This window comes from Neobacillus sp. BF23-41 (assembly GCF_041106275.1).
This window is the reverse complement of the sequence record NZ_JBGBPR010000026.1, coordinates 1-57,232: the sequence shown is the minus strand read 5'-3', so window position 1 is coordinate 57,232 and position 57,232 is coordinate 1. Positions and strand designations below refer to the sequence as shown.

The 57,232-nt window shown below is 39.2% G+C and carries 56 protein-coding genes, 2 pseudogenes and 1 riboswitch; of the genes and pseudogenes, 24 read left to right on the top strand and 34 right to left on the bottom strand.

Annotated features, from left to right (window positions below; translation table 11 throughout):
- Positions 1-224: 224 nt before the first annotated feature.
- A complete protein-coding gene (locus AB7942_RS25415) occupies positions 225-905 on the bottom strand; it encodes an RraA family protein (protein WP_369449011.1) in 681 nt (226 codons plus the stop codon).
- Positions 906-1,206: 301 nt separating this feature from the next.
- Here AB7942_RS25415 and AB7942_RS25410 point away from each other — a divergent pair, with 301 nt between their 5' ends.
- A complete protein-coding gene (locus AB7942_RS25410) occupies positions 1,207-1,776 on the top strand; it encodes a DUF6241 domain-containing protein (protein WP_369449010.1) in 570 nt (189 codons plus the stop codon).
- 970 nt (positions 1,777-2,746) lie between these two features.
- Positions 2,747-2,890 (top strand): YvrJ family protein, encoded by a 144-nt coding sequence (locus tag AB7942_RS25405; protein ID WP_066248207.1) that lies wholly within the window; start codon positions 2,747-2,749, stop codon positions 2,888-2,890.
- A 317-nt stretch (positions 2,891-3,207) separates the two neighbouring features.
- Here the strand turns inward: AB7942_RS25405 and AB7942_RS25400 are convergent, their stop codons facing one another.
- Positions 3,208-4,065, bottom strand: a complete 858-nt coding sequence (locus tag AB7942_RS25400; protein ID WP_369449009.1) for a dimethylarginine dimethylaminohydrolase family protein — start codon at positions 4,063-4,065, stop codon at positions 3,208-3,210.
- A gap of 682 nt (positions 4,066-4,747) precedes the next feature.
- On the opposite strand from AB7942_RS25400, the gene AB7942_RS25395 reads away from it, so the two are divergent.
- The 6 genes and pseudogenes from AB7942_RS25395 (at position 4,748) to mmuM (ending at position 8,464) form a co-directional block, all read left to right on the top strand.
- Positions 4,748-4,966: a DUF1659 domain-containing protein gene (locus tag AB7942_RS25395; RefSeq protein WP_369449008.1), complete on the top strand. Its 219-nt coding sequence runs from the start codon at positions 4,748-4,750 to the stop codon at positions 4,964-4,966.
- Between the two features lie 83 nt (positions 4,967-5,049).
- Complete coding sequence (locus tag AB7942_RS25390; protein ID WP_369449007.1) at positions 5,050-5,268, top strand: DUF2922 domain-containing protein; 219 nt, start codon at positions 5,050-5,052, stop codon at positions 5,266-5,268.
- 69 nt (positions 5,269-5,337) lie between these two features.
- Positions 5,338-5,481: a YvrJ family protein gene (locus AB7942_RS25385; protein ID WP_088090000.1), complete on the top strand. Its 144-nt coding sequence runs from the start codon at positions 5,338-5,340 to the stop codon at positions 5,479-5,481.
- Between the two features lie 236 nt (positions 5,482-5,717).
- Positions 5,718-5,809: pseudogene (locus tag AB7942_RS25380) on the top strand (23S rRNA (pseudouridine(1915)-N(3))-methyltransferase RlmH); the annotation flags it as partial.
- A gap of 135 nt (positions 5,810-5,944) precedes the next feature.
- Positions 5,945-6,049, top strand: a riboswitch (SAM riboswitch).
- Positions 6,050-6,132: 83 nt separating this feature from the next.
- On the top strand, positions 6,133-7,542 hold the full coding sequence (gene mmuP / locus AB7942_RS25375) for an S-methylmethionine permease (RefSeq protein WP_369449006.1): 1,410 nt from the start codon (positions 6,133-6,135) through the stop codon (positions 7,540-7,542).
- On the top strand, positions 7,517-8,464 hold the full coding sequence (gene mmuM / locus AB7942_RS25370; RefSeq protein ID WP_369449005.1) for a homocysteine S-methyltransferase: 948 nt from the start codon (positions 7,517-7,519) through the stop codon (positions 8,462-8,464). The genes mmuP and mmuM overlap by 26 nt, the downstream gene beginning before the upstream one ends.
- Before the next feature lie 940 nt (positions 8,465-9,404).
- Here mmuM and AB7942_RS25365 read toward each other — a convergent pair.
- Positions 9,405-9,578 (bottom strand): hypothetical protein, encoded by a 174-nt coding sequence (locus AB7942_RS25365; protein WP_214713086.1) that lies wholly within the window; start codon positions 9,576-9,578, stop codon positions 9,405-9,407.
- A gap of 389 nt (positions 9,579-9,967) precedes the next feature.
- On the opposite strand from AB7942_RS25365, the gene AB7942_RS25360 reads away from it, so the two are divergent.
- The gene (locus AB7942_RS25360; RefSeq protein WP_369449004.1) at positions 9,968-10,747 is read left to right on the top strand and encodes a LysM peptidoglycan-binding and 3D domain-containing protein; all 780 of its coding nucleotides are present in this window, start codon (positions 9,968-9,970) and stop codon (positions 10,745-10,747) included.
- A 120-nt stretch (positions 10,748-10,867) separates the two neighbouring features.
- On the opposite strand, the gene AB7942_RS25355 is transcribed toward AB7942_RS25360, so the two are convergent.
- From AB7942_RS25355 to AB7942_RS25335, 5 genes are all read right to left on the bottom strand, one after another.
- Complete coding sequence (locus tag AB7942_RS25355; protein ID WP_369449003.1) at positions 10,868-11,683, bottom strand: ABC transporter permease; 816 nt, start codon at positions 11,681-11,683, stop codon at positions 10,868-10,870.
- On the bottom strand, positions 11,680-12,705 hold the full coding sequence (locus tag AB7942_RS25350) for an ATP-binding cassette domain-containing protein (protein ID WP_098932533.1): 1,026 nt from the start codon (positions 12,703-12,705) through the stop codon (positions 11,680-11,682). The genes AB7942_RS25355 and AB7942_RS25350 overlap by 4 nt, the downstream gene beginning before the upstream one ends.
- A gap of 168 nt (positions 12,706-12,873) precedes the next feature.
- Positions 12,874-14,262, bottom strand: coding sequence for a DHA2 family efflux MFS transporter permease subunit (locus AB7942_RS25345; RefSeq protein ID WP_369449002.1), 1,389 nt, complete (start codon positions 14,260-14,262; stop codon positions 12,874-12,876).
- Positions 14,263-14,535: 273 nt separating this feature from the next.
- Positions 14,536-15,030: a dockerin type I domain-containing protein gene (locus AB7942_RS25340; protein ID WP_369449001.1), complete on the bottom strand. Its 495-nt coding sequence runs from the start codon at positions 15,028-15,030 to the stop codon at positions 14,536-14,538.
- 322 nt (positions 15,031-15,352) lie between these two features.
- Positions 15,353-19,045 carry an Ig-like domain-containing protein gene (locus AB7942_RS25335; RefSeq protein WP_369449000.1) on the bottom strand — a complete coding sequence of 1,231 codons (3,693 nt, stop codon included), beginning with the start codon at positions 19,043-19,045 and terminating at the stop codon, positions 15,353-15,355.
- 718 nt (positions 19,046-19,763) lie between these two features.
- Between AB7942_RS25335 and AB7942_RS25330 the strand changes: the two genes are divergently transcribed.
- The 4 genes from AB7942_RS25330 (at position 19,764) to AB7942_RS25315 (ending at position 22,689) form a co-directional block, all read left to right on the top strand.
- Positions 19,764-20,699: an LCP family protein gene (locus tag AB7942_RS25330; protein WP_369448999.1), complete on the top strand. Its 936-nt coding sequence runs from the start codon at positions 19,764-19,766 to the stop codon at positions 20,697-20,699.
- Positions 20,700-21,628: 929 nt separating this feature from the next.
- Positions 21,629-21,994 (top strand): DUF2089 domain-containing protein, encoded by a 366-nt coding sequence (locus AB7942_RS25325; protein ID WP_088090012.1) that lies wholly within the window; start codon positions 21,629-21,631, stop codon positions 21,992-21,994.
- 13 nt (positions 21,995-22,007) lie between these two features.
- Positions 22,008-22,397, top strand: a complete 390-nt coding sequence (locus AB7942_RS25320; RefSeq protein ID WP_335398060.1) for an SHOCT-like domain-containing protein — start codon at positions 22,008-22,010, stop codon at positions 22,395-22,397.
- 10 nt (positions 22,398-22,407) lie between these two features.
- Positions 22,408-22,689, top strand: a complete 282-nt coding sequence (locus tag AB7942_RS25315; RefSeq protein WP_088090606.1) for a hypothetical protein — start codon at positions 22,408-22,410, stop codon at positions 22,687-22,689.
- Between the two features lie 201 nt (positions 22,690-22,890).
- Here AB7942_RS25315 and AB7942_RS25310 read toward each other — a convergent pair whose 3' ends face one another.
- The 14 genes and pseudogenes from AB7942_RS25310 to gltP all read right to left on the bottom strand — a co-directional run bounded on the left by AB7942_RS25310 (position 22,891) and on the right by gltP (position 36,641).
- Complete coding sequence (locus AB7942_RS25310; protein WP_369449013.1) at positions 22,891-23,418, bottom strand: chromate transporter; 528 nt, start codon at positions 23,416-23,418, stop codon at positions 22,891-22,893.
- Entirely contained in the window at positions 23,418-23,915 is a 498-nt protein-coding gene (locus AB7942_RS25305) for a chromate transporter (protein ID WP_369448998.1), read from the bottom strand. The genes AB7942_RS25310 and AB7942_RS25305 overlap by 1 nt, the downstream gene beginning before the upstream one ends.
- A 22-nt stretch (positions 23,916-23,937) precedes the next feature.
- Positions 23,938-25,548: a gamma-glutamyltransferase gene (gene ggt, locus AB7942_RS25300; RefSeq protein WP_369448997.1), complete on the bottom strand. Its 1,611-nt coding sequence runs from the start codon at positions 25,546-25,548 to the stop codon at positions 23,938-23,940.
- Positions 25,549-25,578: 30 nt separating this feature from the next.
- A complete protein-coding gene (locus AB7942_RS25295) occupies positions 25,579-26,595 on the bottom strand; it encodes an ABC transporter ATP-binding protein (protein ID WP_369448996.1) in 1,017 nt (338 codons plus the stop codon).
- Entirely contained in the window at positions 26,592-27,566 is a 975-nt protein-coding gene (locus AB7942_RS25290; protein ID WP_369448995.1) for an ABC transporter ATP-binding protein, read from the bottom strand. Before AB7942_RS25290 ends, AB7942_RS25295 begins: the two co-directional genes overlap by 4 nt.
- Before the next feature lie 18 nt (positions 27,567-27,584).
- Positions 27,585-28,415: an ABC transporter permease gene (locus AB7942_RS25285; RefSeq protein ID WP_335438227.1), complete on the bottom strand. Its 831-nt coding sequence runs from the start codon at positions 28,413-28,415 to the stop codon at positions 27,585-27,587.
- Positions 28,415-29,368: an ABC transporter permease gene (locus AB7942_RS25280; protein WP_369448994.1), complete on the bottom strand. Its 954-nt coding sequence runs from the start codon at positions 29,366-29,368 to the stop codon at positions 28,415-28,417. The genes AB7942_RS25285 and AB7942_RS25280 overlap by 1 nt, the downstream gene beginning before the upstream one ends.
- Before the next feature lie 35 nt (positions 29,369-29,403).
- Entirely contained in the window at positions 29,404-30,966 is a 1,563-nt protein-coding gene (locus AB7942_RS25275) for an ABC transporter substrate-binding protein (protein ID WP_369448993.1), read from the bottom strand.
- A 109-nt stretch (positions 30,967-31,075) separates the two neighbouring features.
- A complete protein-coding gene (locus AB7942_RS25270; protein WP_335438221.1) occupies positions 31,076-31,795 on the bottom strand; it encodes a FadR/GntR family transcriptional regulator in 720 nt (239 codons plus the stop codon).
- Positions 31,796-32,034: 239 nt separating this feature from the next.
- Complete coding sequence (locus tag AB7942_RS25265) at positions 32,035-32,655, bottom strand: YARHG domain-containing protein (RefSeq protein WP_369448992.1); 621 nt, start codon at positions 32,653-32,655, stop codon at positions 32,035-32,037.
- A 713-nt stretch (positions 32,656-33,368) separates the two neighbouring features.
- The gene (locus tag AB7942_RS25260; RefSeq protein WP_369448991.1) at positions 33,369-34,616 is read right to left on the bottom strand and encodes an NAD(P)-dependent malic enzyme; all 1,248 of its coding nucleotides are present in this window, start codon (positions 34,614-34,616) and stop codon (positions 33,369-33,371) included.
- 113 nt (positions 34,617-34,729) lie between these two features.
- A complete protein-coding gene (locus AB7942_RS25255; RefSeq protein WP_335398054.1) occupies positions 34,730-34,888 on the bottom strand; it encodes a hypothetical protein in 159 nt (52 codons plus the stop codon).
- A gap of 141 nt (positions 34,889-35,029) precedes the next feature.
- Positions 35,030-35,260, bottom strand: a pseudogene (aspA, locus tag AB7942_RS25250) (aspartate ammonia-lyase); the annotation flags it as partial.
- Positions 35,261-35,354: 94 nt separating this feature from the next.
- The gene (gene gltP / locus AB7942_RS25245) at positions 35,355-36,641 is read right to left on the bottom strand and encodes a glutamate/aspartate:proton symporter GltP (RefSeq protein ID WP_369448990.1); all 1,287 of its coding nucleotides are present in this window, start codon (positions 36,639-36,641) and stop codon (positions 35,355-35,357) included.
- A gap of 207 nt (positions 36,642-36,848) precedes the next feature.
- On the opposite strand from gltP, the gene AB7942_RS25240 reads away from it, so the two are divergent.
- Together AB7942_RS25240 and AB7942_RS25235 are read left to right on the top strand one after the other, a co-directional pair.
- Entirely contained in the window at positions 36,849-38,111 is a 1,263-nt protein-coding gene (locus AB7942_RS25240) for a sensor histidine kinase (RefSeq protein WP_369448989.1), read from the top strand.
- A 5-nt stretch (positions 38,112-38,116) separates the two neighbouring features.
- Positions 38,117-39,034: a response regulator gene (locus tag AB7942_RS25235; RefSeq protein ID WP_369448988.1), complete on the top strand. Its 918-nt coding sequence runs from the start codon at positions 38,117-38,119 to the stop codon at positions 39,032-39,034.
- A gap of 322 nt (positions 39,035-39,356) precedes the next feature.
- Here AB7942_RS25235 and AB7942_RS25230 read toward each other — a convergent pair whose 3' ends face one another.
- The 3 genes from AB7942_RS25230 to AB7942_RS25220 are packed head-to-tail and all read right to left on the bottom strand — an operon-like array spanning position 39,357 to position 41,671.
- Positions 39,357-40,073 carry an amino acid ABC transporter permease gene (locus AB7942_RS25230; protein ID WP_369448987.1) on the bottom strand — a complete coding sequence of 239 codons (717 nt, stop codon included), beginning with the start codon at positions 40,071-40,073 and terminating at the stop codon, positions 39,357-39,359.
- Positions 40,074-40,133: 60 nt separating this feature from the next.
- Complete coding sequence (locus tag AB7942_RS25225; protein ID WP_369448986.1) at positions 40,134-40,925, bottom strand: ABC transporter substrate-binding protein; 792 nt, start codon at positions 40,923-40,925, stop codon at positions 40,134-40,136.
- A gap of 23 nt (positions 40,926-40,948) precedes the next feature.
- Positions 40,949-41,671, bottom strand: coding sequence for an amino acid ABC transporter ATP-binding protein (locus AB7942_RS25220; protein ID WP_369448985.1), 723 nt, complete (start codon positions 41,669-41,671; stop codon positions 40,949-40,951).
- Positions 41,672-43,099: 1,428 nt separating this feature from the next.
- Between AB7942_RS25220 and AB7942_RS25215 the strand changes: the two genes are divergently transcribed.
- The 4 genes from AB7942_RS25215 (at position 43,100) to AB7942_RS25200 (ending at position 45,327) form a co-directional block, all read left to right on the top strand.
- Complete coding sequence (locus tag AB7942_RS25215) at positions 43,100-43,318, top strand: DUF1659 domain-containing protein (RefSeq protein ID WP_369448984.1); 219 nt, start codon at positions 43,100-43,102, stop codon at positions 43,316-43,318.
- Positions 43,319-43,357: 39 nt separating this feature from the next.
- Positions 43,358-43,576, top strand: coding sequence for a DUF2922 domain-containing protein (locus tag AB7942_RS25210; protein ID WP_214730988.1), 219 nt, complete (start codon positions 43,358-43,360; stop codon positions 43,574-43,576).
- Between the two features lie 68 nt (positions 43,577-43,644).
- Positions 43,645-43,788: a YvrJ family protein gene (locus AB7942_RS25205; RefSeq protein WP_066248207.1), complete on the top strand. Its 144-nt coding sequence runs from the start codon at positions 43,645-43,647 to the stop codon at positions 43,786-43,788.
- Positions 43,789-44,175: 387 nt separating this feature from the next.
- Complete coding sequence (locus AB7942_RS25200) at positions 44,176-45,327, top strand: asparaginase (RefSeq protein WP_088090026.1); 1,152 nt, start codon at positions 44,176-44,178, stop codon at positions 45,325-45,327.
- Positions 45,328-45,547: 220 nt separating this feature from the next.
- Here the strand turns inward: AB7942_RS25200 and AB7942_RS25195 are convergent, their stop codons facing one another.
- The 5 genes from AB7942_RS25195 to AB7942_RS25175 form a co-directional block, all read right to left on the bottom strand.
- Positions 45,548-46,852 carry an MFS transporter gene (locus AB7942_RS25195; RefSeq protein WP_483310911.1) on the bottom strand — a complete coding sequence of 435 codons (1,305 nt, stop codon included), beginning with the start codon at positions 46,850-46,852 and terminating at the stop codon, positions 45,548-45,550.
- Positions 46,853-47,001: 149 nt separating this feature from the next.
- A complete protein-coding gene (dgoD, locus tag AB7942_RS25190) occupies positions 47,002-48,150 on the bottom strand; it encodes a galactonate dehydratase (RefSeq protein WP_369448983.1) in 1,149 nt (382 codons plus the stop codon).
- A 28-nt stretch (positions 48,151-48,178) separates the two neighbouring features.
- Positions 48,179-48,808, bottom strand: coding sequence for a bifunctional 4-hydroxy-2-oxoglutarate aldolase/2-dehydro-3-deoxy-phosphogluconate aldolase (locus AB7942_RS25185; RefSeq protein ID WP_369448982.1), 630 nt, complete (start codon positions 48,806-48,808; stop codon positions 48,179-48,181).
- Positions 48,809-48,833: 25 nt separating this feature from the next.
- Entirely contained in the window at positions 48,834-49,787 is a 954-nt protein-coding gene (locus AB7942_RS25180; RefSeq protein WP_369448981.1) for a sugar kinase, read from the bottom strand.
- A gap of 16 nt (positions 49,788-49,803) precedes the next feature.
- Positions 49,804-50,553: an IclR family transcriptional regulator gene (locus AB7942_RS25175; protein ID WP_369448980.1), complete on the bottom strand. Its 750-nt coding sequence runs from the start codon at positions 50,551-50,553 to the stop codon at positions 49,804-49,806.
- A gap of 687 nt (positions 50,554-51,240) precedes the next feature.
- Between AB7942_RS25175 and AB7942_RS30600 the strand changes: the two genes are divergently transcribed.
- Positions 51,241-51,618 (top strand): YoqH family protein, encoded by a 378-nt coding sequence (locus AB7942_RS30600; RefSeq protein WP_483310914.1) that lies wholly within the window; start codon positions 51,241-51,243, stop codon positions 51,616-51,618.
- Between the two features lie 315 nt (positions 51,619-51,933).
- A complete protein-coding gene (locus AB7942_RS25165) occupies positions 51,934-52,260 on the top strand; it encodes a cupin domain-containing protein (RefSeq protein ID WP_369448978.1) in 327 nt (108 codons plus the stop codon).
- A 540-nt stretch (positions 52,261-52,800) separates the two neighbouring features.
- Here AB7942_RS25165 and AB7942_RS25160 read toward each other — a convergent pair.
- Both AB7942_RS25160 and AB7942_RS30595 read right to left on the bottom strand, forming a co-directional pair.
- Positions 52,801-53,265, bottom strand: a complete 465-nt coding sequence (locus AB7942_RS25160) for a low molecular weight protein-tyrosine-phosphatase (RefSeq protein WP_369448977.1) — start codon at positions 53,263-53,265, stop codon at positions 52,801-52,803.
- Between the two features lie 136 nt (positions 53,266-53,401).
- Positions 53,402-53,494, bottom strand: coding sequence for a YjcZ family sporulation protein (locus AB7942_RS30595; protein ID WP_483310913.1), 93 nt, complete (start codon positions 53,492-53,494; stop codon positions 53,402-53,404).
- Between the two features lie 660 nt (positions 53,495-54,154).
- On the opposite strand from AB7942_RS30595, the gene yhfH reads away from it, so the two are divergent.
- A complete protein-coding gene (gene yhfH, locus AB7942_RS25150) occupies positions 54,155-54,289 on the top strand; it encodes a protein YhfH (protein WP_369448975.1) in 135 nt (44 codons plus the stop codon).
- Positions 54,290-54,668: 379 nt separating this feature from the next.
- Positions 54,669-54,794: a hypothetical protein gene (locus AB7942_RS25145; RefSeq protein WP_256942281.1), complete on the top strand. Its 126-nt coding sequence runs from the start codon at positions 54,669-54,671 to the stop codon at positions 54,792-54,794.
- A 665-nt stretch (positions 54,795-55,459) separates the two neighbouring features.
- Here AB7942_RS25145 and AB7942_RS25140 read toward each other — a convergent pair.
- Positions 55,460-55,750 carry a GNAT family N-acetyltransferase gene (locus tag AB7942_RS25140; protein ID WP_369448974.1) on the bottom strand — a complete coding sequence of 97 codons (291 nt, stop codon included), beginning with the start codon at positions 55,748-55,750 and terminating at the stop codon, positions 55,460-55,462.
- Positions 55,751-55,781: 31 nt separating this feature from the next.
- Positions 55,782-55,997 carry a (4Fe-4S)-binding protein gene (locus AB7942_RS25135; protein WP_369448973.1) on the bottom strand — a complete coding sequence of 72 codons (216 nt, stop codon included), beginning with the start codon at positions 55,995-55,997 and terminating at the stop codon, positions 55,782-55,784.
- Between the two features lie 837 nt (positions 55,998-56,834).
- Here AB7942_RS25135 and AB7942_RS25130 point away from each other — a divergent pair.
- Positions 56,835-57,232 (top strand): hypothetical protein (locus AB7942_RS25130; RefSeq protein ID WP_369448972.1); only part of this gene is annotated, 398 nt, incomplete at its 3' end.

Genomic DNA, 57,232 nt, shown 5'->3' with positions numbered 1-57,232 from the left:
GTTCAATACAGAGATCATCTTCTTGAAACTGCCTAGGTCTTTTTTAAAAATGTCCTTTACAACGGGTACACTTTACAACGTAACCCGATTTTCTTTTCCTTTACCTGTGCCATTTCTATTTGTTTTTCAGCTTCCATTCTTCCCACCGTACCCTCTCCTTTTTTAAAATAAATGTAGAAAAGCAGCAAAAAAATAGATAATCATTTTAATAGTCTTTCATATAATTAGTCGTTCTTGCTTTTTTCCACCAGCTGATCCCATATTGGGTCAAAGCGGCGAAGGTAATTTTCTGAACCTAACTGTTCTAAATCTTGGCGGCGTTTTTCATCGGCTTCCTGTTCCTTTTTACCAATTTCGAGATAGGTTAATGCATCCTCTTTTGGGACTACTAACAAGCCATCGTTGCTTCCGACAATAATATCGCCGGGGTTAATAACACAACCGGAAATGGATACTGGCACATTTACATCGCCATCAAGACTGTAAACTTTGGTGGTTAAAGGGGAAACAGCGTAAGAAAAAACCTTAAATTGGAGATCAATAATCATCCTGGTATCTGTAACCGGTCCGTTAATGATACAAGCAATCGCACCTTTTTCCATAGCAAGTTTAGTTGTGATTTCTCCCCAACAAGCAAAACGTTCTTCTTCGTTCATATCAATAACAACCACATCACCAGGTTTCACAAAATCTAATGCCTTATTGACTAATAAACCATCATTGGGAGGTATCCTTACGGTGACTGCAGGTCCTGCAAAGGTATTGTCAATTGGAAATAAGGGCTTAATTTTTCTTGTACTGATTAATTGAAAATTGAGACTGTGTCCATAATCACTTGGAGAAATCGCTTCCAATTCTTTAATAACTTGTGGATCTGGTCTTTGAATTTCAGAAATAATCTTCATTAGGTTATTTCTACCCCTCTCTTCTATTGTATACAAATACAAATACATTATATATGCGAGAAAGATCAATTGTAAATACTATTTAGAAAATTAAATTTCTTACAATCCATTCTTAAATACATGTTCAAAACCACTTGTTTATCCAGAAAGCGCAAAAAACATTCGGTATATGATTAAATCCACATTCAGAAAAAATGTCGATATCTGTCTTCTTTGAAGTGATTATGTAATTTAAATATGCTAGAAGAATTCTGAATTCTTTGTTAAATTAGAGCTATCTAGTAAAACAGGGGGAGATGAAGTGAAAATAGTATTAATAGTAACTGGTATTATTTTGGCTGTTTTAATAGGAGTAAAATACGAAGGTTTTAAACCAGTCGACAATGGAGCCGAATCTGGAAAAAAACAAGAGAAGGTAGAAGCGAAAGCTGTTCAAGATACGGTCAATAAGGAGAAAAAGAAAGTAGACAAGCAACAGACAGCCAAAATTGGCGGAGTTCAATATGATATTGGGATTGATGACAGCAGTTCACAAGATGCGGTGATCGAAGTGATGCACAAGATGACACATCAAAAAGTGAAAGCGAAAGAAAAATGGGGAGCCATTCCAATGATTCCCGATACAATTAATCAAGTTTATGACATTGTGGAGAACAGTGAGTTCGAACAAAAGGATGATTTGCTAGCCATTTTAGATAAATGGAAAAAAGGCACTTTTTCTGCAGTAGATGATGACCACAACTATTTCTGGACATACCAAGGCGGGACGATCGGTAAAGCTTATGGAATTATGAGCAAATCAGAAGAAGAAACGTTCATCCTGAATAACTTCGAAGAAGATATTGTACGTGAAGTAAGCTCCCAGCACTAATGGGAGCTGCAATATTCAGCTCAAACTTCATTCTGTTATTTCTATTTCTATTAAAACCTATCAATCTTCGACAAAATCAGGGGAGTGAGTGGCACGGAAATTTAGATTCTTACTATTAAGCTAGTGCTTCTACATTCGCCCATAAAATGGTTAAATTCGCTCATTAAAGCCCAAAATTCGCCCATTGAACTCGAAGATTCGCTCATAAAACTCAAAAATTCGCCCATTGAAGGGTCAAGTCGTTTAATTAATCATAAATGCGCAACATTTGAAGTGTAATTTTACACAAAATATCAATTTAATGAGCTCCTCCAAGAGTAATCCTCTCAAACTTCAGATCCTTATTACGTAATTATTGCTTCTTATTTCATATTTTTTGAGTCTTACTACATATTTTCCGACTCTTATTACAAATATATAGGCACTTACCACATATTTCCAGGATCTTATTACATATTTTTCGAAACTTACGACATTTGCTGGATAATAATTGGAAATCCTCTCAAACTTCAGATTAATACAACACAATTATGGGTTCTTACTTTGCAACTTCGGAGATTCATTGGCTGATAAAATGCTAGTTTCGCTGATAAAGGTGGGATTTCCGCTGATAAAAGTCGGTTTTCCGCTGATAAAATGGTCCAGTTCGCTGATATCCTTCAATAATTCGCTGATAAGCTGCTCATTGTGCTAATTTTCCCCCTCCAGGCTCCCTCCTCCTCCTAAAAGTTAGCTTTATTTGTGCAAATTTGGCTTTTATTTGCGGTTCTTCTACGAAATCTTGAAAACTCTATTAAAATGCCCTTGGAGACGCTATCCTCTCCAGGGCATTTTTCAATTTAATTAAAAATTCCCCCTCACTCCCCTGTCCTTTTACGGACTTTTTTCTATATAAAAGGTGAAAGGTGCCGGATTCATGATGGACATGAACCCAGCCTCTTTTTATAACAAGTGGAAGGAGGAGAGAAAAGTGGAGCAGTTGATTCCAATTATCAGCCAGGTGGGGTTCCCCATCGTTGTGACGCTCTATTTGCTTTACCGAATTGAAGCAAAGCTTGATTTGGTCGTCCAATCGATACAGACACTTCCTGAGCGGATGAGGGAGCGAACATAAAAGGAGAAACCACCTAGCCTCTATTATCAAGTAGATCCAAGGTGGTTTTTTATGTTAATTGAAAATATTATCGTCATTAAATGTTGCTTATTATTTTTGATTTAAAATATCTACAATAAGGAAATTTGTTATTGGAAATAATGAGGGAAAAGGCCGACTATAAAGTGTCAAGCTCGCTATCAAAAATAAAAGCTTTTAATGAACGTACTCCCGGGTTAAAACGTAAAAAGCTAAATTATGTATCTTATGACCATATAAACAACCTCACCCTTTACGGGCCTGAGGGTTGTTTATATGGTCATTTTTATATTATTATTTTACGTTTCTCGTAAGATAGGAAGAGTGCAACAACGGAAGGAGCCACCAGATTTAATGATTTCTGTGATATCTACTTCAATAACTTGAAAGCCTCGGTTACGAAGCTGCTTGTTTACCTTCTCGTTGACCGGCAGACTTAATACCCGTTTGTTCCCGATACTCAATACATTTGTACCTAATTGAAATTGTTCTTCTTCCGAAACTTCAATTAACTCATAGCGTGAAGCAAAAAGATCGATGTCTTTTTTCGTTAAGGCTTTTGGGTAAATAAGGGCCACATCAGGAGAAACGACATTAAATATACAATCCAGATGCAGGTATTTTGCTTTAAAATGGATGGGAATGACATTGAATTGATTCAAAAGACGCTGTAATTGATCAGCAGCTTTTTGGTCCGTTCGATTGCTGAGCCCCACGTAAATTCTTTCCCGATCAATCACAACATCTCCGCCCTCAATTAGTTCCTCGGCTAAATTATAATAAGAGATTTCTTCATCCTCCAGCCATTGTTTTAAAACGTTTTCCTCCCCTGCGCGAACATCTGTTGCCATATTAGCAACAAAGATTGTTTGCCCTAGAGTAAAACCAATATCCCGGGTAAAGACCTGTTCGGGATATTTTTTATGATAAGGCAATAAAATAACTTCGATGCCATTCTCCTTTAGCGTTTTGACAAATTTACTGTGCTGCTCAAGCGCGCGTTCAATATGGATACCTTCATTCTTAAAATGCTCTTGCGTTTCATTAATTACTTCGCGAATCGTCATATATTGAGGCTGACAAAGGATTACTCGTTTTAATACATCGTATTCACTCATGCAAAAAGTCTTGTTGTTTGTCTTTGGGATTTCTGCCATTTTGCTGCCCTCCTGCGTTCTCTTTTTAAATTAGGTTTTCCTAATCTATCGTTAATATTTACAAACAGAGACAATAGGAAATCTCTTTGCATCATAGGGTCTTTAATGAGGGAATTTCCTCTTTTTACAAATGGGGATGAATCATTAATAAGAATACTATTTCCGATACGGGGAAATTGATACGATACAAATTCAATTGAATAATCAAGTTGTAGAACGCTTCACAACAAAAGGAGAAGCGAATAAATAGCCAATCTATACTAAAAAATACAGCCGTTCGACGAAATTCCATATAGGCTATACTAATCAAACGTTTAGTTAAAACAGCTATAAGTACTGATTTATAAGAACCTTCCCTGCCATGCAAGAAGGAAAATTGTCGATAACTGAAAGTGTATTCCGCAGGAAATAACCCACCTTTCCACAAAATCAGATAGGTTTCTATTAAACTTACATAATTCTATTAATTGCCTGTCTTTTCCCTACTACACAAACGTTTAATTAATAGTGGCCTTAGCACGCACCACTCCTGGCTTTATCCCTTCAAACACCTAAAAAGTTTGTCGAGTGATGTCTTCACCAATCCTAGTTTTAGCCAACAGCACTTTAAAAATTTCTTCTTCCTCCCCTGTCCTTTTTACCGACTTTTTTCTATATAGAAGGTGAAAGGTGGTGAGAGACAATGGCACTAGCGTTATTAGAAGTAACGAAGCTTCGCATCGTATTTGAAGCGGGCATGGATGACGAGGGAAATCCCATCCTCAAAGCGAAAACGTTTAGCAATGTCACCAAGGCAGCTACTGCGGATCAATTATCGCAAGCGGCACTAGCAGTTGCAGTTCTATGCAATGATACGCTAAACAAAGTGGAGCGGAATGATATCATCGCAATTGTAGGTTAATAGTCTAAAGTGAAACGGAATGACAGCTCCGCGATTCTAGGTTAATAGTCTAGTAAAAAACGAAGGGATAGGAGGTGAAAGAAATGGCAAAAACATTGGAATTGCAATTTGCCACGGAGTTCGGAAAGACAGCAAGCCTTTCCATTGATAACCCCAAAGAGCCGATTGATGAAGAAGTCGTAAAATTATCGATGGCGCAGATTATTGCATCTGAAGTTTTCACAACTAGCAGCGGGAAGTTTGTTGCTGCAAAAGGAGCAAGAGTGATCGAACGCAATGTGACAGATTACGTGATTGCCTAATAAAAGTGAGAGGCCGGATTCATTATGAACCCAGCCTCTTTTTATAAACAATGGAAGGAGGAGAGAAAAGTGGAGCAGTTGATTCCAATCATCAGCCAGGTGGGATTCCCCATCGTTGTGACTCTTTATTTGCTTTACCGAATTGAAGCAAAGCTTGATTTGGTCGTCCAGTCGATACAGACACTTCCTGAGCGGATGAGGGAGCGAATATAAAAAAGAGAAACCACCTAGCCTCTACTATTAAGTAGATCCAAGGTGGTTTCTTGTTTTTATTCTTTCACTTTATCCAGAATTCCTTAACCGCTCTTTTTCCCTTTTAACTTTATATACAACTACACCAATGATCAATATCACGACTACTCCTACAATCATCGACGGGTTCTTTTTGATTTGAATCGCTTCTTTTTAATGGTAGGCAAGTCTCGATTCGTCCCCACGGTCTTGCCTGGATGACCTTCCCCCATCAGCTGATGAGACAATCCTTGTTGAACAAATTTATAGAGCTTTTCGGATTAATCGCGGTGAACCGTACCATAAGTAACGACGAAATTTTTACTTGAATTTATATTAGATAAGCATAATTATTATATTTTTTGCTTATAAGGTTTTAAAATTTTAAAAAACTCAGAAATATATTGACAATTATTTAATAGATTGATAAAGTTTAAAAAAATATTTCTTATCCAGAGAGGCGGAGGGACTGGCCCTATGAAACCTCAGCAGCAGGTCTAATAAGACACTGTGCTAATTCCATCGGGTGTGAAGCCTTGATAGATAAGAGCTACGTTATTATTTGTCAGTAACGCACTCATTTATCTGAGTGCGTTTTTTGTTTTTTCTGGATGTAGGAAAAAGGAGACTAGGATGGAGAAGAAAAGCAAGCAAAAATTTCAAAGAAAAATGCAAACACGGCATTTAGTTATGCTATCGCTCGGCGGAGTGATTGGAACAGGATTATTCTTAAGTTCGGGTTACACGATTCAACAAGCTGGCCCGTTTGGGACCATTCTGTCCTATCTGATTGGTGCACTAGTGGTTTATCTCGTCATGCTATGTTTAGGAGAGCTTTCCGTACATATGCCTGAAACTGGTGCCTTTCACAGTTATGCGACTAAATATATTGGACCAGGGACTGGGTATACAGTTGCTTGGTTGTACTGGCTAACTTGGACTGTTGCTTTAGGTTCTGAATTTACGGCTGCAGGATTATTAATGCAGCGATGGTTTCCATCCATTAATGTCTGGAATTGGAGTTTGCTGTTTGCTATTTTGGTTTTTGTCTTAAATATACTGACGGTTAAGTTTTTCGCTGAATCTGAATTCTGGTTTGCGTCTATAAAGGTAATAGCGATTGTTCTGTTTATTGTTGTAGGAGCAGCGGCAATGGTAGGTTTTCTTCCGATGACCCATTCCCAATCGGCACCGTTCTTCTCTAATTTTACAAGTGCAGGTTTATTTCCTAATGGTGCTTTTGCGATTGTCATGACAATGCTTGCGGTTAACTTTGCCTTTTCAGGAACGGAATTAATAGGAATTGCAGCGGGGGAAACAGCAAATCCGGAAAAAACGATACCAAAGGCCATTCGTACTACATTGTGGAGATTGATTATCTTTTTTGTAGGAACGATTGTTGTATTATCTGCATTAATGCCTACTTCAGATGCAGGAGTATTAGAGAGCCCCTTTGTTGCCGTTCTTGAACAAATTGGCGTACCATATGCAGCGGATATTATGAACTTTGTCATATTAACAGCCATTCTATCTGCTGCAAACTCAGGTCTTTATGCCTCTTCAAGAATGCTTTGGTCACTTGCAGATAAGAATACGATATCACCCATTTTTGCAAAATTAACAAAACAAGGTGTTCCAATATATGCAGTCATTTTTAGCATGTTTGGCGGTGGTTTAGCTTTGTTCTCAAGTATTATTGCACCAGATACAGTGTATATCGTACTTGTATCCATTTCGGGCCTAGCTGTGGTGGTAGTTTGGATGAGTATTAGTGCTTCACAGTTTTTATTTCGCAGACAATATATTAAAGAAGGAAATTCCGTAAAGGACTTGGTTTATCGTACACCATTCTATCCTTTGGTACCAATCGCTTCCTTTATCCTTTGTCTTGCTTCATGTATTGGAATCGCATTTGACCCTACACAACGAATTGCCTTATATTGTGGCATTCCATTTATATTGTTTTGCTATGCAAGTTATTATTTAACCCAAAGATTAAAGAAAAGAGGAGTAGGTTATGTCCAACAAAATCAACCCTATTAAGGCTATTTTATCCGAACATTCCATTATGCTACTGGACGGAGCGTTAGCCACAGAGCTTGAGTCGCATGGGTGTAATTTGGACGATCCCCTCTGGTCTGCACGTGTATTACTAGAAAATCCAGAATTGATTTATCAGGTTCATTCTGACTATTTTCGTGCTGGAGCGGACTGTGCCATAACGTCAAGCTATCAAGCAACCATTGACGGTTTTTCCAAGCGTGGTATCCAAGAGAAAGAAGCTTTAGAACTAATTAAGAAAACGGTGTTACTTGCGAGAAAAGCAAGAGATGATTTTTGGCAGGAAAATTCACAAACCAATAGACCTAAGCCATTGGTTGCCGCATCCGTTGGCCCTTATGGTGCTTACCTAGCCGATGGTTCAGAGTATGTGGGAAACTACGGTGTTACAGATGAAACATTAATAGACTTTCATCGCACAAGAATGTCAGCGTTGATTGAAGCAGGTGCTGATCTATTAGCATTTGAAACGATTCCTTCCCTGCAGGAAGCGAAGGTATTAGCTTCATTGTTGAAGGAATTTCCAGATACATATGCCTGGCTATCCTTTTCTTTGAAAAATGAGAATGCGATAAGTGACAATACGCCGCTGGCAGAGTGTGCGAGAGTGTTTGGTGACAACGAACAAATTGTTGCCATTGGTCTCAATTGTGCACCAGTGACAATCGTGACGGAAGCTATCAACGAGTTGCGAACAAACACCAAAAAACCGATTATTGTTTATCCGAACTCTGGTGAAACCTATAATCCAGAAACTAAAACATGGCATGGTCAAGAATTATGTAATGGGCTCGACTTTAAATCTGAAGAATGGTACTTTGCAGGGGCACGACTAATAGGAGGATGCTGCAGAACAGCACCTCATCATATTGAAGAGATTTCAAAAAAGTGGCGAACTTCTTAATTGTTTAGATCGTTACGGAGAACCGTATCATAAGTAAATGAGGTTTATTTCTAATAATAAATTAACCGGAAAATTCTATCGATTTTTTTTGGCAATTAACAAATGTACTTTATGGAAGTAACTCAGACGTTACCAAAGAAATAAAAAGGCTGCCAGATTAAAAGCTGACGGCCTTTTACTGAGTGTCCTCTAGTAAGCCTAGTTAACAGAATAAATATAGGTGGTTATCAAAAGGAGAAAATTGTATTTGGTCAGGGGTTCCAATCCGCTTAATGAGAAAAGATACAACGAATTTCCAATTATAATCCAGCAAATGTCGTAAGTTTCGTAAATTATGTAATAAGTGTCCGGTTTTATATCGTAAGTTCCAAAATACTTTAATTATTCGCTGATAAGTTACTAGGTTTTATCTACCTTCATTGTTGTAATTAGCAATTGAACTGTAATGATTAACATTAAAATCAAAATTACAGCGCTCATATAGTATTGAAAATTAGGTTTATATCCATATTTACTGAATAGAAAAAAAGATAAGATAAACAAAAAAGATAAAAACAGCTCAAAAATTAATGTAATAATAAAAAATAGTACATAAGGAATAACAATCTCTTTGTGAGAAACGTGTTTTAAAGTTAATCCCTCCCAGCATAAGTCTGCTAATTTATTTATTTTCCTCATTGGTACCACTCCTATTAATCCCAACTCAAATCAATTGCGTCAATTAAAGAATATATAAATATGACCAATTATTTCCTTATTATTGAAAAAATAAACTATTATTTTTCATTTATTGTATTTGCGTTGGTTTTATGGTGTACCTCTAATTTAAAAATAGGTATTAATAATGAACTTTAAGCATAACAAAAAGGCTTCGCGGGGAGCGAAACCTTTTTTGTTAACAGCGTTCATATTATTCTAATCTTGATGTAAATTAAATATTCTAGCCTACTTTACTTTCTTCTATGGCATGCTGCCAACTTGGGTAGTAATACAAAGCACTCCGCATTAAATCAGGATAAAGTTGTTTTACCTCTTTTTTACGTAGAGAATTACCTTGGTTCTGTAACTTCTGGATCTGAGTAATGACTTCCTTTGATGTGAATGGAACATCCATTTTTCATTCCTCCCTTTCCAAGTTATCTTTACTATTTTCCCCTTTGGCTAACAATCTAAAACCCGAAAACAAAACTTTGCACCAAAAACTCCTTTTGTGTTCAAAAATATTGCTTTTTTTAGTGAGTTCAAGGAATCCTTATATTTCTTATTTTGCTTCATTCATGTGTACTTTCAGTGAAGAAAATATGAAAAAATTATGAAATGTTATCGTTATGCAGAATGTATTGGGGCAAAAATATCGAAAGTTATTAAAAGGGGATTGGAAATACTATTGTAATATAAACGCCACGGACGTAAAGGATTTAACATCTCCCTGTTCTTTGTTTCAGAAAAATCCATGTTACGATTATAAAAACTTAGCAACCAAAGAACATGGAGGGTAAAAGAATGCTTAAAAGAATTATATCAATAATAGCAGTTGCTGTACTCTCAGTAACTGTAAGTGCTAATGTACAAGCTGCAACAGTAACAGTACAAAAAGGGGATACCCTTTGGAATCTATCACGCGCAAATAATACATCTTTAGAAAATATACAAAAGTTGAATCATCTTACGACGGACCTTATTCACCCTGGCGATGTACTAACCATTGCACCGGAAAAACATTATGCTGTTAAACAAGGTGACACACTATGGGATATATCCCTTGATTATCAGGTAACTGTTTCGCAACTTAAAGAATGGAACCAATTAACTACTGATCTCATCCATCCTGGATTAAATCTATTAATCTATGAAGGTTTAAATACGACTAATACTACGGTAACAGAAAAACAAACGAAGCCTGCTGCACCTACAGCATCAGCAAAACCTGCAGCGCAAGCACCAAAGGAAAGTGAACAAGCGGTAGAAGCTGCATCAACTAGTAATACAAGTTCAAAGGAATTTACAGTGAAAGCTACAGCCTATACTGCTTCGTGTGAGGGATGTTCCGGTACTACGGCAACTGGAATTAACCTTAAAGCAGACCCAAATGCAAAGGTCATCGCAGTTGACCCGGCTGTTATTCCGCTTGGCAGTAAAGTTTATGTAGAAGGCTATGGTGAAGCAATCGCTGGGGATACTGGTGGAGCCATTAAAGGCAATCGAATTGATGTCTTTATTCCTTCTGAACAAGATGCAATCAATTTTGGAGTAAAACAATTAAAGGTAACAATATTAAACTAACATGCCAAAAACCAGACAATCCTGAGGATATCTATTTACGTAAAAAACACTGCAACTCCCTTTATTTATCAAGGGGTTGCAGTGTTTTTTAAATTACCTTTATTGATTATCGCTTCATGTCTATGCTCGGCGCATATATGCACGTACTGTGATAGGTGCAAAAATCAATACAATGACAGCAGCCCCAATGAGGGAGATGCCGAAATCTGTACCAATGGTTCCAGAATTGGCAAGCTCTCTGACAGCTGTCACAAGATGCGAAACTGGGTTGAACTTCACGAACCACTGAAGCCAATTAGGCATTGTCTCAACTGGAACAAAAGCATTAGAAAGAAAAGTAAGTGGGAACAGCACAAGCATCGATATTCCTTGTACGCTTGAAGCCGTACGTGCAATCACACCGAAAAAGGCGAAAATCCAGCTAATTGCCCAAGAGCACACAATCACAAGTAGCCCAGCGATTGCGACATAACCTAGACCTCCATCAGGTCTATACCCCATAATATATCCCATAACAAAAGTAAGCACAGTGGCAATGGTATACCGAATGTTATCTGCCAATAATGCTCCTGCTAACGGAGCAATACGCGCAATCGGCAATGACTTAAATCGATCAAATACGCCTTTATCCATGTCCTCACGCAGTTGGACGCCAGTGACAATTGAGGTTGAAATCACAGTTTGAACGAGGATACCGGGAATAATGACTGGTAAATAGTCCTGGACGTTCCCAGAGATAGCCCCGCCAAAAATGTAAGTAAACATCAGAGTGAAAATGATTGGCTGTAGTGTAACGTCAAACAATTGTTCTGGTGTGCGCCGAATTTTCAACAAACCTCGATAGGCCATTGTAAACGAGTTACGTACTGTTTGACCGAGGCTCGTGTTATTTTTTAATTGGCGATTAGAAACCGACTCCATCGTATTGTTTTTCATATGCCTACCTCCCCTTCTACCGATTCGCCAGGCAATTTTGATGTATCCTCTACACCATGACCAGTAAGGTTCAAAAAAACTTCATCAAGTGTTGGTTTTTGCACACTCAACTCAGCCAATTGGATTCCTGACTCGCGGAAGGCTATAAGTAAGTCAGTCACTGTGTTAGCATCCGCCATTGGTGCAATAATCTTCCCACCTTCGGACGTCACATTTGACTGAACTTTGAGGACCCGTTCAACCGTTTGACGGGCGTTCTCCATATCTTTTGTATTTTTTATTCTCAATTGTAACGATGAGTTCCCAACTGACGCTTTCAATTCATCCACAGTTCCCTCTGCAACAACTTTGCCACGATCGATAACCGCTATCCTATCAGCTAGTTCATCTGCCTCTTGTAAGTATTGCGTTGTTAACAATACCGTGGACCCCATCTTTACCAATCGGCGGATGGTCTCCCACATTTGATTACGTGTTCGTGGATCTAGTCCAGTTGTCGGCTCATCCAAGAAGATAAGCGGTGGCTGTGTAATGAGACTTGCCGCTAAATCTAATCTTCGACGCATACCACCGGAGAAATTTTTCAAAGGACGTTTTGCAGCTTCTGTTAAACCAAATTCCTCTAACAATTCGTTTGCCTTACGCTTTGACTCTGCACGTCCTAGTCCTAACAGTCGAGAAAAGATGACCAAATTCTCCGTAGCACTAAGCGACTCGTCTACCGATGCGTACTGGCCAGTCACTCCAATTAGTTGACGTACAATCTGTGCTTCTTTCACTACATCGTGTCCAAAGATTCTTGCTGAACCCTCGTCTGATCGTAAAAGCGTCGCCAGCATTCTGATTGTGGTAGTTTTCCCTGCTCCATTGGGACCAAGCACACCGTAGATCGTACCTGCACGTACGTTCAAATCTACCCCATCAACAGCACGGTTGTCGCCAAACGTTTTAACAAGTCCATGCGCTTCAACAGCCAAATCTCCATTTTCCGGAAATGTTATTTTTCTATTTACATATTTCATTTCATTTCCTCCTCATATAACTGCATATATAAAGAGAGTAGCAAACATTTGTGAATTAAAAATGAACTATTGACTTTGTACAAGAAATTGTGGCTTTTCTTTTTATAAAAGCATTTAAATGAAAAATGACCTTTTCCCCTATTGAGAAAAGATCATCCATTTTTCTTTTTAATGCCCTGCCATTATTACGGCATTCGCGTCTTTTGTTTCATCATCTGGTCCATGTTCCGGCTGTTGTTTTGGTCTACTAAGGATTATTCCTAAAAGTGCCCCAGCTAATGCAATCCCTGCAGCTAGAAGGAATGTGTCACCATAGGCAGCAACGGATGCTTCAATTGGGTTAGCTGTTTCGGTCATATGAGCAGTGATTCTTGACGTCAGGAACCCAGTCATACCTGCTACCGCAAATGAAACCATTACTTGTTGAGCCGCTGTCGTTAATGGTGTGACACGATTAACAAGATGTCTTGGAGCGGCTTGAAGAACATGGGTATTAATTGCCATCATGGATAAACCCATTCCTGCTCCCATCATTACTAAACATGTAATGATAAATCCAGTAGTTGTATCCATAGAAATTCGTGAAAGCATAAATAGCGCTACAGTAATAATAGACAAGCCTGTTATGGCTAAAGGACGAGCACCTATTTTATCAAATAAACGCCCTCCGATTGGCATCATAACACCTGATGCTAGAGCTTGTGGAAGTAGAATTAAACCAGTATCTAAAGCACCGTAACCTCTAACTGTTTGTAAAAATAACGGGACAATAATCATAACCCCAAATAAGGCAATTTGGGAAATCCATGCAATCACAATCCCTTTTCTAAAGTCAGATGATCCAAAAACTCTCAGCTCTAATAAAGGCTGCTTTTGACGAAGTTCGACAAAAATGAAAATAATGAGAGCAGCTCCACCTACAATTAATCCGGTAAGAGTTTCCGTTGAAGACCAGCTTTTGCCCCCTTCACTCACTCCATAGGCGAGCATTGCGAATGCAATCGGTGCTAATATAATTCCTAAAAAATCAAGCGATGGAACTGTCTTACGTTCAACATTCGGCAAAAATTTCATTCCAACCAAAAGTGCAATAATACCAATTGGCAAATTAATAAGGAAAATCCAGTGCCAAGTAACGTATTCTACAAGATATCCTGCTAAAACAGGCCCTAGTGCAGGTGCTAATAGCATAGGAACCCCAAGTGTTCCCATTACGGCCCCCATTTTATCCGGAGGAGCCAGTCGGAAAATCATGGCCATTCCTATTGGGGCAACCATTCCTCCGCCCAGCCCTTGAATAACCCGATAGAGGATGAGCTGTTCAGGGTTTTGTGCTACAGAACATAGAACGGATCCAAGCGTAAACAAGGAGATCGTAATTAAAAATATCTTTTTTGCCCCAAATCGGTCCGTCATCCAACCAGCTAAAGGAATGACAGCTGATAATGCAAGCGTATAACCTGTAATGGACCATTGCATGGTCGATAAATCAGATTTAAAATCTTCCACTATTCCAGGAAGAGCAACATTCATCGCCGTACTATCAAGAATTACCATTATCATTCCAACAATGACAGCTAGTAATGGCCCTATGATGTTTTAATGGAAAATGTTTCATTGCTATTTTCTGTTTTTGCTGGCATACGAAATTTATCTCCTTTTCTAAAATTGCAGTCTTCACGAAGTTTATCATGTTAATGACAGGATTTCCTCTTATATGATCAACTAAACAGGATTCCTTGGATGGTGCATTTATCATGCCCGAACATGTAAAAAAAAAGAGGGGTGTCTCGAAATTTTGAGACACCCCCTGTAAAGATAAAAAAACTATTAAATGTTTAGTTCTTTCAAAATATCTGCTAGTGCTTTTCCTTTATAAATCTGTTTCGCTTTTGGAGTTTTTTGTGTATCAGGGTTTTGTTTCAAGTAGTTTTTAATGACAAATTGCATATCCTTTTCATCTACAACTCCATCAAAATTGATATCTGCTGCACGGTTATCTGTTCCCCGAGCTTCTTGAATTGCAATAGCATCCATAATATCAATTACATTATCGTTATTTACGTCTCCAACCATTACTAGTGCGTATAAAATATATGACATACGACCAACAGATTCACCATTAAAAAGATCAGTTAAGTCATTGACTGTTACATGACGGTCAAAATGCCCTGGTATAGTTACAGTTAAATCGTATGTTTCACCAGTGGTTGGTAGATTCTTAATGAAGTAACGAGCACTTCTATTAAACTCACCAGTATAAATCTTTCCATTTTTTGCAACTGCTTTAATAGTCATACCAGCCTTAGTAAAATAAAACGCCAATTTTAATTATTCCCAAAATTCAAAATAAAATCAATCATTACCGACGGAATTCTCGGCGGGTTCTTTTTTACACGTGTTTTCAAGTATTTCACCGTTTTTCACATAAATTCGACAAAATTCTTCGGTGTTTTGTAATGAAAATAACCCGCCTTCAATTTTCAGATGATTCCGTACAATGAATTCACATAGAGTGTTTTTCAATGGAGAATTTATATAATATCTGTTATCCCAAAGGGTTAGATATAAAATATACAAAAAACCATGAAACTAGCCATTTAGGTTAATAAAAAAATGGGAAAGGAGTTTCAGCTCCTTTCCCATTTTAATAAACCTTTACCGTTCTTGTTGCACTAATTAAACCTTTTGAATCCTTTGCCGTTACAAATAATTGGGTTCCAGCTTTTTGTTTTGGAATGGTTACTTTAAAGTTCCCATAGATATTTGCTTTCGATGTATAAACTTTGGTGCCGATTTTTACTGCGACAACTGCATACTTTTCGGTTTTTCCGGTAGCGGAGGTTGAGTAATATCTTACAGAATTCACAACCGGTATATTCGGTGCGACTCGATTAACCGTTAAGGATCGTGCATTACTAACCTTACCAGCTACGGTTGAAGTTACTTTGATTGAAGTCCCGCTGATTTGAATCGGGATGGCCACTTTAAAATTGCCAACACTGTCTGCTTTAGTGCCGTAAGACTTTGTGCCAATAAAAATTGATACAACAGCATACTTTTCAGTTTTTCCTGTAACCGTTGCCGCTTTATTGTTGACTACGTTAACAACCGGGACATTCGGAGCAACCCTAGTAACCTGCATTTTCTTCGGTAAGCTGATGTTTCCTGCTGCATCCTTCGCCGTGATGCTCAATTCCACGCCGCTGTTTTGAGTAGGTATCTTGACTGTAAACTTTCCATAAGAGTCAGTAATGCCGCTATATGATAACGTCCCTGCTTTCACGATAACCGTGGCTGCTTTTTCGGTTACCCCTGTTACTGTGGTCGATTTGTTTGTTACCGTATTAACCACTGGAACATTTGGAGCAATTCTTGTAACTGCCACCTTTTTGGACTGACTTTGGTTCTGTGCGAAATCGGTTGAAGTAACGGAAATCGCCGTTCCACTAATTTGAACCGGGATTATTATTTTAAAAATCCCATTCAGATCAGCAGTGTCGCGGTAAGTTTTACTACCTATAACGGCGTTAACAATTGCTCCAGCTTCCGTTTTCCCCGTGATTTCGGCTGCTTTATTGGTAACCGGATTAACTGATGGTTCAGACGGTGGAGTTTTATCGATTACCGTTGTAGTAACGATTGGACTCACATTATTTGCAGCATCGCTTGCAGTCACGTTTAAAACTGTACCTGCTTTTTGCAATGCTATCGGTATTGCAAAACTACCATCATTATTCGCGTAGCCATCAGCGACAAAGACCTCACCTTTCGTAATAGTAATCTTTGCACCTGCTTCCGAGTTGCCGATGACTTCCTTCGATGCATCTGTTACTGGAAAAACAAATGAAAGGTTTAACCTTGGCGCCGTAACATCCTTCACTGTAAATTGAACAGATTCACTCCTATTTTGGACTAGGTCTTCTGCAAAAACTTCAATCAAAGTACCAGCTGCTTGTGGCTGAAAATCAATTGAAAACGCACCATCTCCAGCATAGGTCGAGCCAATGACCGTTTCTCCAGCTACAACTTTAATAATCGACCCTTTTTCCGAAACACCACTAATGTTGGTTGTTTGGTCTGTTATTTCATTGGTTAAGAGCTGAGGTACTGCTGGCGGCGTTCGATCTACCACCGTAACAATCGAAGCATCGCTAATTTTTCTGGACGCATCTGTTGCAATTACAAGAACTTGTGTATCTGCCTTTAATTTTTCAATCGCTATTGAAAAATTACCATTTTCATCTGCTTCATCCATACCAAGAGATTCACTAGCGACCATTGCCTCAACGGTGGATAATGGCTCCGCTGTGCCTGTGATTTCCACTGCGGTATCAGTCACTTCATTTACGACAGGGGCTTCTGGTGGTGTTTCATCCAAAACAGTCACTGTGGTGATTGGGCTGGTTCTGTTGAAGCTATCTCTTGCCTTAATTGTTAATTCCGTTCCGCCCCTTTGAAGTTCAATTGGAATCTGGAAGCTTCCATCCTGAAGCGAATACCTCTCGCCAATCTTCTCATCAGCATGGTAAATTTCTACAAGGCTGTCCGCATCGGTCATGCCACTTATAGATTGATCCCGATCGCTTACATTTACGACAAACGGTGCTTCCAAATTTCCTAAAGGGTAGCTGTTATCAAACGGTTTATAAGAAACCGTACTAATGTCTAACTTGTCACGATAGTCGGCAATCCCTTGGTTAATCCGTTTAGTATCTGTCACGCCCCAATAATTATTTTTTCCATCAAAAAGGATCCCTTTATATCCAGAGATGTCCACCTTCAGTCGAGGGTAACCGAAGAAATTGTTTTCGTTAATAAAAATGTTAGCATTTCCACCGTCAGGTTCTCTACTGGTCAGCTTTATATCTGGAGTATGATAGTCTAGTGGATTGATGAAAGTGTTATTTTTAATAATAATTTTCCCAGGTCCATTGTTAACATTTAGCGTTGCTTTTTGGGTAAAAAAGTTATGTTCAATGATTGAATCCAAAATCGACGACGAAAGGGAGATGGAACCATTTCGATACTGGTTATGACGAAGGGTAACATTATTCTTAATTGTGGTAATCAGAAAGCCGCCATTGTATTTTGATTGATGAAAATGGTCCGCATATTCAATTTGAATCGTGCTGTTATTAAAAGCACTGCCCTGTACATAGATATCCTGTAATATGATCCGCTCCTGTTCCGTGCCAACAGCGATCAATTTGCCATTAACCGAAATCGGCGAGCCATTTTGCCCGATCAGCTCAACCCCAGGCTCTAACGTCAGTGTTACCCCAGAACTGATCACGATGGGACCTGTTTGAACATAAGGCGAGCCCTCTTTCGTTAAAACTCGATCTTCGCTGATAACCCCACTAACAACCGAAGGAACCGTGTCGACTTGTTTCTCGATATAAGCCGATGAAACGTATCCAACGTACTGTCCATCGAGTGTTTTCACTGGAAACCAGACAAATTGATTTTGACTGATTTCAGACTCATCAAATTCAAATGTACCTTCAATGAGTAAGGGTGTATTGATTGGCAAGACCTTTTCAATATCCGGTGACCCTGGTTTTGTTCGTAAATTAACGCCATCCTTAGTTGTCAGTACTCGGTCCCCTGCTTTTAATTCGATCGTTGTCTCATGAACACCCTGTACGATATATTCGGGTTTTAGGAATTCAATGGCCTTATCAATTGCTCTGTCGTATTTGAAATCCTTCACGTCAAATGGATACCTTGCTAAGACTGTATCGTCCAAGTAACTTCCTTTTTCGATTTTTCCGAAAACTAATTCTTGATAGGCTTCATGATTAATTGCTCCCGTTTCTTGGTATAGAGGGCTATTCACTGGCACGACCCCATTGTACGCCATGACAGGAAAATACCAATTTTCAATGATGTCTCGTCCTGCTCCTTTGATGTTCGGAAGCGTAGTCCAACTGGCCTTGCTATTGAGAATACGTACGCCAGTTTCGATATTGTAAAGAATATCATTCTTTAAGCGTTCTTCCTCTTCCTTTCCCTCTGGTAATGTTGTATCTGTGATTTGCATAATCCCAATTCCCTTGTCATTCGAGATGTATGGCTTACCATCGACGAATTGTCTCCAGTCGGATTCTTTTGTGGCAATCCCTTTTACGACTTCAGGCGGAATATCCGCTTGGATTGCAGCGTTTGTCAACAAACAATTGATATGTTGGTAAGTTGGGTTTTCATTTGGTTTAATGGCACCATATTTTGCACAATTCAATGACCAATCTGTTTCCGATTCTGCTGCCGCTTTCCCATGAAACAAACTGACCATACATGCCGTTAGTAACACTGATTTTACTAAAAAAGATTTCATGACTCCATTTTCCCCAATCTATTTATTTATGTAGTTATCAATCTATTTAACCTACTTGTCGGTATCTTAGCAATACAACCATTCACTCTACCATAATCATTATCATTTCAGATAACACTTTCATTCTACCATTTTCCACCAATCAGCACTCTACATATTCGACAAATGACGATAGATTCCTTCCTAATTAAACGTTTGATTGAAAGTGCCACAAACCCTTTTGAAAAAAGAACCTTAGCCTCGATTCAAGAGATTTTCTTGTCGAAGAAAAGCTCTGCTTTCTTCTCAAATACTACAAAGCTAGCCAATAAAAATGGCTTTCTACAATTATCTACGGGTTCTTCCAAGTTGGCATGTTAATCAAACGATTGTGTAAAAATGGGATAAATCCCGTTGTTTAAAGCTTTCCCCCTTGATTCAGGTAAAATAATTGTCGGTGACCGACTAGATTTTAATAGATTATTCCTCCAAATTAGCAATCCGGGGAGTGACAGGCCACAGGATTATTTAATCCGAATGTCAAAAAAGTGAAACCTAATTTTCAAAAAGATGTAAAGTAATTATGGGATAATGACTACTTCAAGAGTTTGTTTAAAAAGGTCGGAACTCCTTCTTTTTCTGTTTAATCCTTTCAGAAACTAAAGAAGCGTCCATATTCTAATAGATACATATGAAAATCGTGTAAATTAATTATTATTCAGCCTAGGTGGTGTGAAGTTTGGTACGGACGAGAAAGAAAAGAAAAAGAGTAAGATGGGGTAGAGTCTGTAACGCCCTTCTTCTCATAGGTATCTTTATGGTTGGTCTTGTTAATGTATTTCAGTACATAGAAGGTAGTATAAAAGTGCTGAACCAACCACTTAAAAAAGTGGAAGCAAAACATTCTTTTCAAGGGGAGAAAAATAAAATAGATGAAGTAAATGTTCTATTATTAGGAAGTGACTCCCGCGGAGAAATACAAGCTCGAACTGATACGATCATGATTGCACATTATGATCAACACACTCATAAGGTGAAACTTATTTCCCTAATGCGTGATATGTATGTCTCTATACCTGAACATAAACCACAAAAATTAAACTCAGCTTATACATATGGAGGTCCAAAATTACTGAAGGAAACCATTAAAGAAAATTTCGGGCTAGATATTCATTATTATGCGATAGTCGACTTTAAAGGATTCGAAAAAGCTGTCGATCTCCTCGTTCCAAATGGAATTGAAGTAGACGTACCATATGATATGTCTTCTGGCATAGGAATGAAGTTAGAAAAAGGAAAGCAACAACTGCATGGTAAAGAGCTGTTAGGATATGTCCGTTTTCGTCATGATCGTTTAAGTGACTTCGGACGGGTACAAAGACAGCAAGAAGTGATCTCAAAATTAAAAGAAAAAGCTGTAAGTCCACATATTGTGGTGAAACTTCCTGAGCTATTAGGTCTTCTAAAAACATACATCGATACAAATATTGATACTTACACACTTTTGACGATTGGAAAAGACATTTTGACTAAGAAAAGTGGAGACATAGAAACAATTCGAATCCCTGAAGATGGCAGTTTTCAAAATAAACGTCATGAAGAGATTGGTGAAGTATTAGAAGTGGACTTTCATCAAAATAAAGAGGCTCTTAAAAAATTTTTAGGAGGAGAATAAAATAATAGTCATTGGTCAAAGTGAAGGATCAAAAGTAAATAAATTATTCTAGTCTCGGATCTTAAGAAAGGCCCGAGAAAAAGAACATAATTTTTTCTGACAAACTAGCTCCTACTTGCTTAAGATTTACGTGAATTGATGAAAGCGTTTAAGGGATAATACTTATAACCATAATATTGAAACCATGCTGGAGTAACAGCATGGTTTTTTGTGCTGCCAAAGGGGCGGCTCTCATGGTATTTAATTTGGTTAGTGACGACCACAAGAACCGTCCCATGGTCACAAATTTAATAAAAAATGAGGCAAATATATAGCCAGTCTATACTCAAAAATACTGCCATTCGACTAAATACCAAATTGGTTATACTAATCAAACGTTTGGTTGAAACAGCTGCAAGTACTGATCTATATGGGTTTCTCAGCTATGGTAGAAGGAAATTTGTCGAGAACCGGAAGTAAATTCCGCAGGAAATAATCCAACTTTCCACAAAATCGGATAGGTTTCTATTAAACTTACAAAATTCTATAAATTGCCCGTCTTTTCCCTACTACACAAACGATTAATTAATTAATAATAGCCTCAGCACGCACCACTACTGACTTTATCCCATCAAACACCTAAAAAGTTAGTCGAGTGATGTCTTCAATTATGACTCTTTTAATAAGGAACCCCAGTAGCTGCCATCCATAGGGACGGTTCTCATGGTTTTTAATGAGGTTAGTGACGACCACCAGAACCGTCCTCTTGGTCTCCTTGGTCTCATTTCTTCATAAAATTAAAAATCACAAAATTAGATGAATAAAAACGCCGAATTAATAATATTGATTCACTAATTAATTATTTTAATGTTTTTGTTAATAAAATTAAGTTTCCTTATTTACTATATAAATTTCTTGATTTATAATCAAATAAAAGAAAGGAATTCATTATGGCCTATCAAGTAATTACAAATTGTCCCGTCTGCAGCAAAACATTGAAGATTACGAAGTTGCATTGCTCTCATTGTCACACGACGATTGAAAATGAATTTGAATTATCCAAGCTGGCGTCATTATCAAAGGATCAGCTTCATTTTGTGGAAGTATTTTTAACATGCAGAGGGAATATCAAAGAAGTTGAAAAGGAAATGGGGATTTCGTATCCAACGGTTCGAGGCAAGCTAACAGACATCATTTCATCCCTTGGATATGAGCAGAAGAAGAAAAATGAAGTAGACGAGAAAAAGGTTGTCGCCATGTTGGAAAATGGCGAAATCACTCCTGAAGAAGCCATTAAGCTCTTAAAAGACGAATAGGGAGGAATTTACCATGAGAGAGGAAATTGCAAAAGTATTAACAATGGTCCAAGAAGGAAAAATTGATGCAGATAAGGGATCAGAACTTATCCAAGTATTAAAAGAGAAAGAAGAAGCAGGAAGTAAGCTAGTAGAAAAACCGACTAAATATTTAGATAAAACATTAAAAGTTCGTGTGGTATCAGCTGAAAATGATAACGTCACGGTCAATTTGCCCATAAAACTTATCCAGGTAGTATTAAAGGCTGGGCACAGCATCGCAGCGAGTATTCCTCAAGCAGAAAAATATGTAAAGGATCTAGACATAAACCTGATTATTGAAGCAATGGAAAACGAATTGGATGGCCAAATTGTTGATGTTAAATCGGCAAACGGAGATACCGTTTCTGTCATCATTGAATAGTGAGTTGCTTATGCTGCATTTAAAAGTGAAAGCAAAAGACTTTCGGCTCACCATCCCCATTCCATATGCCATTTTAAACATGGGTATATCAATTTTGTCTTCAAAATTGCTTCATCACCATGCAAACAAATGGACAAAAGAGCACTTCGAAAGAAAAAAACTAGACTTTACCATTCCACTGATAGACAAAGAAACGCTAAAGCCAATCTTAAAGGAACTGAAAAATCATAAAGGGATCGTGCTGGTAGATGTCAAAGCTAAAGACGGTACTGAAGTGAAGGTTAGACTATAATGTTTTATAGATTACACCGGTCACTGACCGGCTTTTTTATTTCACTCATGCATAGAGCATACGGAAAAAACTCGAAAAGTTTTAAATCCCCCATTACAGCTTTAACCAAATCACAATCGAATCCTTTGAAAAATTAGCGATATTATGAACCGTTCCCAGTGGTCTCCAATAAGCCGTGAGAACCGTTCCCCATGGTCTTCCTTACAAATTGATTGCACCGTATATGAGTGCAGCAAATACTATTAATCCGGGGTGCACCTTCACTTTTTCCATTAATAGATAACTGCCTATTCCTAAGAATAGAACGTGACCTATCCCGATTTGAAAGTAAGAATCATAGAATGATTGAAATGCCATCACTCCTAGAAGCACCGCAATAGTCGGTTTGACGTAAAGCGTCATGCGCTTGACTTGTGGAGACATCCTATACTTATACAGAAGACCCATTAGCGTAAGCATGAGGATCAGAGACGGAGCGACTGTCGCCAATATTGCCAACCCCGAACCAATGTAGCCACCTACATGATATCCGATGTAGCCTCCCATCTTTGTGGCAATCGGACCCGGCAGGGCATTCCCCATCGCTAATGCTTCATTAAATTCTTGTGTCGTGACCCAATGATAGTGGTCTACTACTTCTTTTTGAATGAGAGGGATGGTTGCTGGGCCTCCGCCATACCCTAAAATATTCGTAAGGAAAAAGGCCCAAAAGATATGCAAATAAATCATCATATGGATAATCCCTTCTGCTTGTTCCTTTTCACAGATGTATTAGTAGGTTTTACAAAAGCAATGACTAAAAGAGCTCCTATCACAAAGCCGGGGTGAATGCCGAAGAATTCGATCAGGACTAAGGCGACAAGGATGTGCAAGGTGGTAAAAAACCACTTGAGCCCTTTAACAGAACTCTGGACGAATTCCCACGTTAAGACTGTAAGCATCACTGCTACTACCGGTACAACTGCCTTTGTCATCCCTTGAACCCATTTCAAATCTTTGAACTGAATTAAGGTACTAAGTAATATAATCATTAAGATGATCGTAGGGAGAATGGTAGCAAAGACAGCGTTGAGCATTCCAGGTACGCCGCCAATGCGAAATCCGATATAACCTGCCATCTTGGTGGCAATCGGACCTGGCAATGTATTTGCAATGGCCAACACATCCCCGCCATATCCAAGCATACTGCTGCGAAAAAATGCGATAAAAATGTCTCGTTGTTTCATAGATTCAATCCTTTACTGTGGATTACCAACTGGCAATGGTCCCATCTGTCCTTGATTCTGTGCCCCCCGTCAGTACGCCTGTTTCCGGATTTCGCCAAATAATTTGACCGCGGCCAAACGAACCTGAGTCCACCGCAATTTCAATGTCATGTCCTTTTCGTCCTAATTCTTCTGCAATATGGAATGGGAATGATTTTTCTACCTCGACTGTTTTTCCATTCTTCCATTGCCATCTTGGTGCATCTAAAGCTGCTTGCGGATTTAAGTGAAAATCGATGGTATTCATAATGACTTGAACATGCCCTTGCGGCTGCATGTACCCTCCCATGACACCGAATGGTCCAACAGGTTGGTCGTCCTTCGTTAAAAATCCTGGAATGATCGTATGGTACGTTTTCTTACCACCCTTAAGGCAATTGTAATGAGTAGGGTCAAGGCTGAAATCATGTCCTCGGTTTTGCATGGCAATTCCTGTTCCTGGTACCACAATCCCAGAACCAAAGCCCATGTAATTACTTTGGATAAACGATACCATGTTGCCCTCGCCGTCAGCTGTTGCCAGGTATACGGTTCCTCCGCGCGGCGGTACACCTGGAGGAGGCGTGCCTGCTTCATTTCCAATCAGCGCTTGACGCTGCCGGCCATACGAAGTACTTAATAGCTCTTCTGCCGTTACACCCATATGCTTAGGGTCTGTAATGTATTGCTTGCCGCAACTAAAAGCAAGCTTCATGGCCTCGATTTGTTTGTGGTACGTATCTGTTGCTTCTTTTGCGGTAAAATCAAATCCTTTGAGGATGTTCAGAGCCATTAGAGCAACAATACCTTGCCCGTTTGGCGGGATTTCCCAAACATCATAGCCGCGATAGTTTACCTTAATCGGATCAACCCACTCAGGTTGAAAGGCCGCCAAATCATCTTTGGTTAAATAGCCTCCGTGAACTTCAGAAGCTGCGGCGATTTTTTCTGCAATGGCCCCTTTGTAAAAACTTTCTCCGCTTGTTCTTGCGATTTGTTCTAGTGTGTCAGCGTGGTCAAGAGACGACCACATTTCTCCGACTTCAGGTGCTCGTCCCTTTGGTGCAAAGGTCTCAAACCAAGCTTCGAACTCGGCCCCTGTACAATTTTGTTTGTATTGTTCGAATGCCCTTTTCCAAAAGCGGCCGAGCGTAGGAGAAACAGGAAAGCCGTTTGCCGCATAGTCAATCGCTGGCTTCATCACTTCTAGCAGCGGCAGGCGGCCAAAACGTTTTGATAATTCTACCCAAGCTGCCGGAGCACCTGGGACCGTAACCGGTACCCAGCCGTACTTTGGCATCTTTTCGTGTCCATCTTCTTTTACCTTCTCGATGGAGATATTCATTGGTGCTGGACCGCTTGAATTGAGTCCGTGTAACTGTCCTTTTGTCCAAACAAGCGCAAAAGCGTCCCCGCCAATTCCGTTCGAGGTAGGCTCTACTACTGTCAAACAAGCAGCTGTCGCAATGGCAGCATCAATCGCATTTCCGCCTTTTTTCAAAATATCTAACCCTGCCTGTGCAGCCAAAGGCTGAGACGTAGCAACCATCCCATTCTTGGCATATACGACATTTCGTTGTGATGTATAAGGATAATGCAAAGCATCAAAATTCATGTGTTGTTACCTCCCCATGGAAATTTTCAATTAGCCGATCTTTTCTTCTTTGGTTTCTATTGTCTTCCCTTCCGTAAAGAGATGACAGGAAACATGATGTCCGCTATCAATGTCTTGGAGAATGGGAATATTCGTTTTACAGCTTTCGTTTGCGACCGGACAACGAGGATGGAAGGTGCATCCTGACGGCGGATTAGCCGGACTTGGCAAATCCCCTTTAAGGATGACCCGCTCCCGCTTCGCTTTCGGATTGGCAATCGGAACTGCCGATAATAAAGCTCTCGTATAAGGATGGCTTGGGTTGGTGAAGAGCTGCTTCTTATCGGCAATCTCCACCACACGACCCAAATACATCACGGCAATCCGATCACATAAGTGCCTGACAACGGATAGATCGTGAGAAATGAAGATGAGCGTAAGATTAAACTCCTTCTTCAAATCCTTTAATAGATTTAAAACTTGCGATTGGATGGAGACATCAAGGGCAGAAACCGGTTCATCTGCAATAATCACCTTCGGTTTAAGGATGAGGGCGCGTGCGATCCCAATTCGCTGGCGCTGACCACCCGAAAAGTCATGTGGATGACGATCTAAATGCTCTTTTCGAAGCCCTACCACTTCGATGATTTCCTCCACTCTTTTCATCCGTTCCCCACGGGATGATCCAATCCCGTGCACTTTTAGCGGCTCAAGCAAAATCTGCCTAATCGTTTTGCGCGGGTTGAGAGAAGCATACGGATCCTGAAAGACCATTTGAATATCTCTGCGCATCCGGCGCATTTCTTCCTTTGACAGTTTCGCTAGATCCTTGCCATTGAACAACACTTCCCCAGCAGAAGGATCCAATAAACGCAGAATTGTACGTCCGGTTGTCGATTTTCCACAGCCTGATTCTCCCACAATTCCTAAGGTCTCACCTGGCATCACTTTAAAATCTACCCCATCGACAGCTCGTACATGACCAGTTACTTTATTGAAAAAACCCGTTTTGATTGGAAAGTATTTTTTTAACCCTCTGATCTCTAAAATAGGAGTCTTTTCGCTCATGACGCATCCTCCTCCGTAACAAGCCAACAGCGGCATTTATGCTGGCTTTCGATTTCCTTCAGCTTTGGTGCCTGTTGATGACAAATCTCCTTCGCAAAGCTGCAACGGGGAGCAAACCGGCATCCTTTCGGCATCTCATACGGAAGCGGAACCGATCCGGGAATGGTATTCAGATATTCCTTCTCATCCTCATAGGATGGAATAGAATCCATCAGCCCTATCGTATAGGGATGCTTGGGATTTTCAAACAAAGTCTCAACGTCAGTCTCCTCAACGACTTGACCGGCGTACATGACGATCACGCGGTCGCACATTTCGGCTACAACCCCTAAATCGTGGGTAATGAGCATGATGGAAGTTCCTGTTTTCTCTTTTAAATCTCTCATTAAGTCTAAAATTTGTGCCTGAATCGTTACATCAAGGGCCGTGGTTGGTTCATCGGCAATAATTAGTTTAGGATCACAGGCCATCGCCATGGCAATCATCACGCGCTGACGCATTCCACCTGACAGCTGATGGGGATGTTCCCCATAAATCTCTTCCGCTCTGGGCATCCCAACCGCCTTTAGCATCATTATGGCTCGTACTTTGGCCTCTTGCTTGGAAATGTTCATATGGAGAATAATGGCTTCTTCGATTTGCTTCCCTACCGTTTGTAACGGATTGAGGGACGTCATCGGTTCCTGGAAAATCATCGCGATTTCATTTCCCCGAACTTGCTGCATCTGCTTCTCCGGCAGGGATATCAACTCACGACCTTGGAAGGTTATGCTTCCTTCATTGCTGGCATTAGAAGGAAGCAGTCGCATAACGGAAAGGCTGGTTACACTTTTACCGCATCCAGATTCCCCAACCACGCCTAGCGTTTCACCCGGCTTAATGGAAAAATCCACACCATCGACAACCGCAACGGTACCCTTGTCTGTTTTAAACTTTGTTTTTAGATTCTTAACCTCCAAGATGGCACTCATGTTCACCTCTCCTTTCCATTATTTACGAATTCTTGGGTCCAAGGTTTGCTGCAATCCATCACCTAGCAGATTAAATCCGAGTACAACCAAAAAGATGGCCATACCAGGAAAAATAGTAGCATAGGGAGACTGAGTCATAATTGTTTGGGCCTGGTTCAGCATGCTTCCCCATGATGGAGTCGGCGGCTGCACGCCTAATCCTAAATAGGATAAGGAGGCTTCTGCTAGAATTCCTGATGCCATAGCCAGAGTGGATTGAATGATAATCGGATTAAGGGCATTCGGCAGGATATGACTGAAAATAATACGAAGATCTTTGACGCCTGTCGCTTTGGCCGCATGAATATATTCCATATTGCGAAGTTGCAGCACCTGTCCGCGTGTAATCCGGATAAAAGCGGGGGCAAACCCAATCCCAATGGCGATCATCGCATTTCCGAATCCATTTCCCAACACGGCGGCAATGGCCAGTGCCAAGATAAGGAAAGGGAAAGCCTGCATGGCATCAACGGAACGCATGACCACCCATTCATCCCAGAATCCGCCAAAGTATCCGGCAAGAAGTCCAATCGGGACACCAATGAGGATAGCAATGCCTACAGATAATAACGCTGCTTTAATCGAAATTTGTGCTCCATAAACGACTCGGGAGAAGATATCTCTTCCTAAATCATCCGTTCCAAAAAAATGTTCCCCGCCTGGAGGCAAAAGAATAGCATTATAGTCTTGGGCGTTCGGATCAAAAGGGGCCAATTGATGGGCAAAAATAGCCATTAGAATCAAAGATAGAATTATAACCCCACCGAAAACACCTAATCCTGTCCGCAAAAACTTTTTGAATGTCTTCATTATGAAACCCCCTTGCCCGCTTTGATTCGAGGATCGATCACGGCATAAAGCAAATCAACGACTAGATTTACACCAACAACCAATACGGCAGATACTAAGATCGCTCCTTGTACGGTTACATAATCACGTTTAAAAACGGATTCTACGATGAGTCGGCCAAAGCCCGGAATGGAGAAAATCGATTCGGTAATAACCAATCCACCAAGAAGTCCGGCAATCATCAATCCGGAGGTAGTAACAACCGGAATCATCGCATTGCGGAGAACATGTCCTAAAATGGTCTTCACTTCATTTAGCCCTTTCGCTTTAGCGGTACGGACAAAATCCATATGGACTACTTCGAGCAAAGAAGAGCGAAGCATTCTCATCAGAACCGCCGATTCCCGAAGACCTGTGGCCAAACAAGGTAAAATCATGGCCATCAAATTCTGTACCGGATTTTGTGCAATCGAAACATACCCAGAGGCCGGAAGCCAGCCTAAATGAACGGAAAAATACATAATAGCCATCATCGCCAGCCAAAAGCTTGGGATACTCATCCCGCCCAAAGCAACAAATGTACTGGTATAGTCAAGAACGGTTCCTCTTCTAACGGCAGCAAGGATACCGGCAGGAAAAGCAATCAGCAAAGCGACCACAAAGGTACCAATCGTTAATTCAACCGTAGCAGGCAATCGTTGGGAAATCAGTTCGGTGACAGGAACCCGATCCGTGATCGATATTCCCAGATTTCCTGTCAAAACATGCCCAAGCCAGGTAAAGTACTGAACGACAATAGGCTTATCCAATCCTAATTCTGCCCGAAGTGATTGATAGGCTTCTGGTGTCGCCTCTTGACCAAGAATGACCCGGGCTGGATCACCCGGGATCAAATGGATCAGAGAAAAGGTCAGAACCGACACTAGGAAGAGAATCGGAATGGTCAACAGCAACCGCCTTACGAGAAATTTCATGTCCTTCTCCTCCTCATTGTGTTTTCAAAAGGATGTTATTTCTTGTCTAATTTTTGTGTATGGATGATGCCGTCTGGAATATATTCAAAGCCAGTTACCTTCTTAGAGACACCAAAACGGTTGAAATCATGGTAAATGTGCACGTATTCAGATTCATCATGGACAATTTCCATCGCTTGATCATAAATCCCCTTACGCTTGGCTGGATCCAATTCAACTCTAGCTTGCTTAGCCAGCTTGTCCAATTCTGGGTTTGATATCGCTGCATAGTTGTTTGGCTGACCGGTTACAACGAAATCGAAGAAGCTTTGATCTGGATCGGGACGTCCTGACCATCCGAGTTGAAGCGCTTGGAATTTATGATTAGCCCCATTTTCCAACATCGTACCAAACTCGATCTTTTCTAGTTCTACCTGGATTCCGTAAGGCTTTAACATGTTCTGAATAACGGCTCCGAACTGTTCATTGACAGGTGAGGTGCCGATTTGTAATTTAAAGCTGAATCCATCTGGCTTTCCGCCCTTGGCCAGCAAGTCCTTAATTTCTTGTTTATTTGGCTTTTCCACTTTATCCGAATCTCCATATGCCAGGTTACCTGGTCCGAACGGAGAGTTTGCAGGTGTTCCATAGCCGTCAAGGACTACTTTGATGAAAGCATCACGGTCAACTGCCTTATTTACAGCTTGGCGAAGGTACTTATTCGTGAATGGCTCTTGTTTGGTGTTCAGGTAGAACCCCTGGTAAGCCATTCCGGCTTTAGCAACCACTTTTGCAGTCGGATTATTATCTAATCCTTTAATTTCCTTCGTCGGAACTTCATCTATGAAATCAAGTTGACCAGATTTTAAGTTTTGCACCGCTGCTGTACCGTTCGTAAATACTTTGTAATTCAATTCATCAATTTTGACTTTACCATTCCAATAGTTTTCATTCTTTTTCAACGTAACATGGTCGCCATTAACATGTTCCACGAAAACATAGGCACCTGTTCCTACAGGGTGGTTCAAGTAATCATCACCATATTTCTTCACCGCTTCAGGAGAGACCATCATTCCTGAACGATCTGTAAGGATCGAAATAAACGGAGAGAATGGTTCAGATAGCTCAATCTTCACCGTTTGCGGATCAACAACATCCACTTTTTGTACAAAATTCATTTCATTCTTACGACGAGAATTATCTGCTTTATCACGCTCGATGTTGAACTTCACAGCATCGGCATTAAATTCAGTACCGTCATGAAACTTGATTCCAGTCTTTAATTTAAAGGTATACACCTTTCCATCCGGAGAAACCTCATAGGAATCGACTAGGACAGGTACAATTTTTCCACCCTTGTCCAGGTCAAAGAGTTTATCATAGATGCTGTTTTGAACTTGGCGATCGACTAGAGCATTGGATTGGCTAGGATCTAAGCTTGGCGGATCCGCCTTCAGACTGATGTTAATCACTTTTTTGCCAGCAGGTGTGGAAGCCGCAGGCTTTTGAGCAGATTTTTCAGTCGATGCAGACTGATTCCCACCACTGCATCCGGTTATGGCGATCATCGATCCTATAATAGCTGTTGCAAATGTAAATCGAGCCTTTTTACTTAACATACTTTCTACCCCCATTTATGATTAGTTTTTATTTTTAAGCGACTATACAAATCTGAATAATATTTATTTTCTGAAATTTTATCCTAAAAAAATTGTTACCAATGAGTTCTTATTGTTGTTTTGTTTTCTCCTGCAGCTGTTCTTCATTCTCCCATTTTTCATGCAGCTTTTCATAACGAATCGCTACGTCATACAAATGTTCCCTCATCATTTGTCTCGCTAGCTCGACATTATGCTCTTTGATCGCCCGGTAAATTTTCTCGTGGAATTGGATAGTTGTTAGCTTATCCGAAATCAAAAGCATTTCTCTTTTGGCTGAGGTCAGAAAATCAGTAATAGATTCATAGACTTTCATCAAAACCTGATTTCTTGTTGCATGGACAATGGCCTGGTGAAATTTTTGGTCCGCTTCGAGAATAGGTAAATTCATTTGGATCGCTCTCTTCATCATTTCCAGTGATTGCTCCATTTGAACAAAGTCCTCTTCTTTTGCCACTTCCGCTGCTTTTCCGCAAATTTCAACTTCTAGCATCAAACGAAACTCCATGAGTTCTCGAGAACTTTTCGGATCGAGCAGAGCGGACACAACATGCTTGTGGACCATGTCGCTAAAATCCGTTTTTTTGACAAATACGCCAATCCCCATGCGCTTCTCCAAGACCTGCATATCCACCAGGCTATTTAAGGCTTCTCTCACGGATGATCTGCCTACCTTCAATGTTTCCATCAGCTCACGTTCCGAATGCAGTTTATCACCTACCTTAAACGTCCCTTTCTTAATTTCCTCCAAGACATATTCAGTTACAATACTACTAACTTTTTTCGACATGCTCAGCACCCCATTCAATTTACTCGTCTTATGTATCTTACCTGTCTTATGCGTCTTACATGTCTCACCTGTCTGATGGGTTGGTTTGATTATATTTAACATTTTTATTATTGTCAATATTTTAATAACACTAAACTTTCAGAATATTATTCTGCATCATATAGTTAACTAACTGCATTTAACAATATCTGAAGAGGAAGAAGTCGCTTAATGAAACCTTCACACGGTGGCTGCCATCGCTATAGACTGTCCTCTCTCACCTTTATGAAGTTTACATTTTCTTTTTCTACTTCATTTAAAGAGCCATCAAAGGAAGGGTCTGGATGATACCATGACTTACTTGAAAAATATGTTTGCAGATCCTGTGATTTAAAGCCATACCCATGACGTGCATAGATTTCATTTCTGGCTAAACGCAGCTGCCCTTTTGTAAGATTAGCAATGTCTTCTTCACTCACCACCCTCTTATCACTAGCAGGCAAAATATGATCTGAAGAGGAAAGATTTGAACTTTCATGACTTTTTTCTTTTGTTGAATGGTGATCATGACTAGATTGATCTTTATTTTCTACAGCTTTATCTTTTGATTGATCAATCGTTTTGGTGGCTGCTACATTCGATTTAGGTCCAGACTTATAAAAATCTTTAACCATTAAGGTAACGCTTATGACGAGCAGCAAACCTATAATCGATCCGAGTCCTACTAATAATCTCGTTTTCGAACGATTTTTCTTTATTTCCATGCGCGTTTTTAAGGTTGAGGGCATGTTCTTATTATCTTGTGCAACCCTCGAACCACAGTTTGTACAGAAATCTACTAGATTCATATATTTTTCACCACAATTTGTGCAAAAATCCATTTAAACATTCCCCTTTCTATTGAATATTCCTTAGTAAAGGACATCCAAGATTCTATACTTTGCAATCATTAATATTATAGAACAAAAAGGGGTTGGAATTATTTCAAACAGATTATTCTGATGTGACAGCACCATTTCAGGTCCTATAATTTCCTGAAAATCTCCAGTTAATCTTCCTTTCTACAAGAGAGGGATTCAGCCCACCCAAAAAAAGCGGTTTAGAACACATATTTACATGTGTCTATCCGCTTTTTTTCGGGACCTGACAGCCCTCGTTTTCAACCTTATTTCTAAAAAAGAAGAAATCTATTTTTTCATTTCGACTATTAAGGATAAGGAGGAGAGACTTTATAAATACTATCCCAAAAAAACAGAAAGGTTTCTATCCTATCATTGTCTGAAACACGTAAAAGAAGGTTTAGTATGAGAGAGGGGATATAACAAGAAGCAACATCAAGGCCTATGGAGATGCTTGCTAGAAATTTTACTTGTGTTTTAATTAATCATTAGATATTAAGGGTCAATGGCTAAAACCATGACGTCCTGTCACAACACTTTTGCCCGTACATTCTGTACATTGAAAAACTAACCGTGCAGCATTCTGTACGTCGAACCCCCAGTGATGTAAGGTTCACTCTATTGGTGGATAGAATAAAAGAAGAAACGGGAGTGAACTATTCACTTCCGTTCTTTTCACCCCATTAAGGGGAGTTTTAGGCTAATACAAGCTCTTTTTCTTCCACAAGGGATAGTAAGCGTTTTTTAATGTCTTCTGGGTTGACAGTTGTTTGGGCCACTCCACTGTCTATTGCCGCCTGTGCTACAGCTGCCGCAACGTGAGCAGCAACTCTGCGATCAAATGGATCTGGAATTACATAGTCTGCATGAAGCTCATGATCTGGAATGAGTTCGGCAATGGCGTAAACTGCTGCTAACTTCATTTTTTCATTGATTTCTGTTGCGTATACGTCCAGCGCACCGCGGAAAATACCAGGGAAGGCAAGAACATTGTTGACCTGGTTCGGAAAGTCGGACCGACCTGTACCGACTACTTTAGCACCCGTATCTTTTGCTTCTTGGGGCATAATTTCAGGGATTGGATTTGCGAGAGCAAAAATGATTGAATCATGATTCATGGACTGAATCATTTCTTCATTGATAGCACCGGCAGCCGATACACCTACAAAGACATCGGATCCAACCATCGCATCTTTTAATGTTCCTTGTTTCTTCTCTCTATTTGTGATAAGTGCCATTTCTTCTTTAAAAGGATTCATGCCGACAGGGCGACCTTTATAGATAATTCCTTTTGTGTCACATAAAATCACATCTTTTACACCCATTTGCAGTAAAAGCTTCACAATCGCTACACCAGCAGCACCTGCTCCATTGACAACAACACAAATTTCTTCCAACTTCTTATCTACAAGCTTAAGGGCGTTAATCAACCCGGCTGCTGTTACAATCGCTGTTCCATGCTGGTCGTCATGGAAAATAGGGATGTTGCAAGCTTTTCGTAATTGTTCTTCAATCTCAAAGCATTGCGGTGCTGCAATGTCCTCCAAGTTGACGCCTCCAAATGTAGGCTCTAACAATTTAACCACTTCTACGATTTTATCAGGATCAGTCGTATTCAGGCAAAGAGGGAATGCATCGACATCGGCAAATGTTTTGAATAACAATGCTTTTCCCTCCATAACAGGCATGGCAGCTTTTGGGCCAATATTTCCAAGTCCGAGTACAGCTGTTCCGTCTGAAACGACGGCAACAAGATTACCCTTCATCGTATAGTCATATACTTTGCTTTCATTTTCATAAATTTCTAGGCAGGGTTCTGCAACGCCGGGTGAATAAGCAAGACTTAAATCGTTTGCATTGCGTACTGCGACTTTTGAGTGAACACCAAGCTTTCCTCGATTTTCTTTGTGCATCTTTAATGCTTCTTCACGTAAAGTTGACATACAATGTCTCTCCCTGTTTTTAATTTTGTTTCCATACTGCTAGCCTATATAACGAAAGAATATATAACTTTGGGCTTCAGCCCATTTTATTCTTAGTTATCATGGTAAAGATCTTAAACAGCAACTAAATCAACACCATAATCATTATAATAAACAATCTCGGAAAGAATCTTACAGCCTTTAATGTTTTCGAAAGCTTTTCTTGCTTCTTCTTCTGTGTCAAATTCAAACATGCTAATAGTTGAATTTGAATAGAGAGTGATGACCCACATAAAAATATCCCCCAATTAAAAGATAATTTTTCTTCTTTTTCCACAGACTGATAGGTAATTTCAAAAGCACCATGTTTTTTACTTATCATACTGAATCTACTTTTTTTATTGCTTTTCTGTTCTTACATCTTGAATAAGCTGTTACTCTCTTTCAAAAAGGGCGGCACCAGCAATCCCAGGGTTTGTCAGCTCATAAGGATTTAATATGAGATCAAGCTCTTCTTCTGTTAATACATCATATTGCAGGCATAGCTCGCGTACGGATTTTCCTTTTAAAATAGCTTCCCGTGCGATGCGTGCAGCCACTTCGTATCCAATATGCGGATTTACAGCTGTAATAATTCCTACGCTTTTTTCTACATATTCTTTTAATCAGTCTTCGTTTGCTTCAATGCATTCGTGCATGTTCGTTTTTCAAGTTGAATTCCCCCATCTATATCTTGCTCACTTATGATGTTAAGAAAGATTAAGCAACATTTGTCTGCTTACTGGAGTCAAGTGATTTGATATAATCATTTGCTTTCTGTTCATTGAATTGACCTTCCCATTTAGAAATAACAACTGCCGCAAGCGAGTTACCTACGACGTTAACCGCTGTTCTCGCCATATCTAAAAGACGGTCAATACCAGCGATAAACGCTAATCCTTCTACCGGAATTCCAACTGTACCGAGCGTTGCCAACAATACAACAAACGACACTCCCGGAACCCCCGCTATTCCTTTAGATGTTACTATCAATACAAGTAATAAAGAGATTTGGTCGCCAATCGATAAATCAATGCCATACATTTGCGCAATAAACATGGCCGCTAATGCTTGATATAAAGTAGACCCATCTAAGTTGAAAGAATAGCCTGTTGGGATAACGAACGAAGTGATTCCTTTTGGGCATCCGAATTTCTCCATTTTAGTCATAATACGAGGTAATACAGTCTCAGAACTAGCCGTTGAATAAGCAAGGATCAGTTCATCTTTTAATAACTTAATAAAATGAATAATGTTAATGCCTGCCCATCTTGCGACAAGTCCTAAAACAACTAACACAAAGAAAATCATCGTTGCATAAACAAGAATCATTAACTTACTTAATGGGATCAGTGATTGAACACCGAATTTTGATACCGTTATACCAATTAATGCAAATACACCAAATGGAGCAAACTTCATGATTTGGTTTGTCACAAAGAACATTGCTTCAGCTGTACCATCGAAAAACTTTAAGACCGGTTTTCCTTTTTCACCTATGGCTGCCACTCCTAGTCCAAATAAAACAGAGAAGAAAATAATGGCCAACATGTTTCCTTCTGTCATTGCTGCAATGATGTTCGGAGGAACGATGTTGACGAAAGTTTCAGCAAAACCGTGGCTTTTCGTCGTTTCGGTTGTTGCTACATAACTGCCGATATCTGTCTTCTGTAAGGATGACATGTCAACGCCGCTGCCGGGTTGAAAGATATTTGCCGCTAACAATCCAATTAGAATGGCAATAGTCGTAATGACTTCAAAATATAAAATCGTTTTACCACCGAGTTTACCAAGCTTTTTCATATCCCCAACCCCGGCAACACCGACAATTAAGCTTGAGACAACAATTGGAATCACAATCATTTTGATTAAGCGAATAAAAATATCTCCAATCGGCTTGAGGAATCCTTCAATATTTGGATTTCCATAAAAGGCAGCTCCAACCGCGATTCCTAAAATGAGACCAATTACAATCTGCCAGGCTAGGCTAAGTTTTAGTTTTTTCATCCCATACACCCCTTCAAGTTTATTTCTAATATGAGTGTAAGCGATTACATACAAAAACCTACCGAATCATACGAAAACCTACAAATAATTATTAAAAAATAAAAAATTTTCTCATAACTATTTCAATTTTCCAAAGGTTTGAGTACAATGTGTAATGTTTGTACAATATGTAATGTTTGTACAATGTAATGTAAGGAGGTGTCCGAATTGAAGGAACGAATTTTAGCAGTCGTATTGATGATGATTACCGTACCGCTCGCTGGAGAGTTTAAATTCTATCCGTTCAATGATGCATTCCGCGTCAGCCTGGGGACACCGGCATTTTTCTTGTTTTTGTTATTAGGCAGGGGCATTCACCCGATTATTGTAGGAATTTTGACTGGGACAAGTGTGTTTGTGTTTCGGTTTTTGCTTGCAGTCATAATCAGGGATATACCGGTTGAAGATGCGATATACCATCATTTTCCAGCATTCTTTTATTACGTCGTGTACGCCTTCATGTTTCATTTTACAAAGCTGAATGATCAGCATAACAAGCCGTTTATGATTGGATTACTAGGCGTGGTCATTGAATTTTGGGCAAGCTTGTCGGAAATGGCGATTCGATCCTCGTTAGCGGATCAAACCATTTCATTTTATTCAATCGAACAAATTATCTTTATCGCGTTTATTCGAAGTTTTTTTGTACTTGGTTTTTTTAACATTTTTAAACTGAGAGAAGCAAAATTGGCAGAGGAAGAGCAGCGCAGACAAAACGAGCAAATGCTGCTGTTCATTTCGAATTTGTATGAGGAATCTGTTCAGCTTAAGAAAACGATGCAAAATGCAGAAGAAATCACCCGCATATGTTACGATTTTTATCGTAGGTTGAAATCGGGAGATTATCATGGTCATGATGCCCAAACCGCACTGCAAATCGCAGGTCTCGTGCATGAAATGAAAAAAGATAATCAGCGAATTTATGCTGGACTATCCAAGTTGATGTCCTCTGAAAAGCTAGAGGACTACATGAGCATTGAGCAGCTGAGTAACATTATGTTTGTTTCCAATAGAAGGTATGCGGAGTTATTGAATAAACACGTTTCGTTTTCCCTGCAAGTGGAAGAAGAACATCCGCCATATCATGTATACATGGTGTTATCATTGATAAATAACTTGATCTCAAATGCGGTGGAAGCCATTGAACAAGAGGGACATGTATCGTTGTATGTCATTCGAAGAGACCGGATGGTAGAATTTCATGTCTGTGATAATGGACCAGGCATTGCGCCGAAGCTGAAAGAAGTCATTTTTAAAGAGGGGTTTACAACGAAGTATGATGCTTGCGGCAATCCTTCCACAGGCATTGGACTTTCGTATGTGAAACAAACCGTCGACAAGCTTGGCGGACATATTAAGCTAATAGAAAGTCATAAAGAAACCGTATTTGTTATCGAGATTCCAATTGAGGCGATGATACAGAAAGGATAGGTCATATGAATTACTTCATTATAGACGATGATCCAGCTATTAGAGCGATGCTGACAGACATGATTGAGGATGAGGATTTAGGAAAAGTGGTGGGTGAAGCTGAAGACGGATCATTGGTGGACAATGGATTGCTTGCGCTCAAAAAAGTAGAAGTGGTGCTCATTGATTTACTGATGCCAAAAAGGGATGGCATTGAAACAATTCGTGTTCTTTCTTCTGAATTCCAGGGGAAATTCGTGATGATTTCGCAAGTGGAGGTAAAGGAGCTCATAGGGGAAGCATATAGTTTAGGAGCAGAATACTACATCACAAAACCGTTAAACCGCCTTGAAATCGCAGGAGTGTTAAAAAAGGTAAACGAAAAGGTGATTCTGGAAAAATCAATTCGAGGAATACAAGAATCGTTAACATTATTTACAGTTCATCAGTCGCCTCCATCCAGCTCTTCTCATACAAAAAATTTAATCGAAGCAGGCGGTTCATTGATTTCGGATTTAGGGATAATCGGAGAAAGCGGCAGTGAAGACTTGATGAAGATTTTAGAATTCCTGCAGGATCAAAAACAAAAGTTCGGATCCCTCTACAACTTTCCGCCTCTAAAAGAAATATTTTATGAAAATGCCAAAAAAAAGCTTGGAGAACAGGCTGCCGAGGCGGAAATACAAAAAGAAATGAAAGCCTCCGAACAACGGGTTCGCAGAGCTATTCACCAGGTGCTCATCCATATTGCCTCATTAGGATTAACAGATTACACGAATCCAAAATTTGAAGCGTATTCATCCACGTTTTTCGATTTCTCGGAAGTCCGAAAGAAAATGTTGGAGCTTGAAGATAAAAGTGAAAGAAGCACCAATCAAAGCCGAATCAACATGAAAAAATTCATTCAATCGCTCTACATGGAAGCACAGCAGTTGGTGGATTAGCCAATAAATTTGTTTCTTGCAAATCGCAGGGATTGTAAAAGTGTTCCAGTCCTGTTGTAACAAGGTGTGCGGGTTGAGGCACTAGCCCGTTTCTTCAATCTCACCGCATAATATGAGATTCAGTAAGGGAAGCTATACTTCTATTTGTAATCTACGAATTATTTGCACCTGGTAATTTCACCAAAAAATTTCATTTTATCCTTCTTTTTAACTGAGGGGGATTCAGCCCACCCAAAAAAAGCGAATTAGAACCCACATTTACATGTGTCTAATCCGCTTTTTTTCAGGACCTGACAGTCCTCGTTTTCAACCTTATTTCTAATTACACTCTGTTTATCTCTTCTGCCGGCTTTTTAAAAGTATTAAATATTGAATTTGACTTCTGCTTCCTTCCTGGCTCTGTTACATTCATTCTTGATTCTAGTTTGCCGGAGAGGAAAGAGAAGATTAACACAAGAACAAAATAATACAATCCTACAATCACATACGAATTCAATTGTTGAAAGCTGGATGCCGCGACGCTAAGGCCCGCCCCCCACAAATCCGCCATGCCCACGTAGGCAACAAGAGAAGAGTCCTTTAAACAAATGATGAACTGGTTACTGAGTGAAGGGATGGCTGATTTAAACGCTTGGGGCAGAATGATTCTTCTCATTGCCAACGGATAGGACATTCCAAGTGATCTTGCAGCTTCCATTTGCCCGCGGTCAACAGATTGAATGGCCCCGCGAAAGATCTCGGCAATATAAGCCCCGCAATGAATAGCCAAGCCAATCGCTCCGGCCCAGAACTGCGACAGAGTCACAATCGATGTGATGCCAAAATAAAGAACCGCAATCTGAACAATAAGCGGAGTTCCACGGATCACGGTGATATAGACATGTGCAATAAAGTTCAAAAATTTGTTATTAGAGAGACGAAAAAAGGCAAAGATTAAGCCAATAAGACAGCCAATCAGAAGAGAGATAATGGTAACCTTAAGCGTAAGCAACGTTGCCTCAAAAAAAAGCTGATAATTGGAAAGAAGAATTTCTAGCAAATGGATTCACCCCACATATGATCTGTTATCAGGTGCCCCTCGAGGGCACCCTTTTTCACCCTAGTTGTTTGTTCCTAAAATGTTGCGGCCAAAATATTTATCAGAAATCTTGTCATAGGTTCCGTCTTTTATGATTTCATCCATAGCCTTGTTCAGCTTGTCCATTAATTCCTTATCCTCTTTCCTGACGGCAATCGCTTGATCATCATGTGTCATAGGCTTTCCAACATCCTTGATTTTAACGGTGCCTGACTTGATAATCGGCAGTCCGACCATTCGATCGGTTATCGCAGCGTCAATTCTCTTGGAAGGAAGATCCATAAGAGCCACTAAATCTGTATCATATTCAACAATGTTTTCTTTTGATGTATATTTTAACGCCAGATCCTTATAAGGCGTTCCCTTGGCCACCCCGATACGCTTCCCTTTCAAATCATCCGGAGATTTGATATCTGTATTATTTTCCGATACGAAAACCTGTGAGCCTGATCTGTAATATGGATTTGAAAAGTCAACCACCTTTTTTCGCTCATCCGTAATCGTCATGCTGCCCAGGATGGCATCGTATTTTTTGGCTTGTAGGCCTTGGATGATCGTTTCCCAAGGATTCGTTACCGGAACGGCCTTCATTCCCATTTTTTTAGCAAGTGCCTTGCCGATCTCAACATCAAATCCCTTCAGTTCGTTGCTTTCTTTATAATTAAACGGTTTGAACAACCCACTCATGGCATAGTGAAACTCTTTTTTCTCTGCAGAATTCGACTGAGAAACTTGTTCTTTCGCTCCACACCCTGACATGATCAAAACTCCAGCCATACAGGCTGCTACAAGACTGATAATTGACTTTTTCATTTTTTCTTCCCCCTTATCATTGGCTATAGAATACTGTTAAGAAATTGCTTTGCTTTTTCATGCTGCGGATTTTCAAAAAACGTCTTAGGTGCCCCCTGTTCAAGAATCTGTCCATCTCCCATAAAGACAACACGATCCGCTACTTCCCGAGCAAATCCCATCTCGTGAGTAACAATTACCATAGTCATCCCTTCATTGGCCAGTTCTTTCATGACCTGCAAAACTTCCCCTACCAATTCTGGATCAAGCGCGGAGGTTGGCTCATCAAAAAGCATTACATTGGGTTTCATGGCAAGCGCACGAGCGATGGCAAGCCGCTGCTTCTGTCCCCCGGACAATAAATTCGGATATGTATTGGCCTTATCGCCTAATCCCACCTTCTCCAGAAGACTATAGGCCGCTTTCTTCGCATCCTCCTTTCTTTCTCTTTTTACATGCATCGGGGCTTCGATGATATTCTCCAGCACTGTTTTATGTGGAAAGAGATTGAAATGTTGAAAGACCATCCCAACTTCTGCACGTACGCGATTTAAATCCGTTTTCCCCGGATCGATCTGTTCGTTGTTTATCCATACCTCTCCTTTATCATAAACTTCAAGGAAGTTAATGCAGCGCAGCAATGTACTCTTTCCTGAACCGCTGGCTCCCACCAATACCACCACTTCCTTCGGCTGAACCGACAAATCGATTCCCTTCAGCACCTCCAATGAATCAAATGACTTGTATAATTGCTTTACCTGAATCAACAAGACCCCCCCTTTTCTATAATTAAAAACGGATTCAAACTAATGAAACATCATAAATGATAGAATATCACTCTATTATAATAATAAATTCCGAAAATTTCAAATTGCTTATAAATTGCAAGCGGATACAAATGTGATTAATATTGAATGTTTGTTATTTTCTGGTGTTCTCTTTTTCAATTCTCCTTTCTACTAAGATAATATTCTAATAATTATAATTATTCATGAAATAGATGAATAAATCAATTATATCCAATTCATTTTAGGGGGGTTCTTTGGAGAAGGTCATATTCAGTAACAATAGAACAAACAGCGCTTGGATTCTAGTAATCCAAGCGCATAATCCATTACTCTATTTATTGCCACAAGCTCCGCGAATAAAATTTTTTTGTTTCGCTGCAAGGAATTCCAGCTCTCCAGATGATGGTCTTTCTAAGTGTTGGACCTAATAGCGCTAAAGGTCTTAGATATTTCACAAACAATATTAAGATTGAATGGTTCTATGATGGCCATTGGACCATACACGATAGTAGTTCAGTTATTAACTCTTCTCTTTATACTTTTTTAGGTTTCTAAAACATCTGTTTATTCCATGATTCATATAGACTAGCACTAGCCATCGTCTTTAACGAGGCCTTAAAATAGGCTTCGCTTTTTGTATTTGGATTCACTTGAAAACAAGTTAAATCACACACAACAGGGACGGTTCTCATGGTCCAAATGAGATTAGTTCCGTCCACAAGTTCGGGGCGTGACAGGCATGGAGATTTAGTTTCTTACTATTAAGCTATTGCTTCTAAATTCGCTCATTAAATGGTTAAATTCGCTCATTAAAGCCCAAAATCCGCCCATAAAACTCGAAGATTCGCTCATAAAACTCAAAAATTCGCCCATTAAAGGGTCAAATCGTTTAATAAATCATAAATGCGCAACTATTGAAGTGTAATTTTACACAAAATATCATTTAAACTAGCCCTCCATGAGTAATCCTCTCAAACTTCAGATTAATATAACTCAATAATGGGTTCTTACTTTGCAGCTTCGAAGATTCATTGGCCGATAAAATGCTAGTTTCGCTGATAAAAGTGGGATTTCCGCTGATAAAAGTCGGTTTTTCGCTGATAAAATGATCCAGTTCGCTGATATCCTTCAATAATTCGCTGATAAGCTGCTCATTGAACTAATTCCCCCCTCCGGGCTCCCTCCTCCGCCTAAAAGTTAGCTTTATTTATGCAAATTTGGCTTTTATTTGCGGATTCACTGCTTTTATTTGCGGATCGTCCACGAAATCTCGAAAACTACTATTAAATTGCCCTGAGAGACGCTATCCTCCAGGGCTTTTTTCAATTTATTTAAAATTCTCTTCTCCCTCCCCTGTCCTTTTTGCCGACTTTTTTCTATATATAAGGTGAAAGGTGGTGAGAGACAATGGCACTAGCGTTATTAGAAGTAACGAAGCTTCGTATCGTATTTGAAGCAGGCATGGATGACGAGGGAAATCCCATCCTCAAATCGAAAACGTTTAGCAATGTCACCAAGGCAGCTACTGCAGATCAATTATCGCAAGCTGCACTAGCAGTTGCAGTTCTATGCAATGACACGCTAAACAAAGTGGAGCGGAATGATAGCATCGCAATTCTAGGTTAATAGTCTAACAAAATAATAAAGTGAAGGGAGGTGAAAGAAATGGCAAAAACATTGGAATTGCAATTTGCCACGGAGTTTGGAAAGACGGCGAGCCTTTCCGTTGATAACCCAAAAGAGCCAATCGATGAAGAAGTCGTAAAATTATCGATGGCGCAGATTATTGCATCTGAGGTTTTCACCACTAGCAGTGGCAAGTTTGTAGCTGCAAAAGGAGCAAGAGTGATCGACCGCAATGTGACGGATTACGTGATTGCTTAATAAGGAAAAGAGGCCGGATTCATGATGAACCAGCCTCTTTTTATCAATAATGGAAGGAGAGGAGAAAAGTGGAGCAGTTGATTCCAATCATCAGCCAAGTGGGATTCCCCATCGTTGTGACGCTCTATTTGCTTTACCGGATTGAAGCAAAGCTTGATTTGGTCGTCCAATCGATACAGACACTTCCTGAGCGGATGAGGGAGCGTACCTAAAAAAGAGAAACCACCTAGCCTCTACTATTAAGTAGATCCAAGGTGGTTTTTTGTTTTTAATCTTTCACTTTCCACAATCTAAAAGCCTATCAATCTTAGACAAATTTCGGGGCGTGACAGTGGAATCTTACTTGCAATTGTCTTCAAGTTTTTGCATCAGAACCCAAAGAACTAACTGGTATTAAAACAATCATTTTTTTAATTTTCATTTTTTTGTGAGTTTTTGTAGTTTTTAGTAGTTCTTATTATAAATTAAAATTATCCTTTTTTAGAACAAATATGAAAGCGCTTAATGAGATTTATCCCGAATTAACGGGCAGTAAGATCCCACTGATGGAAGTTTCACTTTAATTTTTGCCAATCACACGTTATATGGAGGAATTTCTAATGAAGAAACTAACTACAAAGAAAAAAGTTGCTCTCACCACACTAGCATTAATGTCAACCGGGATTATCACCATCTCTTCAAGTTACACTGGTGCATCGCATCCTGTTGAAGCTAAACAGATTACAACATCTAATACAACCAATCCTGTTGAGAAAAAATTACCTAACATTAAAATTCTGGCAACGGGTGGCACCATCGCAGGAACTGGTTCTACTTCTACCCAAACAACCGGCTATCAGGCTGGCGTCCTAACCCCAAATCAACTAATAGAAGCAATTCCTACAATAAAAGATATTGCTAACCTTTCCACTGAGCAGGTATCACGCATTGATTCTGGTACGTCTAACACTAATGCCATAATGGTCAAACTGGCGAAGGAAGTCCAAAAGGAATTGGATGATCCAAAGTGTGACGGTGTTGTCATCACCCACGGTACCGACACAATGGAGGAAACGGCTTACTTTCTCAACCTGACTGTTCATTCTGACAAACCGATCGTCGTGGTTGGTTCAATGCGCCCCTCTACGTCAATCTCTGCTGACGGTCCGTTGAACCTGTACAACGCTGTAGCACTTGCTGGTTCCAAAGAAGCTCGCGGCAAGGGCGTCCTGATCACCCTGAATGACAAGATTGGAAGTGCTCGCGACACATTTAAAACTAATACCACCGACGTTGATGCTTTCAATAATCCGGAGCTCGGCTCCCTCGGCATTATACAAGGCGGTAATCCCTATTTCTATAACCTGCCAATTAAAAAGCACACCACTGAGTCCGAGTTTGACATTCGCAAGATCACTGAAGACAATCTACATCGTGTTGATATTGTTTATTCACATGCCAATGATGACCGTGTAATAGTTGACGCTACGGTTGCTGCCGGTGCGAAGGGAATTATCCACGCTGGTACTGGTAACGGTTCTATCCATGAAAAAACGCTTCCGGGTCTGCAGGATGCTGTAAAGAATGGTGTTGTCGTTGTTCGTGACACCCGTGTACCAGTAGGCATGGTTACTCACGAACAAATTGACGTAGACAACCACTTCGTCAATTCTGGCAACATTAACCCTCAAAAAGCTCGTATTCTGTTGATGTTGGCACTCACCAAAACCGAAGACTCTAAGAAGATCCAAGAGTATTTCAACGAATACTAAGGCAGGAGGGAAATTGATACGATACAAATTCAATTGAATAATCAAGTTGTAGAACTCTACACAACAAAAGGAGAAGAGAAATTGTCTGAGGATGATTTCTCTTCTTCTTTTTTAGTTTGCTTTGTTATTTAAAATGTTTAATTATTTTTATTATTATTAATTGTTAGTTTTTTATCTTTAGCAATTTCCGAAAAAACTAGGGTGTGACAGGTATGCTAATTTAAGAAGCTACTTTTCCCAATTGATCTATTGGTTCTTTTACACGTTCAACTTTGCCAACTAGGAAGATGTAAGACAATGCTCCCGTTAGGGTTACACACGCAATGAAGGTTAGTGCAGGGGCAAAGTTACCGCCTTTTACCAAGAATCCAATAACAATTGGAATAATGATAGAGGCCGTACCACCGATGAAGTTAAATACCCCTCCAGCAATTCCAATTAATCGTTTTGGAGCTAGAAGTGAAACGAAAACCCAAGTGATGGATGCGAAACCGTTACCAAAAAAGGCAATAGACATAAACATCACGATTAATCCAGAACTATCAACATAATTCGCACCGATAATTGAGGTTGACAATAATAAACCAGTGATAATTGGTGCTTTTCTTGCTTTATCTTTCGAAACACCCTTTTTCACAAGGAAATCAGAAAGAAAACCGGCTGATAAAACACCCACGAAGGCAGCGAGAAACGGCAATGACGATAAAAATCCTGTTTTAATAAAACTTAATCCTCTATATTCCACTAGATAGGTAGGGAACCATGTCAAAAAGAACCAAAGTGTGGAGCTCACTGCAAATTGTCCAATAAAAATGCCCCACAATTTTCTACTACTCAAAATTATACGGAAATCCTTTGCTCCAATTTTAACCTTTTCTCCCTTTTCTGACGCTTCAATAAATCCGTCTCCTTCTCGGATATAGTCAAGTTCCGCTTGATTGACCTTTTTACTTTTATTTGGATCGCGATAGAAAATATACCAAAGAACTGACCAAGCAAGACCAACGATACCGGCAATGATGAACAATCCCCGCCAGCCAAAGGATTGCTGTAGGAAGATAAGGGTTGGTGTTAAAAAGGCTAGTCCAATAAATTGACCAGAAGTGTAAATGGAAATCGCTCTAGCTCGTTCATTTTCTGGAAACCAGCTAGCCGCTACCTTACTGTTTGTTGGAAAAGCAGGGGCTTCAAACACACCCAAACCTACACGTAATAAAAACATTCCAGAGAAACCGCTTGCAAACCCTTGCAATAAAGTCATAATAGAAAATCCTGCAATACCAATAGCGTGAGTGTTTCGGTTTCCTAACTTATCTAAAACCCAGCCGCCAGGAATTTGCAGGGCACAATAGGTCCAGCCAAAAGCAGAGAAAATTAAGCCCATTGTGACGGAGTCTATTCCTAATTCCTTTGTTATAAAAGGAGCGGCTATGGATATATTGCTACGGTCCATATAGTTAACAATGACCGTTATGAACAACATGAACACAACACCATAACGAACCTTCGTCGCTTTATTATTCATTTTTCTCATCCCCTTGTAGGTAATTTTTTTCATCCTTTTAACGTTCAATCAATACATCTTTCGACATACGCTTAGAGGACTTACCTTTGCCGTATTACCCCTGTGTTCAAAGGTAAGCCCCAGCACATGTTCACCCTTTCAAAAAAGGATTACCACTCAGCTACACTGCCATCACGATGGCGCCAAACTGGATTTTGCCATTGATGACCTTCTTTAGCCATTTTACGAACAAACTCCTCATTCACTTCAATACCAAGACCTGGGCCTTGTGGAATTTTCACATAACCGTTTTCATAATCAAAGACAGTTGGATCCTTTAGGTAGTCTAATAAATCACTGCCCTGGTTATAGTGAATTCCCAAGCTTTGTTCTTGGATAAACGCATTATGTGCAGTGGCATCTACTTGTAAGCACGCAGCTAAAGCGATGGGTCCTAATGGACAATGCGGAGCAGCGGCAACATCATATGCCTCAGCCATGCTAATAATCTTTTTACATTCAGTAATACCGCCAGCATGAGATAGGTCAGGCTGGATAATATCCACGTACCCACCTTGTAATAACGGTTTAAAATCCCATCTTGAGAACATACGCTCACCCGTTGCAATCGGAATCGAAGTTAACGAAGCAATTTCCTTTAGTGCCTCATTATTCTCTGGCAAGACAGGTTCTTCAATAAACATAGGATTAAATTCTTCAAGGGCTCTAGCCAATACTTTTGCCATTGGTTTATGTACACGGCCGTGAAAATCAATACCAATTCCAATATTTCTTCCAACAGCCTCACGAACAGCGGCCACGTTTTCTAGTACTCTATCAATCTTGTCATAGGAATCAATGTATTGTAATTCTTCGGTTCCATTCATTTTAACCGCTTGAAACCCTCTTTCTACACATTCCTTCGCAGCCCGGGCTGTATCACTTGGGCGATCTCCGCCAATCCATGAATACACTTTGATCGAATCGCGGCATGCTCCGCCTAGTAACTGGTAAACTGGGGCATTGAAATATTTCCCTTTGATATCCCAGAGAGCTTGGTCAATACCAGCAATCGCACTCATTAAAATAGCGCCGCCTCGGTAAAAGGCACCTCGGTACATAACATTCCAATGATCTTCAATTCTTAAAGGATCTTTACCTATTAAATAAGTCATCATTTCATCAACTGCAGCTTTTACGGTTGCCGCTTTACCTTCGATGACCGGCTCTCCCCAACCAACAATACCTTCATCTGTCTCAATTTTTAAGAATAACCAGCGTGGTTGGACTGTGAATAATTCATAACCTGTTATTTTCATAATGAACACTCTCCATTTAATAGTAGTATTAGTTTTTAGCTGCTAATGTAAATTGCTTTGCTTTTTCCGTTAAACGCACTAAATACTCCTCTGTTATTTCCTCTTTTGTATTCACAAGAGAACTACCAATTCCGAGTCCTGCAGCACCAGCAGCAAGATAGTCCTTGATATTATTTAAGCCCACACCGCCTGTTGGCAATAAAGGAATTTGTGGCAGTGGTCCCCGCATATCCTTAATAAACTTCGGACCTAAAGTCGTTGCCGGAAAAACTTTAATAATATCGCCGCCTTGTTCATAACCCTCTAAAATTTCAGTCGGAGTGTATGCAGCAGGAATACTCACCGCACCATATCTTTTGGTCATCCGAATCGTTTCAGCCTTTAACGTCGGAGATAGAATAAATTGAGCACCTGCAAGAAGGGCACTTCGAGCAGATTCTGGATCCAAAACAGTTCCTGCACCTACGGCCATTTCTTTACCAAATGTATCAGCGACCATCTCAATGGCAGATAGCGCTTTCGGGGAATTCATCGTGATTTCAACGACTCTTATCCCCCCTTCATATAAGGATCGAACAATGTTTAATGTATCCTCAGGGTTTGCTCCGCGAATAATAGCGATTAATTTGTGATCTAAGATTTTTTGCAGTGTACTCATTAGACATTCCCTTCCTTCTTAAAAACTAGCGATTGACTTCATCCCTTAAATTTGATTGAGTAAATTTCTCCAATTCAATCCTGTCCGGTAGTCCTTCTATATCACCGTTTATGGTAGCAACCATAGCACCGATCGCGCAGCCTCGTTTCACAGCCTCTCCAATAGATAGGCCATCGAGAAATCCAGAAAGTACTCCTGCAGCAAAACCATCTCCTGCTCCGACTGGATCGGCTACGTTTTTAACTGTAAAACTATCAATATATCCTTTTTCAGCTGCTGTAGAATAATAAGCCCCTTTTTCGCCAAGCTTGACGATAACGGTCTCTGCACCTAAAGCCAGTAAGGAACGAGCTGCTTTTTCACAATCCCTTGTGCCAAACAAAAATTCACATTCACCAATCCCGGGTAAGACAATGTCTGATTTCCCTGCAATTTCTAAGATGGTTGCCCTTGCTTCATCATCTTCCCACAGCTTCCTGCGAATATTTGGGTCAAACACAACCTTTACCCCGTTGTTCTTCGCAATTTCAATCGCATGAAAGATAGATTCTCTGCAAGATTGACTAAGAGCCGGCGTAATCCCCGATATGTATAAGTATTTCGCCTGGGCGATATACTCTTGATCTATATCAGTAGGAGCGAGCTGACTCGCTGCTGAATTTTTTCGGTAATAGTAAATATTAACCCGATCCTGATTGATGATTTCTTTAAAAAATACACCAGTTGGGGCGTTCTCATCCAAAGCTACTCGACTAACATCAACGCCCTCTCCGCGGACGGAAGTTAAAATAAGTGCTCCAAATTCATCTCTCCCTAGCCGACTAATCCACCCCGCCTTATGGCCAAGTTTAGCTAACCCAATAAGTGTATTCGTTTCAGCACCGGCTATCTTTGAGGTAAATTGGTTTGAATAACGCATTTTTCCAGGTGTATTTGGGGTTAATAAAACCATTGTTTCCCCAATACTTATAACATCCATGTACTCACCTTGTTTCTTATAAAATACATCCCATACTTTCAGATATTTTCTTTGATGTCCAAAGGACGCGTTCCACTACCTCTGCTTTTTGAGCCAGCATTCGTTCTTTTGGACCTGCCACACTAATAGCAGCTTGAATCCTTCGGTCCGCACCAAAAATAGGAGCTGCCACACAATATAATCCTTCTTCATTTTCTTCATCATCAATGGTGTAGCCAATTAATGAATACTGATATAGTTCTTTCTCTAACTCTTCCCGATTGGTGATGGTTTTCGCGGTGATCGGAACTAATTCAACCCGATCTAAGATGCTTTTTCTTTCCTCATCTGCCATATTCGCTAAAAAGGTTTTACCTAACCCCGTACAATAAAGCGGTTTACTGTATCCCGTTTGAGCGGTTGTTCGAATCGATCGATTACTGTTTATTTTAGTAAGATAGACCAGATCCTCCCCTGACAGCGTTGCCATAAATACCGTTTCCTGGACACTTTGCATGAGTTTTTCAAGAAATGGCTTTGCTTGAAGAGAAATATCTAAGTTCTCCATAGCCATGGTGCCAATGTGAACTAACTTTGCTCCAAGCTTATATTTCTTCATGTTGTCTAAACTTAAATACCCTTGTTTTAAAAGAGTGCCAATAAGGTTCGATGTGCTGCTTTGCGGAAATAAAAGTTTTTCACTAATCTCTTTAATCGATAACCCATCAGGATTATTTGCTAGTAATTCAAATACCTGGAGAACTCGTTCAGCCGATTTTACCGACATACTCTCCCTCCTTCTTTTAAAATCACATATGCGATGTTAAATCCTATATGTGATTATTACAGACACATAATAGCACCACTCCATCCCTCCGTCAACCGGTTAATGCAACCGTTCGCAAAAAATAATGACTCCATAGGTCTGTTTCTTTCGGGGACAATCGGGAGTTTTGCACACAAATATGCAGCCATTCGACTAAATACCAAATGGGTTATACTAATCAAACGTTTGGTTGAAACAGCTGCAAGTACTGACCTATATGGGTTTTCCCGGCTAAGGGGCGGAAGATTGTCGAGAACCGTTTGTTAATTTCGCAGGAAATAACCCAATTTCCCACAAAATCAGATAGGTTTCTATTAAACTTACATAATTCTATTAATTGCCCGTCCTTTCCCTATTACACAAACGATTGGTTAAAACTCCCCTCAGTATCTACCATGACTGGACTTATCGCTTCAAATACCTGAAAAGAATGTCGATAGCTGTCTCCAACAGTTCCTTTTTTAAAAAGGAACCCAGGTGGGCAGCTGAATTAGGATTTCCCCCCATTCACATATGCGGCTTGTTACTGAATGTTCTCTAGTAAACCCAGTTAACAGAATCAATATAGAAGGTTATTAAAAATGAGGAATAACGAACTAACACCCCTTCCGGGTTGAAAACCTGGCAATATCGAAGAATTAGAGCAGAATTCACAATGCACAAGGCACTGCTTTAATTACTAAGGTTAAAAAGCCATATACATCTTCACCAACGAGTCCTGTTAGAGAACGGAAGGGTGTTGGTATCTATGCGGATTGGCTTCCATTACCCTCCTCATTTGGGACGTATGATCAATATGAGGGATTTGCACAAATAAAAGGTGAAATCAGTTGGCGATTTAAGATGTATTTAGTTAAGGAGGACGCTCCAAGATGGTTTGGCGATAACCCTTCGGCGGGTAAAATTGATGAGATATCTTCGAGGCTGCCAGTGAATGCAAGTGTGGAAGTACGTCTTTCAAATTCAAAAACGAACAAGTTAGGACCAGTTATCTTGCAAAGCACCCTTTATGGATGCCATAAATAAAGTGGATTGCTTAAATTTGGGTTCCTATGGATACTGTCATTTGTACAAAGGAATTAAATAATGAGGATGAACCCAAAATGGGTTTATCCTTTTATTATGATTACAGAGTAAGATTGTGAAGAAATGTACTTAAAGTAACGGAGCATTTAGTTGATTAAGGAATTTAATACAACATCGCGTATACAGCTTATTAGGACTAAGTGAGTTTATGTAAAATAATGATTCCTTTATGTGTCTTTTGTCATACTGCTAAACAAGATGGTTATGTTATAAATATATTAAATAGTAATATTACTGAAAAGAGGAATTTCTATAATGAATGAGATATGTATTCACAAAATGGAATGGATTCCCATGCCTGTTATAGGTTTTGAAGGGAAACTATTAATAGAGCATAAAAATGGCGGTTTAAAGATGGTAAAAATAATGCCTGGATCTGTATTTCCACTTCATCAGCACCCTGATAAAACCGAATTTGCATATGTAATAGAAGGTACTCTTGAAGCCACTATTGGTGATACAAAGAAAAAAGGTAATACTGGTACCTTTTATCAATTCCCTATAGGAATTAATCATAGCCTGAAGAATCCATCCGAAACGGAAACCATTGTTCTAATTGGCTCATTTAGTGAAGAGAAGTAATAACATGAAGCTTAATTTTTTATAGAGAAATTCATAGTTAAAACGTAGTTTTAAGCTAACGGGGGCAAGAGTTGAAGAACCAGCTGCCATTTTGGTGGCTGTTTTTGTTATTGCACTAACGGTCAGTTTACTTCAATAGTGGTGAATTAATTGGTTAAGTCACCGTTCAGCCAACATGGTTATAATTATAATTGATCATCCTTAAAAGTATCGATAAAGCCCTTGTACACTTGGGAAGAACGTTCCCTTAGCCATACTATACCATCATCAGATTGAAAAGTTGCATCAATTATATCTAACATCTTAATCTCCGAAATCGGAAAGGAAGACATCACTGACTTCGGAAGAATCGTAGCTCAGATACCAGCGACTTCTAACGCTATAATGATCGCAACACGTGAACATTCACCAACTATATTCGGCTCGAAGCCGGTGTTGGGTTGAAATTTTTGTTTAGTAACTGGATTATACAATTTCATAAAATGGGTTCAGTGAAATAGAAACTGTTTTGATCGTCGGATTAAGATGGATGCCTTGTTGTTATAAGTTTTGTTCGCTGCGTATTTTCTTGAGTAATGCCCGGCAGCCGACTGAAATAAGACGATAGGTTTCATCAAAATCACCTGTGAAAAATGGATCGGGGACATCTTTCTTGTATTTGGTCAGGTCGAGCATCCTAATGATCTTTGGATGATTAGGCTTGCCGGTTATTCTGTAAATATTTTTTATGTTGCTTTCGTCCATACCGATAATATAGTCGAACTTCCAAAAGTCTTCTTTCTTTAGTTGGCGTCCAACAAGCCTATCAGAAGAGATTTTGTATTTCTTTAGAATATCGAGAGTTCCTTCGTGCGGAGGGAAGCCGATTTGCCATGAACTGGTTGCAGCGGAATCAACAGCGATTTTGTTAGGCAAATTTTCTTTTTTGATTGAGTCGCGAAACAAAGCTTCAGCCATCGGTGAACGGCAAATATTCCCCAAGCATACAAATAAAACGTTGATCATGTACTTTGCCCCTTTTAATTTATCTTATTTTTTTTGCATTTTAATAGTCTTTTTTGAAATGAATTATGTATTTACAAAATAGTGGATTGGACAGGTGTGTTGTTTTTCACACCTCCAGCAATTATTGGTGTCTCTTTTAATACAAAGCTGCTCCAATGATGATTAAAAGGATAAACAATACGACGATTAGAGCAAAACCAGCTCCGTATCCACCATCTGCTACGTACAGAGCCTCCTTTCCATTCGTAATTACAAAGTATGTACAAAACAGAAATATGGAACGGCGCCATTGTATAAATTGTTCATCTAATAAATAATTAAAGATTGTGAAGAAATGCACTTAAATTAACGGGTGCAAGAGTTCAATATATTAAATTTGATAAAGTAGAGTGTAGAGTGTCAGATAATGGCACTCTACTTTATTATATGTAATTGATAATATTTATCATTAAATCACTTATAAAAGGTACGAATGTTACGACACCGATACGACAGATATTTTGAGAATGCTTATTTGACAATATTTTTAAGTGTGTGTCGTTAGTGTATCGATCCCAAACAACAAAAAAATTAATGGCGATATGTATTCAGTTAGGACTACATGTTGTTTAGCTAATAAGCAATGCCAAACTTACTTAGGAGGAAGAAATGGGTTTACCATTCAAAAAAGAAAAAAATACGAGGTTGGAAAACTATTCTCCTAACTTGGAATGGGATTATTATACTGAGAATTTCTATTGGGATATACAAGGTAAAAATAGAGTTGAGGAACATATTAAAACTTTTATGATTTACTTAAAAAAGGTCTATACATTTTTCTTTTTTTTATTTATACTGTATTATAACAATAGAAACAATGACGAACTGTATTAATAAAGGAGGAGTTAAAATGATAATGAGTCCAGTTGAATTTTTCCGCAATTTGCAAAAAAAGGAATGCACTGAATGTGGGCAGCATATGCAAGAGCAAGCAGAAAGTTATTTGATGGATTGTGACCAATGTTTATCCAAAAAAGAAGCGTAAAGTTTGTTAACTCTCCAGCATTCCTGGGGGGTTTTTTACTTTCATAACAATAATTTACCGTTAAGTGAGTGAGAACTGAACTATTGAATTGAAGTAAAAAAATACCCAGAGGAGAAGCTAATACTCTTTAATGGGATACTCTTTTTTTGTCTTCCCTGTCTTCTGTTTAATTAATAAATATTACTCTCGTTTGTTGACGAAATTTCTCTCTTTTAATAATTAAAAAATTGGTGGGTCAATATGATATATTGTGAAGATTTGCACTTAAACTAAAGGGGCAGTTTAGTTTAACAAGGAATTATTTTGAAGAAGGAAAAAATGTCCAGAATGTAGAAGTTTATATTCTGCTTTAATATAAAATTAAGAAGAGGTATCTAATATGGAAAGTAAACACTGGACGATAGTTTATAGGCTTGCTGTTGTTGGCATTTTGATTTATATTGCTACTCGATTGAATCTATTAATTGACCTAACAAGAGTCTTGATTGAATCTTATTCGAGTTAATATTTAAAAGCATTTCATATGGGATGCCTTTTATAAGGAAATATCGTTGTTACTATTTGATTAATTACCATATAAAAAGAATATTAAGTTTGTGAAATATTGTACTTAAAGTAACGGGGTGCTTTCGTTGAACAATAGGGTTGCTGCGGCAACCTTTTTTTCTTGTTCCACTAACGGGGCAGTTTAGTAGAACAAGCATTCCGAAAATATATGGTACTTTATGGAAAAATTAATTTTTGGGAGGGGTTGGGAGAAGAAAGAAATTGAAAAAATTATTGTTAAATCCTTTTTTAATAAAGATAAACAACAAAGAGTTTTATTTGACCATTTGAGCTTTAAATTCAGGGGTAAATGTTCTTCTAGTCCTTGTCATATTGGCGTTCCTCCATAACCGAAGAAGATATAATAGACTTCCGAATTTAGTGGGTAACCACCGCAACTTGACAAGGGGACTCCAGGGCCATGCTTTGCCAGCCAAGAAACCAGATGGCAAAGACATCTGGCTTGCTAGCTAGGCTAGCATACCCGCCTGTCCTAGTAATGTTGCTAGTATGGATCTCTTATACTAATTAGCAGTATGCCCTGATTTAGTGATTAGTCTACTGGACCTTATTTTTTTGTCCAGTTAAGTGTAGCTCATTCAACGCATATATAATAAAATGGCATCAATTTGCTAGTACACCTTGATACTCTTCCTTACTTTCAAGAACACTTTTTGCGTAAGGACATACAGGAATAATATATAAGTTTTCATCTCTTGCATATTCAGCTATCTTGTTTACTAATTCTTTGCCTAATCCACGACCATTATGTCCCTCGTATACAACTGTATGGTTTACAATAATTAAATTTCTTCCATTTACATCTTTTCCGCTTGGGATAAATTGAATTCTTGCAATAATTTCATTAGATTCCTCAATATAGAATTCATTCCTGCCCATTTTAATTTCAGTCATTTCCTCATTCTCCTAACTTTTTTAGTTCTGTTTATTTTTGCTCATAAGTAAGTGCTTTGCTTGGACAGCGATCAATGACTTCCATGATTTTTTCAGCTGTTGCATTCTGTAGTGATACCCAAGGTCTTTTCTGGGTATTGAATACACTTGGCAATCCCTTTACACATTCCGCTGCATGTTTGCAAATATTGGGTTTCCAATATATTTTGATACCTTCAGCTTCATAAGTTTTAATATTTTCGCTCATAATATCCTCCTTCTAATAGTTCTGTGGGAATAATAATTTTAAATTACTCTTAATTCTTCCTCTAATCTATATTTCACAAAACTGTATGATGGGTTTTTACCAACAAACGAGCCACTTGGTAGCAACATGATAAATTTTTGAAAAACAATATTAATTTAATAGTACTTTATGTTATGAGGAATCTCCAATTTGAGACTTGTTATTTAAAAATAAAATAATGTAGACGTAGTGAAGTTATTTATAATTGGATTTTATTCCACAGAAATATAAACAGTAAAGGGGCAGCATTCCTGTAATAGTTGAAAATAAGTTTGAAAGTTGTGAAAGAATGTACTGATATGAACGAAACTGTCAATACCCATTAGTGGTATGGAAACCAAAAGCAGATTGAACCGCCACAACTGAAAAATCTTTCAGTTAACAGTAAGATAAAAGCTCGCCTAGCAGTGATTGAATAAAAAGTTTTCTCGGCTTTTTCTTCACAAAATAAATATAAAAGTACGTAAAATAAAGTTAAAATTTACAGATATGATTTCGTTGCGATTTACCAACAAATTCATCAAATGGATGCTCATTTAATTATTGCTTACAATAAGCGGGGTGAAGGTGAAATTGGATTACACTTAAACTATCGGGTGCTTGAATTTAAGAAAGGGATTGCTACGGCGGTCCCTTTTCTTGTTTAACTAACGAGCAGGATAGTTGAATAAGGATACTCTGAAATTCTATGTAAATAGGCAAAAATCTCCCTAATTACCAACACAATAAATCAGGTATAATTAATTGTTAATTCATTTTTAAAGTACACTGCTCTATGCTTTGGGAGGTAATTGCATTATGAAAAAAAAGAAAATATTTTATTATGTTCTTTTTACAATATTGTTTGTTTTAGTATTTGGTTCGGGGCTTATTAAAGAACCTATAAACTTTGCAGAAAAATCAGTGGGTATTCATGTTAGACCTAGTTATTTACCGATAAAATATACTAAAAGTTATGCTACTACAAAGGGGTGTGGTAGAAACTGCGATATAATTAAATTAGTTTATAAAAATTCTGAAGAAGAGATTACCATAACTGCTTCTGAAAATACAAGTTCATATAAAGATCCAAAATGGAACAAGAATAATTTGATATCAGGAACAAAATTCTATTATCGCGAAAAATCCAAGGAACAATTTTTATATTGGAAAAATAATAAAAAAGAGTTAGAAATGGAACTAAAGTACAAAGGTAA

Coding starts and splice junctions, on each gene's coding strand:
- AB7942_RS25415 (WP_369449011.1), bottom strand. CDS start 905: ATGAAGATTATTTCTGAAATTCAAAGACCAGATCCACAAGTTATTAAA.
- AB7942_RS25400 (WP_369449009.1), bottom strand. CDS start 4,065: ATGGCAGAAATCCCAAAGACAAACAACAAGACTTTTTGCATGAGTGAA.
- AB7942_RS25395 (WP_369449008.1), top strand. CDS start 4,748: ATGGCACTAGCGTTATTAGAAGTAACGAAGCTTCGCATCGTATTTGAA.
- AB7942_RS25390 (WP_369449007.1), top strand. CDS start 5,050: ATGGCAAAAACATTGGAATTGCAATTTGCCACGGAGTTCGGAAAGACA.
- mmuP (WP_369449006.1), top strand. CDS start 6,133: ATGGAGAAGAAAAGCAAGCAAAAATTTCAAAGAAAAATGCAAACACGG.
- mmuM (WP_369449005.1), top strand. CDS start 7,517: ATGTCCAACAAAATCAACCCTATTAAGGCTATTTTATCCGAACATTCC.
- AB7942_RS25365 (WP_214713086.1), bottom strand. CDS start 9,578: ATGGATGTTCCATTCACATCAAAGGAAGTCATTACTCAGATCCAGAAG.
- AB7942_RS25360 (WP_369449004.1), top strand. CDS start 9,968: ATGCTTAAAAGAATTATATCAATAATAGCAGTTGCTGTACTCTCAGTA.
- AB7942_RS25355 (WP_369449003.1), bottom strand. CDS start 11,683: ATGAAAAACAATACGATGGAGTCGGTTTCTAATCGCCAATTAAAAAAT.
- AB7942_RS25350 (WP_098932533.1), bottom strand. CDS start 12,705: ATGAAATATGTAAATAGAAAAATAACATTTCCGGAAAATGGAGATTTG.
- AB7942_RS25345 (WP_369449002.1), bottom strand. CDS start 14,262: ATGGTAATTCTTGATAGTACGGCGATGAATGTTGCTCTTCCTGGAATA.
- AB7942_RS25335 (WP_369449000.1), bottom strand. CDS start 19,045: ATGAAATCTTTTTTAGTAAAATCAGTGTTACTAACGGCATGTATGGTC.
- AB7942_RS25325 (WP_088090012.1), top strand. CDS start 21,629: ATGGCCTATCAAGTAATTACAAATTGTCCCGTCTGCAGCAAAACATTG.
- AB7942_RS25320 (WP_335398060.1), top strand. CDS start 22,008: ATGAGAGAGGAAATTGCAAAAGTATTAACAATGGTCCAAGAAGGAAAA.
- AB7942_RS25315 (WP_088090606.1), top strand. CDS start 22,408: ATGCTGCATTTAAAAGTGAAAGCAAAAGACTTTCGGCTCACCATCCCC.
- AB7942_RS25310 (WP_369449013.1), bottom strand. CDS start 23,418: ATGATTTATTTGCATATCTTTTGGGCCTTTTTCCTTACGAATATTTTA.
- AB7942_RS25305 (WP_369448998.1), bottom strand. CDS start 23,915: ATGAAACAACGAGACATTTTTATCGCATTTTTTCGCAGCAGTATGCTT.
- ggt (WP_369448997.1), bottom strand. CDS start 25,548: ATGAATTTTGATGCTTTGCATTATCCTTATACATCACAACGAAATGTC.
- AB7942_RS25295 (WP_369448996.1), bottom strand. CDS start 26,595: ATGAGCGAAAAGACTCCTATTTTAGAGATCAGAGGGTTAAAAAAATAC.
- AB7942_RS25290 (WP_369448995.1), bottom strand. CDS start 27,566: ATGAGTGCCATCTTGGAGGTTAAGAATCTAAAAACAAAGTTTAAAACA.
- AB7942_RS25285 (WP_335438227.1), bottom strand. CDS start 28,415: ATGAAGACATTCAAAAAGTTTTTGCGGACAGGATTAGGTGTTTTCGGT.
- AB7942_RS25280 (WP_369448994.1), bottom strand. CDS start 29,368: ATGAAATTTCTCGTAAGGCGGTTGCTGTTGACCATTCCGATTCTCTTC.
- AB7942_RS25275 (WP_369448993.1), bottom strand. CDS start 30,966: ATGTTAAGTAAAAAGGCTCGATTTACATTTGCAACAGCTATTATAGGA.
- AB7942_RS25270 (WP_335438221.1), bottom strand. CDS start 31,795: ATGTCGAAAAAAGTTAGTAGTATTGTAACTGAATATGTCTTGGAGGAA.
- AB7942_RS25265 (WP_369448992.1), bottom strand. CDS start 32,655: ATGGATTTTTGCACAAATTGTGGTGAAAAATATATGAATCTAGTAGAT.
- AB7942_RS25260 (WP_369448991.1), bottom strand. CDS start 34,616: ATGTCAACTTTACGTGAAGAAGCATTAAAGATGCACAAAGAAAATCGA.
- AB7942_RS25255 (WP_335398054.1), bottom strand. CDS start 34,888: ATGTGGGTCATCACTCTCTATTCAAATTCAACTATTAGCATGTTTGAA.
- gltP (WP_369448990.1), bottom strand. CDS start 36,641: ATGAAAAAACTAAAACTTAGCCTAGCCTGGCAGATTGTAATTGGTCTC.
- AB7942_RS25235 (WP_369448988.1), top strand. CDS start 38,117: ATGAATTACTTCATTATAGACGATGATCCAGCTATTAGAGCGATGCTG.
- AB7942_RS25225 (WP_369448986.1), bottom strand. CDS start 40,925: ATGAAAAAGTCAATTATCAGTCTTGTAGCAGCCTGTATGGCTGGAGTT.
- AB7942_RS25215 (WP_369448984.1), top strand. CDS start 43,100: ATGGCACTAGCGTTATTAGAAGTAACGAAGCTTCGTATCGTATTTGAA.
- AB7942_RS25210 (WP_214730988.1), top strand. CDS start 43,358: ATGGCAAAAACATTGGAATTGCAATTTGCCACGGAGTTTGGAAAGACG.
- AB7942_RS25200 (WP_088090026.1), top strand. CDS start 44,176: ATGAAGAAACTAACTACAAAGAAAAAAGTTGCTCTCACCACACTAGCA.
- AB7942_RS25195 (WP_483310911.1), bottom strand. CDS start 46,852: ATGAATAATAAAGCGACGAAGGTTCGTTATGGTGTTGTGTTCATGTTG.
- dgoD (WP_369448983.1), bottom strand. CDS start 48,150: ATGAAAATAACAGGTTATGAATTATTCACAGTCCAACCACGCTGGTTA.
- AB7942_RS25185 (WP_369448982.1), bottom strand. CDS start 48,808: ATGAGTACACTGCAAAAAATCTTAGATCACAAATTAATCGCTATTATT.
- AB7942_RS25180 (WP_369448981.1), bottom strand. CDS start 49,787: ATGGATGTTATAAGTATTGGGGAAACAATGGTTTTATTAACCCCAAAT.
- AB7942_RS25175 (WP_369448980.1), bottom strand. CDS start 50,553: ATGTCGGTAAAATCGGCTGAACGAGTTCTCCAGGTATTTGAATTACTA.
- AB7942_RS25165 (WP_369448978.1), top strand. CDS start 51,934: ATGAATGAGATATGTATTCACAAAATGGAATGGATTCCCATGCCTGTT.
- AB7942_RS25160 (WP_369448977.1), bottom strand. CDS start 53,265: ATGATCAACGTTTTATTTGTATGCTTGGGGAATATTTGCCGTTCACCG.
- yhfH (WP_369448975.1), top strand. CDS start 54,155: ATGATAATGAGTCCAGTTGAATTTTTCCGCAATTTGCAAAAAAAGGAA.
- AB7942_RS25145 (WP_256942281.1), top strand. CDS start 54,669: ATGGAAAGTAAACACTGGACGATAGTTTATAGGCTTGCTGTTGTTGGC.
- AB7942_RS25140 (WP_369448974.1), bottom strand. CDS start 55,750: ATGACTGAAATTAAAATGGGCAGGAATGAATTCTATATTGAGGAATCT.
- AB7942_RS25135 (WP_369448973.1), bottom strand. CDS start 55,997: ATGAGCGAAAATATTAAAACTTATGAAGCTGAAGGTATCAAAATATAT.